This is a genomic window from Methylolobus aquaticus (genome assembly GCF_054172105.1).
This window is the reverse complement of the sequence record NZ_JBSYXP010000024.1, coordinates 1-55,821: the sequence shown is the minus strand read 5'-3', so window position 1 is coordinate 55,821 and position 55,821 is coordinate 1. Positions and strand designations below refer to the sequence as shown.

Annotated in this window: 59 protein-coding genes (1 of these 59 only partly in view); 30 read left to right on the top strand and 29 right to left on the bottom strand. The window is 63.1% G+C overall.

Features of this window, described 5'->3' with window-relative positions; genetic code table 11:
* From ACW73L_RS21120 to ACW73L_RS21110, 3 genes are all read right to left on the bottom strand, one after another.
* A protein-coding gene (locus ACW73L_RS21120) for a type I restriction-modification system subunit M (RefSeq protein WP_498924531.1) crosses the window boundary here: on the bottom strand, window positions 1-95 show its start. Its footprint begins 2,329 nt before the window's first position; 95 of the gene's 2,424 nt are visible here — the first part of the coding sequence; its start codon is at window positions 93-95; its stop codon lies beyond the left edge, outside the window.
* Window positions 96-219: 124 nt separating this feature from the next.
* Complete coding sequence (locus ACW73L_RS21115) at window positions 220-633, bottom strand: type II toxin-antitoxin system VapC family toxin (protein ID WP_498924530.1); 414 nt, start codon at window positions 631-633, stop codon at window positions 220-222.
* On the bottom strand, window positions 623-859 hold the full coding sequence (locus ACW73L_RS21110) for an AbrB/MazE/SpoVT family DNA-binding domain-containing protein (protein WP_498924529.1): 237 nt from the start codon (window positions 857-859) through the stop codon (window positions 623-625). Before ACW73L_RS21110 ends, ACW73L_RS21115 begins: the two co-directional genes overlap by 11 nt.
* Window positions 860-1,378: 519 nt before the next feature.
* On the opposite strand from ACW73L_RS21110, the gene nifE reads away from it, so the two are divergent.
* The 16 genes from nifE (at window position 1,379) to ACW73L_RS21030 (ending at window position 15,688) form a co-directional block, all read left to right on the top strand.
* Entirely contained in the window at window positions 1,379-3,067 is a 1,689-nt protein-coding gene (gene nifE / locus ACW73L_RS21105; RefSeq protein WP_498924528.1) for a nitrogenase iron-molybdenum cofactor biosynthesis protein NifE, read from the top strand.
* 10 nt (window positions 3,068-3,077) lie between these two features.
* The gene (gene nifN, locus ACW73L_RS21100) at window positions 3,078-4,451 is read left to right on the top strand and encodes a nitrogenase iron-molybdenum cofactor biosynthesis protein NifN (RefSeq protein ID WP_498924527.1); all 1,374 of its coding nucleotides are present in this window, start codon (window positions 3,078-3,080) and stop codon (window positions 4,449-4,451) included.
* Window positions 4,452-4,494: 43 nt separating this feature from the next.
* The gene (gene nifX, locus ACW73L_RS21095) at window positions 4,495-4,920 is read left to right on the top strand and encodes a nitrogen fixation protein NifX (protein ID WP_498924526.1); all 426 of its coding nucleotides are present in this window, start codon (window positions 4,495-4,497) and stop codon (window positions 4,918-4,920) included.
* On the top strand, window positions 4,913-5,392 hold the full coding sequence (locus ACW73L_RS21090; protein WP_139557899.1) for a NifX-associated nitrogen fixation protein: 480 nt from the start codon (window positions 4,913-4,915) through the stop codon (window positions 5,390-5,392). The genes nifX and ACW73L_RS21090 overlap by 8 nt, the downstream gene beginning before the upstream one ends.
* 176 nt (window positions 5,393-5,568) lie before the next feature.
* Window positions 5,569-5,754, top strand: a complete 186-nt coding sequence (locus ACW73L_RS21085; protein WP_129883091.1) for a CCE_0567 family metalloprotein — start codon at window positions 5,569-5,571, stop codon at window positions 5,752-5,754.
* Between the two features lie 12 nt (window positions 5,755-5,766).
* Entirely contained in the window at window positions 5,767-6,072 is a 306-nt protein-coding gene (gene fdxB, locus ACW73L_RS21080; RefSeq protein ID WP_129883092.1) for a ferredoxin III, nif-specific, read from the top strand.
* Between the two features lie 118 nt (window positions 6,073-6,190).
* Window positions 6,191-6,733, top strand: a complete 543-nt coding sequence (locus ACW73L_RS21075; RefSeq protein WP_498924525.1) for a nitrogen fixation protein NifQ — start codon at window positions 6,191-6,193, stop codon at window positions 6,731-6,733.
* Window positions 6,712-7,734 (top strand): CAF17-like 4Fe-4S cluster assembly/insertion protein YgfZ, encoded by a 1,023-nt coding sequence (gene ygfZ / locus ACW73L_RS21070; RefSeq protein WP_498924524.1) that lies wholly within the window; start codon window positions 6,712-6,714, stop codon window positions 7,732-7,734. The genes ACW73L_RS21075 and ygfZ overlap by 22 nt, the downstream gene beginning before the upstream one ends.
* Before the next feature lie 21 nt (window positions 7,735-7,755).
* A complete protein-coding gene (apaG, locus tag ACW73L_RS21065; RefSeq protein ID WP_498924523.1) occupies window positions 7,756-8,136 on the top strand; it encodes a Co2+/Mg2+ efflux facilitator ApaG/CorD in 381 nt (126 codons plus the stop codon).
* Window positions 8,136-9,257, top strand: coding sequence for an alanine dehydrogenase (gene ald / locus ACW73L_RS21060; RefSeq protein ID WP_498924522.1), 1,122 nt, complete (start codon window positions 8,136-8,138; stop codon window positions 9,255-9,257). The genes apaG and ald overlap by 1 nt, the downstream gene beginning before the upstream one ends.
* Window positions 9,258-9,299: 42 nt before the next feature.
* On the top strand, window positions 9,300-9,950 hold the full coding sequence (gene clpP / locus ACW73L_RS21055) for an ATP-dependent Clp endopeptidase proteolytic subunit ClpP (protein WP_129883096.1): 651 nt from the start codon (window positions 9,300-9,302) through the stop codon (window positions 9,948-9,950).
* A 54-nt stretch (window positions 9,951-10,004) separates the two neighbouring features.
* The gene (gene clpX / locus ACW73L_RS21050; RefSeq protein ID WP_498924521.1) at window positions 10,005-11,276 is read left to right on the top strand and encodes an ATP-dependent Clp protease ATP-binding subunit ClpX; all 1,272 of its coding nucleotides are present in this window, start codon (window positions 10,005-10,007) and stop codon (window positions 11,274-11,276) included.
* A gap of 136 nt (window positions 11,277-11,412) precedes the next feature.
* Window positions 11,413-11,949, top strand: a complete 537-nt coding sequence (locus ACW73L_RS21045) for a flavodoxin (RefSeq protein ID WP_129883098.1) — start codon at window positions 11,413-11,415, stop codon at window positions 11,947-11,949.
* 374 nt (window positions 11,950-12,323) lie between these two features.
* Window positions 12,324-13,907: a flavin monoamine oxidase family protein gene (locus ACW73L_RS21040; RefSeq protein WP_498924520.1), complete on the top strand. Its 1,584-nt coding sequence runs from the start codon at window positions 12,324-12,326 to the stop codon at window positions 13,905-13,907.
* 207 nt (window positions 13,908-14,114) lie between these two features.
* Entirely contained in the window at window positions 14,115-15,332 is a 1,218-nt protein-coding gene (locus tag ACW73L_RS21035) for an ATP-binding cassette domain-containing protein (protein ID WP_498924519.1), read from the top strand.
* A 44-nt stretch (window positions 15,333-15,376) separates the two neighbouring features.
* Entirely contained in the window at window positions 15,377-15,688 is a 312-nt protein-coding gene (locus ACW73L_RS21030) for a hypothetical protein (RefSeq protein ID WP_498924518.1), read from the top strand.
* 163 nt (window positions 15,689-15,851) lie between these two features.
* On the opposite strand, the gene ACW73L_RS21025 is transcribed toward ACW73L_RS21030, so the two are convergent.
* Window positions 15,852-17,114: a CapA family protein gene (locus ACW73L_RS21025; protein ID WP_498924517.1), complete on the bottom strand. Its 1,263-nt coding sequence runs from the start codon at window positions 17,112-17,114 to the stop codon at window positions 15,852-15,854.
* Window positions 17,115-17,390: 276 nt separating this feature from the next.
* On the opposite strand from ACW73L_RS21025, the gene ACW73L_RS21020 reads away from it, so the two are divergent.
* The 10 genes from ACW73L_RS21020 to ACW73L_RS20975 all read left to right on the top strand — a co-directional run bounded on the left by ACW73L_RS21020 (window position 17,391) and on the right by ACW73L_RS20975 (window position 28,380).
* The gene (locus ACW73L_RS21020; RefSeq protein ID WP_498924516.1) at window positions 17,391-18,131 is read left to right on the top strand and encodes a TerC family protein; all 741 of its coding nucleotides are present in this window, start codon (window positions 17,391-17,393) and stop codon (window positions 18,129-18,131) included.
* A 16-nt stretch (window positions 18,132-18,147) separates the two neighbouring features.
* Window positions 18,148-18,573: a universal stress protein gene (locus ACW73L_RS21015; protein WP_498924515.1), complete on the top strand. Its 426-nt coding sequence runs from the start codon at window positions 18,148-18,150 to the stop codon at window positions 18,571-18,573.
* 279 nt (window positions 18,574-18,852) lie between these two features.
* Window positions 18,853-20,925, top strand: a complete 2,073-nt coding sequence (locus ACW73L_RS21010; protein ID WP_498924514.1) for a PAS domain-containing sensor histidine kinase — start codon at window positions 18,853-18,855, stop codon at window positions 20,923-20,925.
* A gap of 7 nt (window positions 20,926-20,932) precedes the next feature.
* Entirely contained in the window at window positions 20,933-21,313 is a 381-nt protein-coding gene (locus ACW73L_RS21005; RefSeq protein ID WP_498924513.1) for a response regulator transcription factor, read from the top strand.
* Window positions 21,208-21,471, top strand: coding sequence for a sigma 54-interacting transcriptional regulator (locus tag ACW73L_RS21000; protein ID WP_498924512.1), 264 nt, complete (start codon window positions 21,208-21,210; stop codon window positions 21,469-21,471). The genes ACW73L_RS21005 and ACW73L_RS21000 overlap by 106 nt, the downstream gene beginning before the upstream one ends.
* Complete coding sequence (locus ACW73L_RS20995; RefSeq protein ID WP_498924511.1) at window positions 21,468-22,961, top strand: sensor histidine kinase; 1,494 nt, start codon at window positions 21,468-21,470, stop codon at window positions 22,959-22,961. The genes ACW73L_RS21000 and ACW73L_RS20995 overlap by 4 nt, the downstream gene beginning before the upstream one ends.
* A complete protein-coding gene (locus tag ACW73L_RS20990) occupies window positions 22,954-23,334 on the top strand; it encodes a response regulator transcription factor (protein ID WP_498924510.1) in 381 nt (126 codons plus the stop codon). Before ACW73L_RS20995 ends, ACW73L_RS20990 begins: the two co-directional genes overlap by 8 nt.
* Window positions 23,331-24,674 (top strand): sigma 54-interacting transcriptional regulator, encoded by a 1,344-nt coding sequence (locus ACW73L_RS20985; RefSeq protein ID WP_498924509.1) that lies wholly within the window; start codon window positions 23,331-23,333, stop codon window positions 24,672-24,674. Before ACW73L_RS20990 ends, ACW73L_RS20985 begins: the two co-directional genes overlap by 4 nt.
* 421 nt (window positions 24,675-25,095) lie before the next feature.
* Window positions 25,096-26,766, top strand: coding sequence for a choice-of-anchor tandem repeat GloVer-containing protein (locus ACW73L_RS20980; RefSeq protein WP_498924508.1), 1,671 nt, complete (start codon window positions 25,096-25,098; stop codon window positions 26,764-26,766).
* A gap of 609 nt (window positions 26,767-27,375) precedes the next feature.
* Complete coding sequence (locus ACW73L_RS20975; protein WP_498924507.1) at window positions 27,376-28,380, top strand: hypothetical protein; 1,005 nt, start codon at window positions 27,376-27,378, stop codon at window positions 28,378-28,380.
* Between the two features lie 253 nt (window positions 28,381-28,633).
* Here ACW73L_RS20975 and ACW73L_RS20970 read toward each other — a convergent pair whose 3' ends face one another.
* From ACW73L_RS20970 to cysE, 20 genes are all read right to left on the bottom strand, one after another.
* Window positions 28,634-28,948, bottom strand: a complete 315-nt coding sequence (locus tag ACW73L_RS20970) for a Rieske (2Fe-2S) protein (protein ID WP_498924506.1) — start codon at window positions 28,946-28,948, stop codon at window positions 28,634-28,636.
* Between the two features lie 61 nt (window positions 28,949-29,009).
* Window positions 29,010-30,548, bottom strand: a complete 1,539-nt coding sequence (locus ACW73L_RS20965; protein WP_498924505.1) for a protein adenylyltransferase SelO — start codon at window positions 30,546-30,548, stop codon at window positions 29,010-29,012.
* 7 nt (window positions 30,549-30,555) lie between these two features.
* Window positions 30,556-30,822, bottom strand: coding sequence for a BolA family protein (locus ACW73L_RS20960; RefSeq protein WP_139557917.1), 267 nt, complete (start codon window positions 30,820-30,822; stop codon window positions 30,556-30,558).
* A gap of 26 nt (window positions 30,823-30,848) precedes the next feature.
* Complete coding sequence (locus ACW73L_RS20955) at window positions 30,849-31,700, bottom strand: SIR2 family NAD-dependent protein deacylase (RefSeq protein ID WP_498924504.1); 852 nt, start codon at window positions 31,698-31,700, stop codon at window positions 30,849-30,851.
* Window positions 31,697-31,954, bottom strand: coding sequence for a hypothetical protein (locus tag ACW73L_RS20950; RefSeq protein ID WP_129883109.1), 258 nt, complete (start codon window positions 31,952-31,954; stop codon window positions 31,697-31,699). The genes ACW73L_RS20955 and ACW73L_RS20950 overlap by 4 nt, the downstream gene beginning before the upstream one ends.
* Before the next feature lie 17 nt (window positions 31,955-31,971).
* Entirely contained in the window at window positions 31,972-32,304 is a 333-nt protein-coding gene (locus tag ACW73L_RS20945) for a 2Fe-2S iron-sulfur cluster-binding protein (protein WP_129883110.1), read from the bottom strand.
* A 12-nt stretch (window positions 32,305-32,316) separates the two neighbouring features.
* Window positions 32,317-33,468, bottom strand: a complete 1,152-nt coding sequence (locus tag ACW73L_RS20940; protein ID WP_129883111.1) for a DegT/DnrJ/EryC1/StrS family aminotransferase — start codon at window positions 33,466-33,468, stop codon at window positions 32,317-32,319.
* A 9-nt stretch (window positions 33,469-33,477) separates the two neighbouring features.
* Window positions 33,478-33,741 (bottom strand): DUF6129 family protein, encoded by a 264-nt coding sequence (locus ACW73L_RS20935; protein ID WP_498924503.1) that lies wholly within the window; start codon window positions 33,739-33,741, stop codon window positions 33,478-33,480.
* A 2-nt stretch (window positions 33,742-33,743) separates the two neighbouring features.
* Complete coding sequence (gene nifT, locus ACW73L_RS20930) at window positions 33,744-33,953, bottom strand: putative nitrogen fixation protein NifT (protein ID WP_129883113.1); 210 nt, start codon at window positions 33,951-33,953, stop codon at window positions 33,744-33,746.
* A gap of 43 nt (window positions 33,954-33,996) precedes the next feature.
* Window positions 33,997-35,145, bottom strand: a complete 1,149-nt coding sequence (locus ACW73L_RS20925) for a cysteine desulfurase family protein (RefSeq protein ID WP_129883114.1) — start codon at window positions 35,143-35,145, stop codon at window positions 33,997-33,999.
* Window positions 35,142-35,501, bottom strand: a complete 360-nt coding sequence (locus ACW73L_RS20920) for a DUF3024 domain-containing protein (RefSeq protein ID WP_139557922.1) — start codon at window positions 35,499-35,501, stop codon at window positions 35,142-35,144. The genes ACW73L_RS20925 and ACW73L_RS20920 overlap by 4 nt, the downstream gene beginning before the upstream one ends.
* A gap of 91 nt (window positions 35,502-35,592) precedes the next feature.
* Entirely contained in the window at window positions 35,593-35,862 is a 270-nt protein-coding gene (locus ACW73L_RS20915) for a nitrogen fixation protein NifZ (RefSeq protein WP_139557923.1), read from the bottom strand.
* On the bottom strand, window positions 35,859-36,176 hold the full coding sequence (locus ACW73L_RS20910) for a nitrogen fixation protein NifZ (RefSeq protein WP_129883117.1): 318 nt from the start codon (window positions 36,174-36,176) through the stop codon (window positions 35,859-35,861). Before ACW73L_RS20910 ends, ACW73L_RS20915 begins: the two co-directional genes overlap by 4 nt.
* A gap of 10 nt (window positions 36,177-36,186) precedes the next feature.
* Window positions 36,187-36,984 (bottom strand): 4Fe4S-binding leucine-rich repeat protein, encoded by a 798-nt coding sequence (locus tag ACW73L_RS20905; protein WP_498924502.1) that lies wholly within the window; start codon window positions 36,982-36,984, stop codon window positions 36,187-36,189.
* A complete protein-coding gene (locus ACW73L_RS20900; RefSeq protein ID WP_498924501.1) occupies window positions 36,968-37,510 on the bottom strand; it encodes a hypothetical protein in 543 nt (180 codons plus the stop codon). Before ACW73L_RS20900 ends, ACW73L_RS20905 begins: the two co-directional genes overlap by 17 nt.
* 29 nt (window positions 37,511-37,539) lie before the next feature.
* Window positions 37,540-37,923, bottom strand: coding sequence for a HesB/IscA family protein (locus ACW73L_RS20895; RefSeq protein WP_498924500.1), 384 nt, complete (start codon window positions 37,921-37,923; stop codon window positions 37,540-37,542).
* A gap of 10 nt (window positions 37,924-37,933) precedes the next feature.
* Window positions 37,934-38,158 (bottom strand): 4Fe-4S binding protein, encoded by a 225-nt coding sequence (locus ACW73L_RS20890; RefSeq protein ID WP_129883121.1) that lies wholly within the window; start codon window positions 38,156-38,158, stop codon window positions 37,934-37,936.
* Between the two features lie 88 nt (window positions 38,159-38,246).
* A complete protein-coding gene (gene nifB, locus ACW73L_RS20885) occupies window positions 38,247-39,815 on the bottom strand; it encodes a nitrogenase cofactor biosynthesis protein NifB (protein ID WP_139557927.1) in 1,569 nt (522 codons plus the stop codon).
* A gap of 567 nt (window positions 39,816-40,382) precedes the next feature.
* Complete coding sequence (gene nifA / locus ACW73L_RS20880; protein ID WP_129883123.1) at window positions 40,383-42,011, bottom strand: nif-specific transcriptional activator NifA; 1,629 nt, start codon at window positions 42,009-42,011, stop codon at window positions 40,383-40,385.
* Between the two features lie 242 nt (window positions 42,012-42,253).
* Window positions 42,254-43,111 carry a serine O-acetyltransferase gene (gene cysE / locus ACW73L_RS20875; RefSeq protein WP_498924499.1) on the bottom strand — a complete coding sequence of 286 codons (858 nt, stop codon included), beginning with the start codon at window positions 43,109-43,111 and terminating at the stop codon, window positions 42,254-42,256.
* A 614-nt stretch (window positions 43,112-43,725) separates the two neighbouring features.
* Here cysE and ACW73L_RS20870 point away from each other — a divergent pair.
* The gene (locus ACW73L_RS20870) at window positions 43,726-45,075 is read left to right on the top strand and encodes a (Fe-S)-binding protein (RefSeq protein ID WP_498924498.1); all 1,350 of its coding nucleotides are present in this window, start codon (window positions 43,726-43,728) and stop codon (window positions 45,073-45,075) included.
* Window positions 45,076-45,198: 123 nt separating this feature from the next.
* Here ACW73L_RS20870 and ACW73L_RS20865 read toward each other — a convergent pair whose 3' ends face one another.
* Window positions 45,199-46,902 carry a calcium-binding protein gene (locus ACW73L_RS20865; protein ID WP_498924497.1) on the bottom strand — a complete coding sequence of 568 codons (1,704 nt, stop codon included), beginning with the start codon at window positions 46,900-46,902 and terminating at the stop codon, window positions 45,199-45,201.
* A 649-nt stretch (window positions 46,903-47,551) separates the two neighbouring features.
* Window positions 47,552-47,716: a hypothetical protein gene (locus tag ACW73L_RS20860; RefSeq protein WP_498924496.1), complete on the bottom strand. Its 165-nt coding sequence runs from the start codon at window positions 47,714-47,716 to the stop codon at window positions 47,552-47,554.
* 470 nt (window positions 47,717-48,186) lie between these two features.
* On the opposite strand from ACW73L_RS20860, the gene ACW73L_RS20855 reads away from it, so the two are divergent.
* The 3 genes from ACW73L_RS20855 to ACW73L_RS20845 all read left to right on the top strand — a co-directional run bounded on the left by ACW73L_RS20855 (window position 48,187) and on the right by ACW73L_RS20845 (window position 53,731).
* The gene (locus ACW73L_RS20855) at window positions 48,187-49,722 is read left to right on the top strand and encodes a D-arabinono-1,4-lactone oxidase (protein WP_498924495.1); all 1,536 of its coding nucleotides are present in this window, start codon (window positions 48,187-48,189) and stop codon (window positions 49,720-49,722) included.
* A 414-nt stretch (window positions 49,723-50,136) separates the two neighbouring features.
* Entirely contained in the window at window positions 50,137-51,912 is a 1,776-nt protein-coding gene (locus ACW73L_RS20850) for a PAS domain-containing sensor histidine kinase (RefSeq protein WP_498924494.1), read from the top strand.
* A 751-nt stretch (window positions 51,913-52,663) separates the two neighbouring features.
* Window positions 52,664-53,731 carry a linear amide C-N hydrolase gene (locus tag ACW73L_RS20845; RefSeq protein ID WP_498924493.1) on the top strand — a complete coding sequence of 356 codons (1,068 nt, stop codon included), beginning with the start codon at window positions 52,664-52,666 and terminating at the stop codon, window positions 53,729-53,731.
* Window positions 53,732-54,191: 460 nt separating this feature from the next.
* Here the strand turns inward: ACW73L_RS20845 and ACW73L_RS20840 are convergent, their stop codons facing one another.
* The 3 genes from ACW73L_RS20840 to ACW73L_RS20830 form a co-directional block, all read right to left on the bottom strand.
* Window positions 54,192-54,425, bottom strand: a complete 234-nt coding sequence (locus tag ACW73L_RS20840) for a hypothetical protein (RefSeq protein ID WP_498924492.1) — start codon at window positions 54,423-54,425, stop codon at window positions 54,192-54,194.
* Between the two features lie 209 nt (window positions 54,426-54,634).
* Window positions 54,635-54,802, bottom strand: a complete 168-nt coding sequence (locus ACW73L_RS20835) for a hypothetical protein (protein WP_498924491.1) — start codon at window positions 54,800-54,802, stop codon at window positions 54,635-54,637.
* A 153-nt stretch (window positions 54,803-54,955) separates the two neighbouring features.
* A complete protein-coding gene (locus ACW73L_RS20830; RefSeq protein WP_498924490.1) occupies window positions 54,956-55,654 on the bottom strand; it encodes a class I SAM-dependent methyltransferase in 699 nt (232 codons plus the stop codon).
* Between the last annotated feature and the right edge of the window lie 167 nt (window positions 55,655-55,821).

Genomic DNA, 55,821 nt, shown 5'->3' with positions numbered 1-55,821 from the left:
ACATAGTCCTTATACTGGCTGGCGTCCATGCCGCCGCGGAGTTCATCGCAGGATTTCCAAAGGGAGGAATACAGTTCGGATTTCTTCAGGGGCATGTCGCAGCGGGTTCCTTATGCTGTATTGCAGTGTGTTTGCATTGGTCGTGACTGTTGGCGTGAATGGGGCTCCGTTCCTGCCTATCCCAGAGACGGTTTTTCGAGCTTCAGGTACTGCACGAACTCAATCGGGTGCGATCAGCGACAGTCTTGGGAAGTAACGCGCGAAGCGGCCCTTGTCACGGGTCAGCAGGGGGATGCCCAGGACTACCGCATGGGCGCCTATGAAGAAATCCGGCAGCACGCCCTGCTTGGTGCCTTTCTGGCGGCGGTATTGCAGGAAGGCCTTGCCGGCCAGGAACAGGGCTTCTCTGGGGATCGCGTCGACGATCAATCCGGATTGCTCCAACATGGCTTCCAACTCTTCGATACGGCGGAATGCGACCGAAAGTTCGGCGTAAATGACCGGGTTCAGGAGAAGGGTGCCGTTCAACGCGGCGCGATCGAGTTGTGCTTGCGACCAGTCGGCCCAGATGGGGTCTTCTTCGATGACGTCAAGGATGACGTTGGTATCGACCAGAATCACTTCAGCCTTCACCCCGCGTCAGGGCCATGATCTCGTCGGTGCTCATCTTGACGGTGGCCACACCACGCAACGCTGCGAAGCGGCTTGGAGGCTGCTGGGTTTCTTCGGCCGGCGCAAGCAGCACTTGCCCCTCTTCGGTCACCTTGAAGACGACCGGGCTGCCGGCGCGCAAACCGAGCAGGTCGCGAATGCGCTTCGGAATGGTGACTTGTCCCTTTCGGGTCAGCAGGGTGCTCATGGTGTTCTCGCGAAAAGTAATACTTTACCGGCGGATGGTATTACTTTGCGATCGGGATTGACAGCATGTCGCGCTGAGGTTTGCTGGGCCGGGCTCGGGGCCATCGCCAGAGGGCCAAAGGGGCCTGCTGAAGCGCATCTTCGCGGTAGGGGTAACCGGAATACACCACCGCACCGGGCGTTTCGTGCGCACGATATCTGCTAGGCCCAGGAGCGGGACTGGGGCGGCGGGACCGTCTGCGGGAGGGACCCCGCAGCCGAGGCTACACGGAGTTATCTACGGCGTGTCTCGGCGCCCCAGCCCGCTCCGGCAGCCGGCGGATTCCGAACGAATACGCTGTGCTGATCCCTCTCGCGTCTTGCTTCGCCCCTTGTCCGCTTCCTGACATTCGCCCCGCCATTTGTTCATTACCTCACAGTTGGAATGGCTGTGGGAAGGGAAAACGCCCAATTAAAACAGCGATGAAGAAGAGTGGCACGAGCTCTGCTTGGAATGACGCAAGAGTTCCAGAGGTGCCGAATGAGCAGCTTATCGAGCAAGGTCCAGGAAGTTTTCAACGAGCCCGGTTGCGGCAAGAACCAGGGCAAGTCGGAAAAGGAGCGCAAGAAGGGCTGCACCAAACAGCTTCAGCCCGGCGGAGCGGCCGGGGGCTGTGCCTTCGACGGCGCCAAGATCGCCTTGCAGCCAGTGACCGACGTCGCGCATCTGGTGCACGGCCCCATCGCCTGCGAGGGCAACTCCTGGGACAACCGCGGCTCGAAGTCGTCCGGCTCCAATCTGTGGCGCACCAGCTTCACGACCGACATCAACGAAACCGATGTCGTGTTCGGCGGCGAGAAGCGCCTGTACAAGTCCGTCAAGGAGATCATCGACAAATACGACCCGCCAGCGGTCTTCGTCTACCAGACCTGCGTGCCGGCGATGATCGGCGACGACATCGAGGCGGTCTGCAAGGCGGCCAGCAAGAAGTTCGGCAAGCCGGTCATCCCGATCAATTCGCCCGGTTTCGTCGGCCCCAAGAATCTCGGCAACAAGCTGGCCGGCGAGGCCATCCTCGACCACGTCATCGGCACCGAGGAACCCGAGTACACGACGCCGTACGACATCAACATCATCGGCGAATACAACCTGTCCGGCGAACTGTGGCAGGTGAAGCCGCTGCTCGACGAACTCGGCATCCGCATCCTGTGCTGCATTTCGGGTGACGCGAAGTACCACGACCTGGCTTCGTCCCACCGCGCCAAGGCGGCGATGATGGTCTGTTCCAAGTCGATGATCAACATCGCCCGGAAGATGGAGGAGCGCTACGACATCCCGTTCTTCGAGGGTTCCTTCTACGGCATCGAGGATACCAGCGAAGCGCTGCGCGAAATCGCCCGGCTGCTGATCGAGCGCGGTGCTCCGGCCGAGTTGATGGATCGCACCGACGCCCTGATCGCCCGCGAGGAAGCGCGCGCCTGGGCCGGGATCGAGCATTACAAGCAACGGCTTGCCGGCAAGAAGGTGCTGCTGATCACCGGCGGCGTGAAATCCTGGTCCGTCGTGGCCGCGCTGCAGGAGGCCGGGCTCGAGGTCGTCGGCACCAGCGTCAAGAAATCGACCAAGGAAGACAAGGAGCGCATCAAGGAGATCATGGGCGAAGACGCGCACATGATCGACGACATGAGCCCGCGCGAAATGTACAAGCTGCTGAAGGACGCGAAGGCCGACATCATGCTGTCGGGTGGGCGCTCCCAGTTCATCGCGCTGAAGGCCAAGATGCCCTGGCTGGATATCAATCAGGAACGGCACCACGCCTATATGGGTTATGTCGGCATGGTGGCGCTGGTCAAGGAGATCGACAAGGCGCTCTCGAATCCGGTTTGGCAACAGGTGCGCCTGCGTGCGCCCTGGGAAGAGCAAACCTGGGAGGAGGTGGCCGACGCTGCCATCGCGGCTGAAGCGGCCGCGTTGGCGGCGGACCCGGCCCGGAAAGCCGAGAAGCGTCGGGCGACGACCGTCTGCCAATGTGCGGGTGTGGCACGCGGCACCATCGAGGATGCCATCGTGGCCGGGGCATTGACTACGGTCGAGGCCATTTCGGAGCAAACCCAGGCCGGCACCGGCTGCGGCAGTTGCATCGGCAAGCTCGACAAGATCCTGCAAACCCAGGACCACTGGAATCCCGAGGCCGTAGCCGCGGCGGCCCAGTCGCAACAGGCCGCCTGAGGCGACGCGCATGGCTACCGTCACCACTTCGAAGAAGTCCTGCACGGTCAACCCGTTGAAGATGAGCCAGCCGATCGGCAGCGCGCTCGCCTTCATGGGGGTCAAGAACTGCATGCCGCTGTTTCACGGCTCGCAGGGCTGCACCTCGTTCGGGCTGGTGCTGTTCGTGCGCCACTTCAAGGAGGCGATTCCGCTGCAGACGACGGCCATGAGCGAGGTCGCGACCGTGCTGGGCGGCTTCGAGAACGTCGAACAGGCCATCATCACGATCGCGAACCGGCAGAAGCCGTCCATCATCGGCATCTCGTCCACCGGCGTCACCGAGACCAAGGGCGACGACGTCGAAGGCTACCTCAAGCTGGTCCGTGACCGGCACCCGGAACTCGACCACATCGCGCTGGTGTATGTGTCCACGCCCGATTTCAAGGACGCGTTCCAGGACGGCTGGGCCAAGACGGTCACACGCATGGTCGAGCAGCTCGTCACCGAGACCCCGGCCGATGTACCGCGGGAGCGCGACCGGATCAATGTGCTGCCCGGCGCGCACCTGACGCCCGGCGACATCGACGAACTGCGCGACATTCTGGAGGGCTTCGGCCTGGAAGCGGTCGTGCTGCCCGATCTGTCCGGTTCGCTGGACGGGCACGTGCCCGACGATTTCACGCCGACGACACTGGGCGGCATTTCGCTGGACGAGATCGCCGCGATGGGGAGCGCCTGCCACACGCTCGCGATCGGCGAGCAGATGCGGCCGGCGGCCGAGGCAATGGAGCAGCGGACCGGCGTGCCGTTCACGCTGTTCGACCGACTTACGGGGCTCGAGGTCAACGACCGGCTGATCGCGCTGCTGGCCGAACTCAGCGGGCGGCAGGTGCCGAACAAGATCAAGCGCCAGCGCAGCCAGCTGGTCGACGCAATGCTCGACGGCCATTTCCATTTCGGCGGCAAGAAGATCGCGATCGGCGCCGAGCCGGATCTGCTGTGGACACTGAGCCAGTGGATTACCGAGATGGGTTCGGAAGTCGTGGGTGCGGTCACCACGACGGCCTCGCCGCTACTGGAGAAAGTCCCGGCAGCGGAAGTATTGATCGGCGATCTGGAGGATCTCGAAGCCCGCGCGCGCGGCTGCGATCTGCTGATGACCCATTCCCACGGGCGGCAGGCGGCGGAACGGCTGGCGATCCCGTTCTACCGCATCGGCATTCCGATGTTCGACCGGCTCGGCGCGGCGCACCAGACCATCGTCGGCTATCGGGGCACGCGCAACCTGATTTTCGAGATTGCGAACATGTTCATGGCCGATGGACATGAGCCGCAGCCCGACACGTGGGCCCTTCCGGAGAATACAGAGCATGTTGGCGAGACGGCGCTTGCGGCTGGTTAAGTCAAACGACCCGGTGATCGAAACAAAACCTTTCGGAGGCAGTATGAAAGTCGCCTTTGCCACGCAGGACCTGCAGCGAGTCGACGCCCACTTCGGCTGGGCCAAGAACATCGCAATTTATGAATTGTCGGCGGACGGCTACCAGTTCCTGGAAGCCGTCCAGTTCGAGGGCGACCTCCAGGAAGACGGGAACGAAGACAAGCTCGCGCCCAAGCTGGAAGCCGTCAAGGACTGCGCGATTCTCTACGTCGCCGCCATCGGCGGCTCCGGGGCGGCCCGTGTGGTGGCGCTCGGGATCCATCCGATGAAGGTGCCGCAACCCGAGCCGATCACCGATCTGCTGGAGAAATTGCAGCAGGTCCTGAAGGGTACGCCGCCCCCCTGGCTGCGCAAGGTCCTGGCCAAGGACTCGAAGGGCGAGGAACGAACATTCGATTTTGATGAGGAAGACGAGGTGGAACATGCCTGAAGCGGCTGCCCTACAAACCCCTGCGGAAACGTCGCCGATGGACTCCGTGTTCATCAAGGAACTGGTCAAGCAGTGGCGGGCCCAGGACACCCACGGCACCTGGGAGCGCAAGAGCGACGAGGACTTGCTCGAGCCCTACATTCTCGACAAGGAAAAGCGCAGGACCATCCCGATCATCGGCGACCCGGACCCCGAGACGCTGTGGCGGATGGAACTGTATTACAACGCGATCGGCCTGTGTATCGAACGCGCCAGCGGCGTCATGGTGTCGCCGATGATGAAGATGTCGCATGAAGGCTTCGGCCGACAGATCCTGCTCGCCGGTCGCCTGGTGGTGCTGAACAAGCAGCTGCGGGACGTGCACCGCTTCGGCTTCCCGACGATGGAGAAACTGGCCGAAGAAGGCGAAAAAGCCGTCGCGGCCGGCTTGACGATGATCGAAACCTACCCGGATGTAGCGAATTACGGCTGAAGGACGGGCCTTTAGTGGGTAATTGCAGATATGAAAGAACGAATAGTTGAAATCTTCGCCCCGCGGGCGATCGTGGCACTGATGATTTACGTGCTGCTCTGGTCAATCCTGGATTTCACTCAGGGCGGCCTGTAGTAGGCCCCTGGCGACAAGACAGTAGCGCAGCGAGGTTAGGTATGTCGGAAGTAGAGGACCTCAAGGTCAAACTGAAAAAGCTGAATGCCCAGGCGACGGCCCTCAAGATGGATCTGCACGATCTGGCCGAGGACTTGCCTACCGGGTGGGAAAAGATCCCGGAGCTGGCTCAGAAGACCTTCGAGGCGTACCGGTTATTGGATGAATTTCGCAAGGCCAACGCCTAGGAGCGAACGAAGATGAGCGAGTTCAGTGTAGTGCTGCCCGGCGGGAAAGTCTGGGTCCCGCAGTTCGTCGACGCCATCGACCAGGAGAAATGCATCGGCTGTGGACGCTGCTACAAGGTCTGCGGCCGCGAGGTGCTGGAACTGGTCGGCATCGACGAGGACGGTCAGGTCGTGCACCTCAGCGGAGACGATGACGACGATGACGAGTACGACAAGAAGGTGATGTCGATCGCTCACGTCGAGAACTGCGTCGGCTGCGAGGCCTGCTCGAAGATCTGTCCGAAGCAGTGCTACACGCACGGGGCCGCCGCCGCTTGAGCCGTCGGGGCCGGATCCGTCCATTCACGTTCGCAGGGGAGTCGCGCACTTGTTGGCAACGAACGAATATCTCACCTACGACCCGTTATTGAGGCATGCCCGGGACCCGGGAGATCCCATGACCCTCGCGTTCGCCTCGGCGATCGAGATGGCACGGAGTTCGTCCCGCCTGCCCGGCATGGATGGCTTCGGTTTGGATCTAGCGGAATTCGGTGCCCTGCTCGATGCGTATTTTCCCGGGGCGCGCAGTGCCTATCTGCCGTCTGCCGCGCGCGCTGCGCTGGTGGATGCGAAGGTCAGCCGCGGCTTCGACGAGTTCGAGGATCTGGCCGCGCTGCTGCTGAGCTACCGCCGCGACGACCGGCGCGAAAGCCGCTGGCTGGCTTATGCGGTCACGGCCTGCAGCATGGGCGAGGACCATCTTTGGCAGGACCTGGGCCTGCCCAGCCGGCAAGCCCTGTCCGATCTGCTGGCGACGCATTTCCCTGATTTGTACGCCCGCAATACCGGCGGCATGCGCTGGAAGAAGTTCTTCTACAAGCAGCTTTGCGAGCGGAACGGCGCCTTCGTCTGCCGCTCGCCGAGTTGCGCGGATTGTAGTGAATACGCGGTGTGTTTCGGGCCGGAGGAGGAGGGTGCATGGCAGCCGACACAGCGCTAGACATGTTGGCGTGCGAGGCCGCTTCAATGCCCGCGATTACTGCCGCGCTGGTCGACGACGTGCGCGCCGATCTATCCCACTTCGGCCTGATCGCGGTCGAAGGCCCCGAAGCCGGACAGTTCCTCGGCAGCCTGTTCACCGGCGATGTGCGACTGGTCTCGCCCACGCAGGGGCAGTTCACGAGCTGGTGCGACGGCAAAGGGCGCATGCTGGCGACCTTCTGGCTGTTCATGCGCGGCGACGGCTACTACCTGCTGCTGCCGATGGCCTTGCTGTCCACGACCGTGAGCCGCCTGAAGCAGTTTCTGCTGCGGACCAAGGCGACCATCAGCGATGCGAGCGATACGCTGGCGCGCGTCGGCCTGTCCGGTACGGGCGTGGCCGCCGCGTTGCATAGCGCCGGGATCGACACCACGGCCGCGCGAGGCAGCACTTTCGATCTGGATGGATGCACCGTCGTCGCGCTCGGTCCGGGCCCGCAGCCGCGCTGGCTGGCGATCGGTCCGGCGGGAGCGCTCGGCTCCCTGTGCTCCGGGCGTTTTCCGGGCGCTCCGCCGATCGACGATGCCGGCTGGTCGTTGCTCGACATTCTCGCCGGGATACCGCTGCTGCTGCCGGAAACCAGCGGCGAGTTCATCCCGCAAATGGTGGATCTCGAAGCGCTTGGCGGCTTGTCCTTCAAGAAGGGCTGTTACCCGGGCCAGGAGGTCGTCGCGCGCCTGCACTACCGCGGGCAGCTCAAACGCCGCATGGTCCTGGCCACGGTCGCCGCCGATCCGGCTCCGTCACCGGGCATGAAGCTCTATGGCCCGGGCACCTCGGAGAGTATCGGCATGGTGCTGGCCGCCGCCCCCGCCGGGTCTGAAAAGGCGGCCATGCTGGCCGTCGTCGTCATCGAACAGCTCGAGCAGGGCGATATACGTTTGCAGAGCGCGGAAGGGCCACGACTCACCGTCTCAACTGGCAGTGCGGAACCGGGTTGCCTGCCGATGGAGGGCTGACGCGTGTCCGGAAACCTGCCAATGAGGCGAAAGTCGCATGAATGGACGGTGGAAGTAGAAACGGTCTATCTGGGATCGGAATCGCAGCCGGAAGCGAACCGCTACACCTTCGCCTACACGGTGACCATGCAGAACACCGGCACCGTGCCCGCCAAGCTGCTGGGTCGGCGCTGGGTCATCACCGACGGCAACGGCAAGGCCGTCGAGGTCGTCGGCGAAGGGGTCGTCGGGGAGCATCCGCATCTGATGCCGGGCCAGGCCTTCAAGTACACCAGCGCCGCGACCATCGAGACACCGGTCGGCTGCATGCAGGGCAGCTATCAATTGATGGCCGACGACGGCATTCCGTTCGAAGCGCCGATCAGCGTCTTCAGTCTTGCGCCGCCGCGGGGACTCCACTAATGAGGATCGGCATACCGCAAGAAATCAAGGATCGCGAAGGGCGGGTTGCCTTGACGCCGGACGGGGCTCGCGCGCTCGTCGGGCGGGGGCACCAGGTGTTGGTGCAGCAGGGCGCCGGCCTGGGATCCGGCTTCGCGGACGACGAGTATCGTGCGGCCGGTGCATCGATCGGAACCGTGGATGAGGCCTGGGCCGCCGAGCTGGTCGTGAAGGTCAAGGAACCGATGGAGGCCGAATATGGCTATCTGCGCGACCAGTTGCTGTTCACCTACCTTCATCTGGCCGGCGTCACGCCGACCCTGACCGAGGCGTTGCTGGCGGCCGGTACCACCGGGATCGCCTACGAAACCTTGGAGGATGCTGCCGGGCGTCTGCCGCTGCTGGCGCCGATGAGCGCCGTGGCCGGCAACATGGCGGTCACGGTCGGAGCGCAATACCTGGCCCAGCACCATGGCGGACGGGGCGTCCAGTTGGGCGAAGTGCTGGGCGTCCGGCATGGCCAGGTGCTGATCGTCGGGGACGGCGTGGTCGGCATGCACGCCGCACGCACCGCCCGAGGCCTGGGTGCCCACGTCACGGTGGCAGGCCTGGATACCAAGAAGGGTCTGCAGATGCGTCGCGAGATCGCGGACGACATCCACTTCTTCATTTCGGATCCCGGCCGCATCGCGGCGCGCGTGGCCGATGCCGATCTGGTGATCGGCGCCGTGCTGACGAAGGGTGCCAAGGCCGACTCGGTGATCACCGAGGCCATGATCCGCTCGATGCTTCCCGGTGCGGTCGTGGTCGACGTCAGCATTGATCAGGGCGGTTGCATCGAGACGTCGCGGCCGACCTCCCATTCTGATCCGGTTTACGTCCGCCACGGCGTGATCCACTACTGCGTGACGAACATGCCCGGCGCCTATCCGCGCACCTCGACGATCGCACTGACCACGGCCACCTTGCCCTACGTCACGGCGCTCGCCGACAAGGGACTGGATTTCCTGGCGGACGATGCCCGGCTGGCGCGCGCGGTGAACACCTGGCAGGGGTCGCTGACCTGCCTGCCGGTGGCGAAAGCCCTGGGCCTGATGCACCGCTATCAGGAATTCGCGCCCCAGTTCGACACCGTCGCGTAGCCCGGCGACTGCCATACAGCACTGACCACCGCCCTTGAACCGATGAGCAGCTTGATCCAGCGTCCCGCTCCAGGCCGAAACGAGCCGGTCGCGAATGTCCTGGTGCCGGTCGTCGTCGAACAGACGCCGCGCGGCGAGCGCTCGTTCGACATTTATTCACGGCTGTTGAAGGAAAGGGTGATTTTTCTGGTCGGTCCGGTCGAGGACCACATGGCCAACCTGGTGATCGCGCAGTTGCTGTTTCTGGAGTCGGAAAATCCGGACAAGGACATTCATCTGTACATCAATTCCCCGGGCGGGCTCGTGACGGCTGGACTCGCGATTTACGACACCATGCAGTTCATCAAACCCGATGTCAGCACGCTCTGCATCGGGCAGGCGGCCAGCATGGGCGCCCTGCTGCTCGCGGGTGGCGCCGAGAACAAGCGCTACAGTCTGCCGCACTCCCGAATCATGATTCATCAGCCGCTGGGCGGGTTCCGGGGACAGGCCAGCGATATCGAGATCCACGCGCGCGAGATCCTCGATCTCCGCGAGCGCCTGAACACGATCCTGGCCCGGCACACGCGACAGCCCATCGACAAGGTCAGGGCGGACACGGATCGCGACAACTTCATGAGCGGCGCAGAGGCCGCGGCCTACGGTCTGATCGACAAGGTACTGATGAACCGGGAAGCGTTGTCGGCCGGATGAGCGCCATGCCGGCAGAACGACCTGTACTTAATGTGGCAGATGAGGGGCAACGCGATGGGTGATGAGAAAGCGGGGCAGGAACCGGGCGGAAAGTCGCTGTACTGCTCCTTTTGCGGAAAGAGCGAACATCAGGTCCATAAACTGATTGCCGGGCCCGCGGTGTTCGTCTGCGACGAATGCGTGGAACTGTGCAACGACATCATTCGCCAGGATTCGGAGCAGAAGGCTTCGGAAGCGATGCAGGAGTTGCCGAAGCCGGTCGAGATCAAGGAGGTACTGGACGAGTACGTCATTCGGCAGGACCGTGCGAAACGGATCCTGGCGGTTGCCGTGTACAACCACTACAAGCGGGTGCATCTGCAGGCCGACAGCGATGACGTGCAGCTGGCCAAGAGCAACATCCTGCTGATCGGCCCGACCGGCTCGGGCAAGACACTGCTGGCCGAAACCCTGGCGCGCGTGCTGGACGTGCCGTTCACGATTGCCGATGCCACGACGCTGACCGAAGCCGGTTACGTTGGCGACGACGTCGAAAGCATCATCCAGAAGATCCTGCTGAACTGCGATTACGATATCAAGAAGGCCGAGACGAGCATCGTCTACATCGACGAGATCGACAAGATCGCGCGCAAGTCGGACAGCCCTTCCATCACCCGCGACGTTTCCGGCGAGGGCGTGCAGCAGGCGCTGCTCAAGCTGATCGAAGGCACCGTCGCGTCGGTGCCGCCACAGGGCGGGCGCAAACATCCGCAGCAGGAACTCATCCAGGTCAATACGGCGAACATCCTGTTCATCTGCGGTGGCGCTTTCGCCGGTCTGGAGAAGACCATCCGCCAGCGTTCCGAGCGGGGCGGCATCGGCTTCTCGGCCGAAGTGAAAAGCCGCGATGACCGCCGCAACGTCGGAGAAATTCTGGCCGGGACCGAGGCGGAAGACCTCATTCGTTACGGCTTGATACCGGAATTCGTCGGGCGCCTGCCGGTCGTCGCAACGCTGGAGGAACTCGACCAGCCGGCGCTGGTGCGGATCCTGACCGAACCCAGGAACGCGCTGACCAAGCAGTACCGGAAGCTGTTCGAACTGGAGGGCTGCGATCTGGACTTTCTGCCGGGCGCGCTGCAGCGCATCGCTGAAAGGGCATTGGAACGCAAAACCGGGGCGCGAGGTCTGCGGACGATCATCGAGCAGGCCCTACTCGACACGATGTACGAGATTCCGTCGATGGAAGGTATCAGCAAGGTCGTCGTCGACCAGCGCGTCGTCGATGGCGAGGTGGCGCCCTATCTGATTTTCGAGGGTGACGAGCCGCAGTGCGCATCGGCATGAGCCGGCGCGGCTGCCGGGTTTCCCCCGGCCCGGCGCGAGTGCGCTGATCGTCCAACACCGGGGTTATGGCGTCGGAAGCGGTCAATGCGGCAACGTGATAGACAGTTTACGTAAGCTTTTTTGAGAGGAGATAGGTATGGGTAAGATAGGCATATTCTTCGGTTCGGATACCGGCAACACGCGCCGTGTCGCGAAATCCATCGCCAAGAAGCTCGGCGATGCGGCCGATGCGCCCGTGGATGTCAAGAAAGCCAGTGTCGATGACCTGCTCAAATACGATGCGCTGATCCTCGGCACGCCGACGCTCGGTGATGGCGAATTGCCGGGCTTGTCCGCCGGTGCCAGCGACGAAAGCTGGGAAGAATTCCTGCCGAAGCTGGCCGGACAGGACATGAGTGGCAAGGTCGTCGCGCTGTTCGGGCTCGGCGATCAGGAAGGTTATGGCCATGAGTTCGTCGACGCGATGATCTTCCTGTACGACACGGTCATCGACGCGGGCGCCAAGGTGGTCGGTTTCTGGCCGACCGACGGTTACACCTTCGAAAAGTCGAATTCCATCGTCGACGACCAGTTCGTCGGCCTGGTGATCGACCACGAAAATCAGAGCGACCAGACTGACGAGCGCCTCGACGCCTGGCTCGAGGAGATCACACCTGCGCTGACCGGCGCCTAGTCGCGACCGGTTTCCCGAAACGCGTCTTCTGCCGCTGACGCTCCCGCCTCCGATTCGGGGCGGGTTCGTCGAGGCCCGCGGTCCTCGCACCCCCAGTTGGCCCGTCGCGTCCTCGGGCCATTTCCTTTGGCCGAGCGCGAAAAACGCGGCACGTTACGAAGCCGACAATCCCTGGACTGCACCCCTTCGAAATGTCGTAAATGCGCCAAGAGTTCAGCGGCCGCAAACGACCCGCCTGCCGTTCGGCCTGAGATCGCAGGGTATTGAACCAAAAGCAGTTTCTCCCGAGAAAAAGCAAAGATGCCGGGTGCTATCCGGTAATGGCGCAAAGCTTGCTGCGTGTTCTGGGTAATCACTCCCGGGAGAACCCAGTCATGCTTGAAACGGCGATCGTAGGCGCGGGTCTGTGCGGATTGAAGCTGGCCCATCATTTGCGCGCCCAAGGAAGCACGTTCGCCGTTTTCGAGGCGCGCGGCCGGCTGGGCGGCCGCATACTTTCCGTGGATGGCGGCGTGGCCGGCATGGCACTCGACCTCGGGCCATCCTGGTTCTGGCCGGATACCCAGCCGCGTATCGCGCGCCTGGTCGAGGACCTCGGCTTGCAGAGCTTTCCGCAGCATGACACCGGCGAAGTCCTGAACCTCACCGATCATGACAAGCCGGCGGAGGCGCTCGCGAGGCCGGACCTGCATGGCGGCGCCCGGCGCATCGAGGGTGGCATGGGTGCGTTGGTGGCAGCCCTGAGCCGGGATCTCCCCGCGACCGCGTTGCATTTCGACCACGTCCTGACCGGTGTGGTCGACCGGGGTGATCACGTCGTGCTGAACTTCCGCTGCGGCAGCGAAGTCACCGAGATTCTCGCGCGGCGGGTGGTGCTGGCGATGCCGCCGCGCCTGGTCGAGGAGCGAGTACGCTTCGAGCCTCTTCTCGATGGCCAGCTGCGGGAAGCGATGCGCGAAACCTACACCTGGATGGCCGATCAGGCCAAGGCGGTGATCGGCTACGACCGCGCCTTCTGGCGCGCCGCCGGCCAGTCCGGCAACGCCTTCGTCCACCACGAGCATGTGGTCCTCGGCGAAATCTACGACGCCTGCGACGCGAGCGGCGACAAGGCCGCCCTCGGGGCCTTCTTCGCACTGTCCGCGGAGCAGCGGGCGGCCTTCCGCGGCGGCATGCCCATGCTGATCGCCAGCCAGCTGGTCCAGGTCTTCGGGCCCGACGCGGACTCGGGCGAGCAACACATCCAGGATTGGGCGGACGAACCCTATACCTGCAGCATGCGGGACCGGACTCCGCCCGACGACCATCCCGAATACGGACATCCCGCTTTGCGGCGGGCCCAGTGGGGTGGCAAGCTGCTGTTCGGCGGGTCGGAAACGGCCAGCTACGGCGGCGGTTACCTGGAAGGTGCACTGGAGGCGGCCGCGCGTATCCAGCGCACGCTGATCCAATCCATACCCGTCACCCGCGCCGACCTGATTCTTGGCGATGCGCCCAACGCGGCGAGCCTGTCGAGCTTCCGGACCTGGGTAAACACGCGGCGCAGCGACGCGTTCGAGCGGTATCGCCGTCACCTGAACCAGAAGCTGGCCAGTCAACTCAGGGAGCAGATCACCCAACGCGCCGTGCTGGGCACGATGGAGCAGATCTACAGCGAGGCCCTGGCGGTCATTGAGGATTTGCCCTTCGAGCCGGATCAGGAAGCCAACTCCGAACTGACGTACCAGCTGCTGTCGCCTTTCGTGGGCTTCAACAAGGCGCTGCTGGATCAGGTTCTGGCCTTCAACCGCACGTCCTGTGCGCTGTCCAACTTCCCTGATGAGCACGTCGTTTCCCCGGAATACCTCGAAACGATTGCGCGGGACTTGGCCGCGGCCTGGCGCGAGTTCGCCTTCGGCGTCGACGCGCAGATCGGCCGCCGGGCTCCTGCGGTCGATCACATCGCGACCGCGGCCTGATGGCGCGCTCCTTGGGATCGGCGTCCGACCTTCAGGGCTTGCCACGACGCCCTGGCGTTCCTTCCTTTGCGGGCGGCCGCGGCTCACCGAGGCTCGGCCTCGGCAGTTCGTCACGGATCGGGTCGGCGAACGCGCCCGGTGCGGTTCGGCCGACGCAATGGATCGGGGCGGGGCGGGTCACCGACGCCAAGGAACGGGGCAGGACTCATGCTTGAGCTGGACGTCAAACTGAGTCTGGACCGCTTCGATCTGGCGGCCGCGCTTGCCGTCGATAGCCCCGTCACGGCCTGTTTCGGTCCTCCGGGGTCGGGCAAGAGCACCCTGCTCGGCATGATCGCCGGCACCGTGAATCCGCAGCGCGGCTGGATCAAGCTCGAAGGGGAGACGCTGTTCGATAGCGGCCGGGGCATACGCGTCCCGCCCAGGCGGCGCCGGGTGGGCCTGGTCACGCCTGATCCGACCGTCTATCCCCGCTATCCGGTCAAGACACACCTGCAGGTGGCCTATGGCCAGGCACCGTTTCGGAGTGACGGCATCCGCTTGCGCGACGTCGTCGAACTGATGGAGCTGGACAAGGTGCTGGACTGCCACTCCCATCAGCTTTCGCCGGGCGAGAAGCAGCGTGTCGCACTGGCGCATGCGCTGATGAGTTCGCCCCGGCTGCTGTTGCTCGACGATCATTCGCAAGTACGGGACGGTATGGGCGTGTCGCGCATCCTGCCGTTCTTGAAACGGGTGCGGGACGATCTGGGCGTTGCGGTCATGTATGTCAGCCCCACGCTGGGAGGGGTGCTGCAGCTGACGGATCAGATGGTCCTGATGGCCAATGGACGTGTGCTCGGCGTCGGCGACGTGCACGAGATCATCGCCGACCGGATCCTGTTGGCGGGCTCGGCGCTGCAGGGGGTCGACAACGTCCTTCCAGTCACGATCCTCGGCCACGAGGCCGACACCGCTTGTACCACGGCCTATTACTATGGTGCCGAGTTGGTATTGCCGATCGCTCCGCACCTGCCGCTGAACGAGTCCGCGCTCGTCTCGGTCAGTTCGAGCGCCATCGCCCTCTCCAAGAATTATCTGGACGGCATCTCCATCCAGAACCAGATCAAGGGGCGCATCGGCGCGATCATCTGTGCGCCGGACCACGTCGTGGTGCAGATCGACTGCGGCACGACGCTGCTGGCCGGCGTGTCGCTGCGGGCGCTGAAGCAAATGGATCTCCGGGAGGGGGATAACGTCTACTGCCTGATCAAGGCACATGCGTTCGTCCATGTCGCCGAGAGCCCTTCACCGCCAGCCAGGCGGGCCGTCTCGCCGCCCGTAACGAGCGCCGGCACGGGGACTGTCGCCTCACCGGGTGGCGACGAACGGGAGCGGGCTGCCGTGCCGGCGCTCGAGAAGCCGTTTTCCCCGACCCGGCACTAGACCTCCCGGGCATGCCCGTTCTTTCAGCCACCACGAGAGCAGCCATGAGCACCTACATCAAGACGACCCAGGACGGCCGCAAGGTCGAAGTCATCGACCAGGCCATCTGTCTGGACGGAAAAACTGAAGCGGACCATCTGGTGCCGGTCGCGGAACATCCCAACCGGGCCAACATCCTGCAAGCGGCGCCGGACGCCACCCACATGGCCGGCCGCTTGGCACTGACGGCGGCGGAAGCGACGGCGGCGCTGGCGGCGCTGGAAGCCAACCGCCTGGCTTACGAGACGAGCCCGAAGGGCTTGGCGGAACGCATGCGCAAGGCGCAGAACACGGCGTTGGCGAACCGGGACGGGTAGCGACGCCGATGATGCGGTCGCACCGTCGCGTGTGCTGTGGATTCCCGCTTGCGCGGGAATGACCATTGGGCTTGCGTGAATTGCGTGCTGGCCGGCGGCGGGAGTGAGGAGTGGCCTTGCCGGAATGACGGGCGGGTCGGCCCGAGTCCGTCCTCGCAACCCGCTATTTCAAGCGGAGGCGGTGCTGAGGCCGGTGCAGCGGGTCGGGCGGCTCGTTGAGTCGCTCTTCCCAGGCGACGCGGGCCAGACGCAGAACCTCCTCCAGACAGTTGCGGTTTTCGGCCGTGAAATACAGGCGGCCCACCAGTTCCTCGACGATCAGATCGATGTCCGGAGTGATGTCGAGGCCGAGTCGGCGCGCGACGCGGCGTCCGAAAGACTGCCAGCGCGAGGGTTGCACGGGTTCGACGGCCAGCCGGAGATAGCTCTCGAAATGCCGTTTCGCGAAGTCCGACCACGTTCTCCGCAGAAAATCATCGTCCTGGAGGTAGCCGTCGAGCTCGGCGAATCGGCGGAGCATGCGGTCGCGAGCGGCTCCCTCGGCCGGATGCGGGCGTTCTTCCGGTGGAGGCATAATTTCGAAGGGAATGCGTTCGAAGGAACGCACGCCGTCCTTGGCGACCTCGGCGAGCAGCACGAAAGAATAGGCGGAATCAGCCCGGTGCCGCTTCATGTAAGGCAGGCTGTAGACGGGAAAGATAAAGTTCCCTAACGAGTAGGCCACCAGGCAGCCGTCCACGATTTCGCAACCCTGCGGCACATGCGGGTGGTGACCCAGGATGATGTTCGCTCCGCTGCGGGCGATGCGCCGAAACTGCTCGAGGCGCGGCACGCTGGGCGTCGGCATGAACTCAATGTCGGCGTGAACGGACACCACGACGATGTCAACCGAATCACGCAGCATGGCCACGTCCTCGAGCACGGCGTCCAGCGTGTAGTAGGCGTAGCACGGGCCGCGCGTTCCCAGCGAGTAGTTGGAATCCTCCCCGTAGCACAGGAAACCAAAGCGGATGCCGTCCACCTCGACCAGCGCGGGCCGTCGCGCTTCGCTCTGTGTCCGTCCGACACCCGCCGTGACCAGCCCCGCATCTTCCAGGGTTTGTCGCGTGTACTCCATCCCCACCACGCCCGCATCGAGCACGTGATTGGCAGCGAGATTCAGGAAATCGAAGCCTGCGTGCTTGAGGGCGCGGGCGCAGTCGGGCCCAGGGAAGCTTGCGATCAGCGCCTTGCGGTCTATTTCATTCTCCGGATAATCCGGCGGCGCGAGCACCGTTTCCATATTGCCGAAGAGCAGATCGGCGCGGGAGAGGATCGGCGCCATGCGCTCGAAGGGCCACTGTACGCCGCTGGTTGCGATTCCCTGGCTGACGCCCATGGCGAATGCAATGTCGCCGACGGCACCAAACGTGACGGTGTTGCCCATATCTGAGGATTCCCGGGGTCTGTGGGTTTAGTCGCGCATTTTACGCCTGCGGAAGATGCGCCACTATCGACGTGGAGGGAAGGTCATGCACGACTTTATACCGACCGTTTTGTATGTGGGCCATCCGAAATCGATCCGGGGGCCTAATCCTTCTGACTTTCCCACCCGGACCCGACATCCGGGCTAGAATGGCTCGCCCGACCGGCCCGAGGACAGATCTCGAGGCCGGCATAGAGAGATCCGCCCTCCTGAATTTCGCGATCGGAGAATAAGCAGATGCCCGACGTAGCCGCCGATCTGAATTTCTGGATCGGGCTCGGCCAGATCATCCTGGTCAATATCGTTCTGTCCGGCGATAACGCCGTGGTGATCGCCCTGGCCGCCCGATCCCTGCCGGACGCCCAGCGCAAGCTGGCCGTGATCTGGGGTTCGGGGGCCGCGGTAGTGATGCGCATCGTGCTGACCCTGGTCGCACTGGAATTGCTGCGTCAGCCCTATCTGAAGCTGATCGGTAGTGGCCTGCTGTTCTGGATCGCCCTGCAGCTGATGCTCCCCGCGGAGGATGGCACTAACGAAATCAGTCCTCGCGACCATTTGTTCGCCGCCATCCGGACGATCCTGCTGGCCGACCTGTTGATGAGCCTCGACAACGTGATCGCCGTCGCTGCGGCGGCCAAGGGCGATATGACCTTGCTGATCATCGGACTGGCCATCAGCATCCCGCTGGTGATCTTCGGCAGCACCCTGGTGTTGCGCTTGATGGACCGGGTCCCGATCGTGATCGAACTTGGCGCCGCGCTGCTCGGATTCGTTGCCGGTGAGATGCTGGTGACCGACCCGGCGCTCGAGCCCTGGTTCGAGGCGACGGAGGTCTTCTGGCTGGCCGACCTGATTCCGCTCGTCGCTGCCATCCTGGTCATCGTCGGCGGGCTGTGGCTGGCGGGGCGCAGGAAGAAGCTTCGGCCGCGCGAATTGGTCGATCTCGCCGAGGGCGAGCAATCCAGGACCGGCCGCTGAGCCGAAGGAGCAAGCCATGAAGAAAAAGATCCTGGTTCCGGTGGACGGCTCGGAACATGCGCTCCGCGCCATCGATGACCTGATCGGTGGAATGTCCGGGAGTCATGCTCCCGAACTCCATCTGCTGAACGTCCAGCACCCCCTGATCGGTGATGTGGGCCGGTTTCTCGATCATGAGCAGATCAGTGGCTATCATCGCGAAGCGGGGCTGAAAGCCCTGGCGGCAGCGCGCAAGAAGTTGGACGATGCCGGCATTCCCTACGCCGTTCACATCAGCGTGGGCGAGCCGACCGACATCATCGTTCAGTATGCGAAGGAAAAGGGTTGCGACGAGATCGTCATGGGCGCCCGCGGGCATGGCGTTATTGCAACGCTGTTGCTGGGTTCGGTGGCCCGAGCCGTTCGCGAACATGCCGGCATACCGGTGCGCGTGGTGGAGTGACCGGAATCGACGATATGGTCGACCCGGTGCGTACGTGGGAACGCAATGGTCGATCAGTGTCGGTTTATCCCTTAAGATGTTCAGCCTAAGCCTCAATGGTACTGAGTATGTCCTGATGCTCGGCGAATCCCTCCCACGAAGCCTGACGCGGACCAACCGAGGTCATCGAGCCATGTCGCAACTCGCTGTGCGACCTCAATGCCTGGCAGTGCTACTGCCGGCAGCCTTGGATCGGCTTAGCCCGTACTGACGCTCGCAAGGTTAAGGAGCGCCCTCGACATGGACGGTTCACGCGAACGCTCGCAAGCGCCCTCCAGCGTTTCCCAGTCGCTATTCGTTCTCGCTGGCGTGCTGTACCCGGATGGTACTTTGGCGACCGTCAATCGTGCGGCTTTTTCAGGTTTGCCCGTCGGGCGCGGCGCGGCAATCGGCAGGCCTTTGTGGTTGGGACCCTGGTGGCATAAGCAGCCGGCGGCGCAGCGCGAGGTACAGGACGCAGTGGCGCGCGCGGCCCGCGGCGAGCAGGTGCACCTGTTTACCGACACGCACGACGGTCAGCGCTCCCTGCGCGTCGATCTTGCGCTGAAACCGGTTCTGGGTGCCGTAGGCAAGGTCGCTTGGATTCTGATCGAGGCCACGGGCGACTACTCCGGTCCCACGGACCAGGGCGAACTGCAGCGGATCAACCGAGACCTGGAGCACCGGATTGCAGAACGCACCGAGCGCATGCGAATGATGATCGAGTCTTCCGCCGAAGCGGTGGTGACGATCGATCAGAGCGGCCTGATCCAAGAATGGAACCAAGCTGCCGAACACATGTTCGGCTGGGCGCACGCGGAGGTGATCGGACTCCGCTTATCCGATGTCATCATTCCGCACCGTTACCGCGAGGCCCATGAAGCTGGCATGCAGCGATTCCTTGCCACCGGAAAGGGCGATGTTCTCAACCGCACCATCGAGCTCTCGGCGCTGAATCGCTCAGGGGAAGAGTTCCCGGTTGAACTGTCCGTCTGGCCGGTGCCTTGGGGCGGAACCTACTTGTTCAGCGCCTTTCTCCGTGACATTACCGAGCGAAAACAGGTCGAGTGGGCGGCGGCCGCTCAGAAGGACCAGGCTGTTCGTTTCCGCACCACGCTCTATGATCTGGCGCGAATGGACAAGGCCGATTTCTCCGGCTCGCTGCGAACGATTCTTGAGGCCGCAGCCAATGCGCTCGGATTGGGACGACTCGTGTTCGGCCGCTTCGATCAGCAGGCGGGTGAGGTTGTCCTGCGGATTGGGATGATCTTTGACGCCGCCTCCCGCGATACGGTGCCGGAGTCGGCGCTGGGCACCTTCGGCATGAACAGTTTCCCCCAGTACTATGCGGGACTGATGTCCAACCGGCCAATCGTGGCCCATGACGCCTGGACGGACCCACACACGGTCGAATTTCGCCGGGATTATCTCGAGCCTCTTGGCATCACGTCGATGCTCGACGTGCCAGTTTGGCTGGACGGACGCGTCGTGGCCGTGGTCTGTCATGAACACATCGGTCCCGCCCGCCACTGGACCGCGGAGGAGGTTGACTTCGCGCTGTCGATCGGCAATCTGGTCGCACTGACGCTCGAGGCTGCGAGCCGTGCCCAGGCCGAGGCCGACGTGCGGCAGGCGCTAGCGCGCGAGCAGGAACTTAACGAGTTGAAATCACGTTTCGTCTCGATGACTTCACATGAGTTTCGGACGCCCCTGACGGCAATCCTGTCGTCGACCGAGATGCTCGAAACCTACGGCGAGCGGCTGGGTTCCGAAAAGACCGCAAAGCTTTATGACATGATCAAGACAGCCGTCTGCAACATGACCAGTTTGCTTGACGAAGTGCTGTTTATTGGGAAATCGGATACCGGACATCTGGAGTTCAACCCCACCGATACCGATGTCGATGCCTTCTGCGAGGAGTTGTTGCGGGAGATCCGTACCGGGGTCGGGCGAGCGCATCACGTCGTCTACATCGGTCCGGGCCGTCCGCTGCCTGCTCAGGTCGACGCCCGGTTGCTGCGACAGATCTTGACGAACCTGCTGAGCAACGGCATCAAGTTCTCCCCGGAGTGTTCCACCGTAACCCTTAGCTGCAATCGACAGCCAGACCGCCTGCATTTCGAAGTGACCGACCAGGGCCTGGGCATTCCGCCCGAAGACCAAGCCAAGCTTTTCTGCACGTTTCACCGCGCCAGCAACGTCAACAACATTCAGGGTACCGGCTTGGGGCTTGCCATCGTCCGTAAATGCGTGGACCTCCATGGCGGCGAAATCAGCTTCAGCAGCGAATTGGGTCGCGGGACCCGCTTTCAGGTCCTGATTCCGTCACAGTGAACGCCGCATGACGAACATCCTTGTGGTTGAGAACGACCCGGCTTTGCGACTGCTTATCAGCCAGTTGCTGGAGTTGGCGGGCTTCAACGTAGCCACGGCGGAGAATGGTCGGATTGCGCTTGAGGCGCTCGAAGTGCAAGCCACCGACCTTGTCGTCTGCGATCTGGTCATGCCTGAGATCAATGGCTGCCAGGTGCTGGAAGCATTGAAGGGGGACCGGCGCACGGCACACGTGCCGCTGGTCTTTTTGACCGCCAGCGCCGCCCCCAGCGAGCGTGAAAGATGCCTGGAACTGGGCGCCGCAGCGTTCATGACCAAACCCTTCCAACAGGCCGAACTCCTGGCTACGATTCGCGGCTTGCTCGCCGAAGCGGGCGCTCGGGAATGACACCGCGCCCTCTGATTCTTGCGATCAAGTGCGGCGCTGTGCCGGAAAACCTGCTCGTATCGGAGCCGTTCGGGCACATCAGTGGCGCTTTCACCGCACCGCGCGCGATTACGAGGGGTTGTTCGCCACAGCAATCGCGGCAGGGAGTTTCGCGATGAGATCGACGGCAAGCCAATGCCGCTGCGGGCAGCGCGTTGCGGGGATTGCAGGAATGGGTCGTGAGGCACAGAGAAGCGGTGAAAGCCGTGTCGGACGCCTATTGGGGATTTTGGATCTGTCGCCTTCACAACGGCTTCGTCCCATCGCGTTTCTGGCCATCCTGGGAACGCTGCTCATGCTGTCCGCGGCGGGGGTGGTGGCGGCCTTCGATCTGTGGTTGAAGGGCGCGGTACTGCCCGTCGACCTGCTGATCGGCGCGCTGACGGGACTTCTGATCGGTCCTCTGTTCGTCTATGTCCCGCTGCGTCTCGCCCGACGGAACGAACGCCTAAAGAATGAGCTCGATGCGCTGAATCAGCGGCTTAGTAGCGAGGCGAGGTCCCTGCGGGTCCTGTCGGCGGAACTGTCGCGGGCCAATCGGCAGCTCCAGTTTTCGCAGACCGTGGCCGGCATCAGTTATTACGAACTCGATCTCGACTCGGGCGTGTTCACCGGGTCACCGGAACTGCCGACCCTGCTCCCGTCGAGTCCGGTGGCTCGGCTGACTTTGCCCGGGGTGCTGAGCAGACTACATCCCGAGGACCGCGGACAGTTTTCGTCGCTCATCGAGCGTTGCCGCCGTGACCATGCATCGGGGCATCAGGATTTCCGAGTGCGCGGGCCGGACGGCATCGAGCACTGGCTGCACATCTATGGCGAGTTCGTGGCCGGGAACGATGATGCGCCCGGCAGCATGGTGGGTGTCATACAAGACATCACCGAACTTCGCCAGGCCTTGGCTCGCGAGCAGGAGCTAAACGAAATGAAATCGCGCTTCGTGGCGATGACGTCCCATGAGTTTCGCACGCCTATGACGGCAATACTCTCATCGACCGAGATGCTCGAAGCTTATGGCGAGCGGCTTGGGTCCGAGAAGACCGCGAAGCTCTACGGCATGATCAAGACCGCGGTCGCCAACATGACCAGCTTGCTGGAAGAGGTGTTGTTCATCGGCAAGGCCGACACGGGGCACCTCGCATTCAAGCCGTCGGCCATGGTGATCGACGGCTTTTGCGAGGGTTTGCTGCACGAGATCCGCACCGGGATCGGCATCAACCACCGCATCGCGTACTCGCCGCTTGGCGATACCCGTACCGATTGCGTAGACCCGCAGTTGCTGCGTCAGATCCTGACGAATCTCGTCAGCAATGCGATCAAGTTTTCCCCCAGGGATTCACAGGTGACGCTTACCGCCGAGCGTGACGGGAATCATCTGGTGTTCGAGGTGACTGACCAGGGCCTCGGCATTCCGCCTGAAGATCAGCGCGACCTTTTCAGCACGTTTCACCGTGCCCGCAACGTCAACAACATCCAGGGGACCGGGCTAGGACTTGCCATCGTCCGTCAATGCGTCGAACTGCACGGAGGAGATATCAGTTTTCAGAGTGAACTGGGCCGGGGGTCGGTCTTCCGAGTCCGGATCTCGATTGAAGGAGAATCGGGTGAATAACGTACTCATCATTGAGAACGACCCGGCCTTGCGGGTATTGATCAGTCAGTTACTGGAACTGGAGGGCTATGACGTATCGGTCGCGGAAAACGGACGGCTGGCGCTCGCAGAGCTTGGTGTGCGTATCCCCGATCTCGTGCTGTGCGACTTGCTAATGCCCGAGATGAACGGTTGCGAGGTCCTGAAAGTATTGAAGCAGAATCCCCTGACGGCGGGGGTGCCGCTCGTCTTTTTGACCGCCAGCGCGGTGCCGAGCGATCGCGAGCGCTGCCTGGAACTCGGCGCCGCGGCATTCATGACGAAGCCGTTTCACCAAACCGAACTGTTGGCAACAATTCGCGCGTTGCTCCCCGAGGTGGGAGTGCCCGCATGAAGGCACGGCCGCTGATCCTCGCCGTCGACGATGACCCGGCGCTGCTGCAGTTGCTGTCGATGCGACTGGACATTGAGGGCTTCAACGTCATAGAGGCCGCCAGTGGCGAGGAGGCCCTAGCGAAGTTGGCAACCTGCCAGCCGCATCTGGTCATCACCGACATGCAGATGGGCGGCATGGATGGGGTGGCGCTATTCGAATCGGTTCAGCGCAGCCATCCGACGCTGCCGGTCATCATCCTAACGGCGCATGGTTCGGTGTCCCACGCGGTCGAAGCCTTGCGGCGAGGGGTCTTCGGCTATCTGACCAAGCCATTCGAAGCCGCGAATCTGCTGGCGGAAATCACACGGGCGCTGGGACAAGGCGGTGGAGCGGCGCCGGCCTTCGATTGGTCGAGCGCGATCATCACACGCAATGCCGCGATGGAGGCAGTGCTCGCCGAGGCGCGCATGGTGGCAGCGCAGGATGCCAGCGTGCTGATCAATGGCCCCTCGGGTAGCGGCAAGGAACTCTTGGCTCAGGCGATTCACCACGCCAGCCCGCGTTCGTCGCAGCCGTTCGTCGCGATCAATTGCGGCGCGATCCCGGAAAACCTGCTCGAATCGGAGTTGTTCGGTCACGTCAAGGGCGCTTTCACCGGGGCTGCGCGCGATCACAAGGGCTTGTTCGCTGCCGCCAACGGCGGCACGCTCTTCCTCGACGAGATCGGCGACATGCCCGCGGCGCTGCAGGTCAAGCTGCTGCGCGTCCTGCAGGAACGGGCGGTGCGTCCCGTCGGCGCGCTGCAGGCGATGCCCATCGACGTCCGTGTCGTCTCCGCCACGCACCGCGATCTGGAGCAGGAAATCGCCGCGGGACGGTTCCGGCAGGATCTCTACTACCGCCTAAACGTCGTCAATCTCGCCTTGCCGCCGCTGAGCGAGCGGGTTGACGACATTCCGCTGTTGATCCGGCATTTCACCAACCGACTGGCCGGGAAGTATGGGAAGAGGGTAAACGGTTACGCACCGGATGCGATGGAATTGCTGCTCGGCTGTCCCTGGCCCGGCAACGTGCGTCAACTGCTCAATGTCATCGAGAAGGTCGTGGCACTTGCGAGCAGCGAGATCGTTCCGGCTGCCCTGGTACAAAGAGCACTGCAAGGCCACGCCTCCGCGATCAGTTCCCTCGAAGAGGCACGGAAGACTTTCGAACGCGACTATCTGATTCGGTTACTGAAAGTCACCCGCGGCAATGTCACCCATGCCGCCCGACTCGCCAAGCGCAACCGCAGCGATTTCTACACCTTGCTGCGTCGCCACGAACTCGAACCCGGCGATTTCAAGGAAAGCGGCGACTAGCCGCACCGCTCCGCTTCGATCGAGCTTGCCGGCATCGATTCCTCTTCAGGGATGCCGCGGCCCTGGGCCTCTCGATCCCGTTTCCGGTGTGACCGCCATGGCCCGCGTGCCATGACCGCTTTCCCTCTCTCATCCTCGCCCGGAGGTAGAGACGCACCGTTGTCGCTGCGCGACTCCTTCACGTTGAACGCGGACTCCTGCGTGTGTGAACTATTCACGGTTTCCGGTGTTGGTGTTAGCGAACACCTGTGTTTCTCTTTCTATTCAGTCGTTTATCTCTTTATTCCTGCGGGAGGTGTTCGTTCGGACCAACACCTCCGTCCGCTCGGAACTCGAGGTGCGCGGCATCAGGTTACTGAGTTAAAAAACATTTTTTCTCTTGGCATGGTTTCTCAGATGTATTTGGCAACCGGGACGCGCAGTGCGTTCCGCGAACGACAACCACCTGTATAAGAAACCTGGAGGAGCCACAGTGATGAACTTAAAAGCCTGCCCCGCGAACGCGCGTAATACAATCCGGCGGAACCTCGGACTCGGCCTGCTGGCCGCCTGCGCACTCTCCTGGAGCGCCGCCGGCGGGGCTGCCGTGTACACCGAACTGCGCCAGCTGACCACCGCGGAGGGTAAGGGCCACTCCTGGGACGGTCTCGTCCAAGGGCGAGATGGCCGGCTTTATGGAACGCGTAGAGAAGGCGGCGCCGGCAACGCGGGAACCGCCTTCCGGATCTCCACGGGTGGGGCGTTCACGAAACTCCATGACTTCAATGGCGCGGTCGAAGGACGGTATTCCCAGGGCCTGACTCTGGGGCGGGACGGCAATTTCTACGGCGCCGCCGGCAGTGGCGGTCCCGCGGACCGGGGTACGGTATACAGGATGACACCAAATGGCAGCGTAACCGTACTGCATGCGTTTGGCGCGACTGGCCCACAATCTCCCTTCGGGCCTCCGGTCCAGGGACGGGATGGCGCCCTTTACGGCGTCGCCATGATCAACTGGAGTCCTGCAGGCAATGAAGGGGTGGTCTACCGTGTCACGACGAGCGGTGTCTTTTCCGTCATCGCGACGATTGGTCTCGGCGGACCGAGCTCACCCTTGCTGATTGGCAAGGATGGCAACTTCTATGGTTCCACCCTCGGCGTGGACATCTCGGGAGGCGTGATCTCACGCCTGTTCAGGTTGACACCCGGCGGCACCCTGACCTGGTTCGGGGCGGCCCCAGCTTGGCAATTTTTCAGGGGGATGATGCAGGCCGGGGACGGCAACTTCTATGCGCTGGTTCACACCTACGACGGAGAGAGCAGGTCTCTAGCGCGCATCACGCCGACCGGTAGCGTGAACGTCGCCGATTTACCGCTTGGTGTCTCCCGTTGTGACTCCACGCCGATCCCAGCAACCGACGGCCAAATCTATGTGGGATGTGGCAACGATATTGTTGTGTTTTCCGACGGCGATGTTTCTGGCAATTCCGTCCATTACTTCCCGGCTGAGGTGGGAGGTTGGTATGGCGCGGGAACTCTGGTACAGCATACGAACGGCATGCTCTACGGCACGACGTTCGGCGGCGGGAACAACAACGCGGGCGTGATTTACAGTCTGAGTATCGGCGCCACCCCGTTCGTCAAAGCGATCCCGAACGCGGCGCCGGTAGGTAGTTCGATCGGTCTGCTTGGCAACTTCACAAACGCCACAGCAGTCAAGTTCAACGGTGTGTCAGCGAATTTTAGCGGCCTCAGCAATACCTATCGCACGGCTTCGGTCCCCGCGGGACCGGCGACCGGCATCATTACCGTCGAAAACTTGCTGTACCCCTTTGTCAGCAATTTGGCGAGCGACCGGCCTTTCCAGGTGCTGCCCCGAATCACGTCGCGGACGCCCGCCAGCGGCCCGGTAGGGAGTTCGGTCGTCATCAGGGGGTCAGGCTTCAGTCAGACCACTTCGGTGCTGTTCGCCGGCAATAAGCCATCCAGGTTCGTCGTGAACAGCGATAGTCAGATTACGGCGCCTGTTCCCGCCGGCGCCGTCTCGGGGGGAATCCGGATCACCACTCAGGGCGGTACCGCCACTACGGCGAGCTTCACCGTCAGCCCCTAGCGACTGGGGCGGATCGACCCAAACATTGGGCCGTATCCCACGCTCGCGGCCTGCGCTTTCGCCGCCAGCCCGGCGACCATAATGGTCGCCGGGCGGGTTGCCGATACCGACAGCCATGTGCTACCGCCATCCTTGAAGACCCGATTGGGTTAGGCTGTCATGCCCCCCGTTCCCGACGCGCCACGCTGACGAGTGCCGTGTCTGCTGAGCGACACCCATTCCATCGTTCTGTTGTGTTCGTCCGAACGACTCGCAGACATTCCTAAGCGATCAGTCCCGCCGAGTTCAGCGTCACGGCCCGCCCGATCCCGTTTCGTGCCGCAGTGCGGTCTCGCTCGTCTGTGAACTATTCACGGTCTCCGGTGTTGGTCCGAGCGAACATCTATGTTTCTAATTATATTCAGTCAGTTAGGTCTATTGGACTACGGAAGCTGTTCGTTCAGACCAACACCTCGGTCCCCTTGGTATTCGCGACGCGCGGCATCAGGTTACTGACTTACAATGAAATTTCGCTCTTGGCATGATTTCTCCCACGAATTTGGCAGCAGGGACGCAAGGCGTTCCGCGGACGACACCCACCCGAATACGGAATCTGAAGGAGCCACAGCGATGAATTCGAATACCTGCCACCTGAACCCGCGCACGACGATCCGCCTCGCCGTGCTGGCCGCACTCGGGCTGTTCGGCAGCCACGCAGCCTATGCCTTGACCGCCGACGACGTGGTATGCACGGGTTGCGTAAATCGGGCCGATCTCGCGAACAATGTGGTCGACTCGGCCAAGATCGCCAACGGCGCGGTCACCGAGGCCAAGCTGGCAGCGGACGTCATGGCCACGATCAACGCGCTGTCGGCCAAGGTTGCCTCGCTGGAAACAACCACCTTAAGGTTGCGGCGGCAGGTGGCAGTGCTCCGGACAGCCAACACCGCGCTGCAAACGAAGGTCACGGCGCAGCAGAATCTGCTGGCCTATTTCAACCTGACGGAAACGGCCGATCCGAGCACGGGCGATGCGTATCCAACGGTGCAGATCAGCGGCGCGAACCTGCAGATCGTCAATGGTCTGGGTTCTACCGGCACCAAAAATGGCACCGGGAATCTGATCGTGGGCTACAACAGCCAAGGCGTGGGCCCCTTGCGCTGCTCCGACGGCGAATATTTGGATGAACCAACCTGCACTGCGAACGGGGGTAGCTGGTCCAGTCAACATCGCAGCGGTTCGCATAACATCGTGGCAGGAGACAGGAGCAGTTATTCGGCATCAGGGGGCCTGGTGGCTGGCTTCGGAAATACCATCAACCGAAACTATGCGAGTGTCTCGGGCGGAACCTTCAACAACGCCAGTGGCAGCTACAGCAGCGTCTCGGGCGGGCATCAGAACACCGCTAGCGGAGATCGGAGCAGCGTCTCGGGTGGGTGGGGCAACGGCGCCAGCGGTCAATTAAGCAGCGTCTCGGGTGGCGCGACCAACACAGCTACCGGAAGCTATAGCAGCATCTCAGGCGGCTATATCAACAATGCTAGTGGCGATCGAAGCAGCGTTTCGGGTGGTGCCAACCGCAGCGCTCCCGGTAACTTGAACTGGAGCGCGGGCGGGCTGTTCCAGATGCAATAGCCCGCGCGCTGCGGCAGTTCGGGCGGTTCTCGTCCGGACCGCGCCGGCCAGCCATCGAGTTTTCGTCTCGCGGCCCTTCATCCCTCGCCGGTCACGGCGGGTGCGGAGAAGGGCTGCGGTCCGTTCGGAGCAGTGGACGGCAGCACCGGGTTCGGGAAGGTGGCACTCGCTGCCGGGATTGCCGCGTGTGACTTGGACGCCGCGCTGAGTGGGTGACCAATGCCGAATGCGGCCGTGGCGTTGGCACGCCAGGTCAGTCCTCCCCCAGATCAACCTGCAGCATGCCGCCTTCGAAACGCATCGGGTATTCGGTCATCTGCCAGCCCTCGGGCTGCAGGCAGCGGCCGTTGCGGCCATCGAACACCCAGCCGTGGGCGATGCAGTACAGGATGCGGCCGTTGAAATCGCCGCGGCCCAACGAAACCCCTTCGTGCGGACAGCGGGCGTCGTAAGCCTTGGGCTCACCGCCATCGGGCCACATGATGACGATTTCCTTGTCGCCGAGCTTTAAAGGCACCAGTTCGCCTTCCCCCAGCAAGCTTTGCTTGCAGACATTCTCGTAAGCCATCGCGTTCGCTCCAGGGCAGCCGAAAAATCAGGTTCGCATCGAACTCAGCCGCGTTGCTGCGTCATGACGAGCAACTGACCTCGATATCGCGCCGGTCGACCGGCGGTTCAGCCGCGTAGGCCTCCATTCCGGCCTGATCGGCGTAGGGCCGGCGCAGCAACTCGAACAGGACTGCGATTTCCGAATAGTCGCCGGCCTCGGCTTTCTCGATCGCCGCCTGGGCCAGGTGGTTGCGCAGCACGTACTTTGGATTGACGCGATTCATGGCCTCGGCGCGGCGCGCATCATCGGTGTTCTGCTCGGCGCGCAGGCGCCGGCGATAGTCGACGATCCAGGCGTCGAAGGACTCGATGTCGGTCATGTGTTCGCGCACGCCGTGGGCGGGCCCATCGGTATCCGTGCGGATGTCAGCGAGATGGCGGAACGTGCGCGTGAAATCGTTGCGACCGCTCTGCATCACCGCGAGCAAATCGTTGACCAGTCCCGTGTCGCCCTCACGCACTTCCCGCAATCCGAGCTTGTCGGCCCAACGGCGGCGCATGGCTTGGTGGTAGGCGGGGGCGTAGCCTTCAAGGATGCCGTTGGCCGTCTCTCGCGCGGCTTCCGGCTGTGCGGATAGCAGCGGGAGGCAGGCGCGCAGCAGGTGCGAGCAGTTCCATTGACCGACTTCCGGCTGGGCGCCATAGGCATAGCGGCCGTCGAAGTCCGAGTGGTTGCAGACGTGATATTGGCGGAACCGGTCCATGAAGCCGAAGGGTCCGTAGTCCAGTGTCAGACCGAGGACCGAGAAATTGTCGGTATTCATGACGCCATGGCAAAAGCCCAGCGCCTGCCATTGCGCAATCAACTCGGCGGTTCGTTCGACCACGGCGGTGAGCCACAGGGCGTGGCGATCGGCGCGTCCCTGAAGGTGCGGGTAGTGCTCCTCGATGACGTGATCGGCCAGCCGGGACAACGGCTCGGACTGCGCGAGGTAGGAGAAATATTCGAACTGTCCGAAACGGACGAAACTGGGCGCAACGCGGCAGACCACGGCGGCAGTTTCCGATGTTTCACGTTGCACCGGTTCGGCTGAAGCGATAAGGCTCAGGCAGCGGGTCGTGGGCACGCCGAGCGCGTGCATGGCCTCGGAGCACAGGTACTCGCGGATCGACGAGCGCAGAGCGGCACGGCCATCGAGACCGCGGGAATAGGGCGTGACGCCGGAACCCTTCAGCTGGAGTTCCCGGCGTTCTCCACCGGGGGTATGCAACTCGGCGATCAGCAGCGCGCGGCCGTCGCCGAGTTGCGGGACCCAGTGACCGAACTGGTGGCCGGCATACACCGATGCCGACGCGGAATAGCCCGGCCAGGGACGGTCGCCTGCCAGCACCGCAGTCAGTTCGGGACCGGCCTTGACCGGCAGTCCCAGCTCGTCGGCCAGTCGGGAATTGAAGTGGGCCAGATGCGGTTCGCGCAGCGGCGTAGCCGCAACCGGCACGTGGAACGGGTCGCCGAGTCTTGCGTAGCGCGGGATCAGTGGTACCGCACCCAGTGCACGCTCGGGCTCCGTCAGCTGCCCCGGTCGCGCGGCGCCGGCGAGATCGGGAGCGGTTGCCACGCCGGTTTCAGACCTGCTCCTCGGAGGGCGCGATGGCCTTGATGCTGAGCGCATGGATTTCAGCGGGCATCATGTCGGCCACTGCGCCGTAAACCATCCGGTGTCGCTCGACCAGGCTTTTACCCTCGAAGCGGGCGGAAGCGATCGCCACGGTGAAATGGCCGCCGCCCGCGTGACGGTGTCCGGCGTGGGCGTGGCTGTCGTCGTCGATGGACAGCCGCGTCGGTTCAAAGGCCTGTTTCAAAGCGGTTGCGAGACGTTCGGTACGGTCCATGGCTTATCTCACCGGCCTTGTGTGCGTCATGCGACGGCCGCAACCGGCATCGACGCGGTATTGGTCACGAGCAGCGTGCTGAACTCGGGGAGCGGCAGGGTAATCCGCTCGATGCCCTGTTCCTCCAGAAAGCGCGCCTCGTTCCGGGTCAACTCGTCCGGCAGCACGGCCCAATGATGTTCCGACGACCGCTTCATGATCTGGCGTGCGTAGGTGCGCTCCAGCTGGGTGCGGAAGCGGCAACCGAGGAACAGGAAGCTGCGGCCGACGCGCAGTTCCTGCACGCGCTCGGGGATCGGGGTCTGGATGTCGATTTCCGTCAGCACTTCCACGTAATCCGAATCCGACAGGATGAAATTGCTGGCCGGCGCGATCGAACCCAAAGGCTTGTACAGCACCGTGGCCCAGCGGCTGGCTTCGGTTGGCTCCACGCGCGATCCGTCCGCGGCGAAGTAGTGCACCCAGTCCTGGAAATGCTCGGAGCGGCTGACGCCCTGGATCTGTCCGAAATCGGCGCGCCCGGCCAGCGCGTCCGCCATGCCGCGGTCGTACCACGCATCGACGATCAACGGCAGCGGCAGTCCTGCGAGAAAGCGGTGCAGCGAGGTCGGTTCCGCTGTCGCGGCAAACGCATCGTTCAGCAGGCTGACGAGCGTTTTGCGATGCTTGAAGTTCTCGATGTACTGGCCGGCCGCCGTCAGGTTCTTGCGGATCTTGTGCGGGACGGTGACCTTGGCCGTCAGCAGTTCGACCAGCGTTTCGGGCGCATCGGGCACGCTCGAACTGCCGTCCAGCGTCAGCACGCCGGGCCCGAGGTACGGAATGATGCGTCCGGCCGCGAGCCCTTCGCGAATGGCGGGCGGTAACGGGGTGCTCATGACGCTTGCTCCGCAATCGCCGCCGCTTTCAGCGTATCCACCTCGGTGCGGGGCAGCCGGAAGAGGCCGCGGCCGCCGGCCAGTGCCTGATAGCAGTTCAGCGTCTTGCGGCTCAAGAGCTTGAACCAGGCGTTGGGGGTGAGCGCCTCGGGGCACTCGCCAATTTCCATCACTGTGCCGTCGTTGTTGAAACGGACGTGCACGACGCATTCAACGGTGGTGGTCTCCTTCGAGACCGTTTCAGTGGCTGTCATGGTAACTCCCAACAAATTCAGTGATTGACCCATTCGATCGTGACCCGGTGGTGGCCCAGCAAGGCCTGGCACGACAACCGGGAGCGCAAGGTATTTCCGCCGATCAGGGCGAGCCGATCGCTCTCGCCCTTGCGGACCTTCGACAAGCCGCGTCCTCCCTGCAGCACCGTGACGTGGCAGACCCCGCAACGCGCCCGTCCGCCGCAATGCCGGGTGACGATGTCCCCGGCGAGCTTGACCGCGTCCAGCAACCGTGAGCCGCTGGCCAACTCGAAGGTCTTCCCCAGCGGCAGCACGGTCACGCTGACCTTCCCGTTGCGCCTGGTGCTGCTACGCAGGAACCCCGACATGCCCGGTTCTCGTCAGTAGATCGCCGCGCCGGCCCCCACATTGACCGAGGCATCTTTCGCGGTCTTCACGATGAAGCCGATCTGGTCTTCGGTCAGATGGCCATGGAACGGCAGCGCAATCGCACGGTCGGCCAGCTTCTCGGTGACGAAGAAATCGCCCTTGCGGTAGCCCAGCGTGCCGTAGTGGCTCTGGGTGTGGAGCGGGTAGCAGAACGCCGCCGCTTCGATCCGCTCGGTGGACAGGTCCTGCACGATGGCGTCGCGGCTGGACTTCGAGAAACGGGTTCCCAGGTGGATCAGGTAGACGGTCCAATGGATTTCGTCGACTTCAGGGGCCATGTAGGCCGGCTTGATGCCTTCGAACGACAGCATGTGCCGGTCGTAGTAGTCGGCGACGCCCTGGCGGCGATCGAGGATGTCATCCAGCCGCTGCAGTTGCGTCAGACCCAGCGCGGCGTTCATTTCCCCCATTTCGGCTCGATAGGGCGGGAAACCGCCGGCGATGATGGAATGCCGCTCGTCGCTGCGCCGCCCGCGGCAGGACCGCAGCTTGGACGCCAGCGCCGAGTCGTCCGTGACGACCATGCCGCCTTCGCCGGCCGTCAGCGGTCCGGGCTGGCTCAAGTCGAAGATCGCGCAATCGCCGAAGGAGCCCACCAGCCGACCCTGATAACGTGAGCCGATGGCCTCGCTGGAATCCTCCAGCAGCAGCAGGCCGTGTCGGTCGGCCAGTTCGCGCAGCGGCGCCCACATCGCGGGGTGGCCGTTGACGTTGCAGGCCACGATCGCCCGCGTCTTGTCCGTGATCGCGGCCGCCGCCTTTTCGGGGGCGAGGGTGCACGACCAATAATCGATGTCGGCAAAGACCGGTTTGGCACCCGCCAGCGTGATGGCGTGCACCGTCTCGCGAAAGCCGAACGGTGGGGCGATGACTTCGTCGCCGGGGCCGATGCCATAGGCCCGCAAGGTTGCCAACAACCCCAGCGTGGCGCTGCCGACGGCGACGGCGTGCCGCCGACCGAGGTATTCGGCAAAGGCCGCTTCGAAGGCCTCGACCGTCGGCCCTGCGGACAGACGGGGCGACTTCAGGACATTCTCGACCGCTTCGAGCTCGGCCAGGCTGATGTCCGGGTCGGAAAGCAGAATACTCGGTTGATCGCTCATGTCGGGTTCCTAGCGCTTTTCGGCCACGATCAGGCCGCTGGCGGTTGCGGGATCCGCTGTGATCCGGGGGCAGTGCTCCGAGGTGTCGATGAAGAACACATCGAACCCGGCCGTTTGCAGCGCGGGCGTTTCGGTGTCCACGTCGCTGGCATCGCAGCGCGTCAGCGACACGCCCGGCAAGGCCTGCCGCAGGTTCGCGAGCCGTTCCGCCGTGGTGCCTTCGGCCTCCAGGACGGACCGGATCCGTTCGAGTGCATCCGCGGGCAGCGCCACGTCTAGTCGCTCACCTTGCGGGCCTCGACGGTGATCGGCAGGGTCGTGCCTTCCGCCATTTCGGGTAGCGCGAGTTGCCAACCGTTGGCCAGGGTCACCATGCCGCCCCACAGGTCCGGTTTCTCCTGCGACACGATGGGTTCCTCGAGATCCTTCTTCGGGACGTAGGCTGAAAGGACGCCGGCGTTGTCTCTGCGGATCATGACCTTCATACGGGTTCCTGGCTGATTGAAAAGAGGCGGTTGCGGATCGGGCTCAGGCGGCAGCGGCGGGTTGAGCCGGCGTCAGCGCCGGTAGGATCCGGATGACGTGATCGATTTCCCGGGGCGTGGTGAACCGGCTGAGCGAAAAGCGGATCGTCGACAGCGCGTCCTGCGGTTTCAGTCCCATGGCCAACAGGACATGGGACGGCTCGGTGCCGGTCGCGCTGCAGGCGGCCCCCGCCGAGGCGTGGATTCCGGCGCGGTCGAGCTTGTCGAGCACGAATTCGGCTTCCGGGCCGCCCAGATTCAGGCTGGTCGTGCCGGCCAGACGAGTGGCCCCGGCGCCGTTGATGGAGGCGCCCGGCAACTGGGCCAGAAGCCCGCTCTCCAGACGTTCGCGCAGTGCGGCGACCTGCGCCGCGTAGCCGTCCAGACCGGTGGCTGCCAATTCGGCCGCGGTGCCCAGGGCCGCGATCGCGGGCACGTTCTCGGTGCTGCCGCGCCGGCCGCGCTCCTGATGTCCGAATAGCAGCGGCGGAATCTTGTGGCCTTTTCGCACGAACAGCGCACCGATGCCCTTGGGGGCGTGCAGCTTGTGGCCCGACAGCGACAGGAAGTCGACGGGCAAGGCGCGCAGGTCGATCGGCGTCTTGCCGACGGCCTGTACCGCGTCGGTGTGGAACAGCACGCCTTTCGCGGCCGCCAGTGCCGCGGTTTCCGCGATCGGGAACACCACGCCGGTTTCGTTGTTGGCCCACATCAGCGTGACGAGGGCGGTGTCGGCCGTCATCGCCTGATCGACCGCGTCGAGGTCCAGTCGGCCTTCTCCGTCGACCGGCAGGTAAACGACTTCGACGCCTTCCTGTTCCAGATGCTTGAGCAGCAGCAGCGTGCTCGGATGCTCGACCTGGCTGGTGACGATGCGCCGTTTGTCGGGGCGTAGCGCCAGCGCACCAAGGATCGCCTGGTGCGTGGCTTCCGTGCCGCTGCCGGTGAACACGATCTCGGGCGGCGAGGCACCCAGCAGCGCCGCCAGTTGACCGCGCGCGCGGATGGTTTCGACCTTGGCCGTTTCACCCGACCCGTGCTTGCTGGACGGGTTGCCGTAGCAATCCCGGAGGCAGCGCAGCATAGTCTCGATGCATTCCGGGGCGACCGCGGTGGTCGCGTTGTTGTCGAGATAAATCAGCGGGTCGTTCATTGCCAGAAGCGCCGGTTCGGATCTTGGTTCAGCAGTTCGATGACCTGGGGCAGCGTTGCGTATTCCCCGTGCATGATCCAGTGATCGATCTGGTGGTCCTTGTGGTACAGCCACCAGCAGCCGCGCTCCGCGCGGTATTCGATCCGGGCGATGTCGATCACGCCGCCATCGGGGTCGACATTCCTGGAGCAGCACGAACTCTGGATCAGATAGCCATTGACGTCCGGCTGCACTTCCGGCGTCACGTAGCGATAGCGCTTGCGGCTTTCGAGCGCGCGTTCGATGCGCCGGCGATCCACCTCGTTCGGGTGCCGTTGCAGGCTGGTCACGTTCGCCTTCGCCACGTTGGCATTCATACGCTCGATGTTCTCCGTCAGGGCCTTGGATTACCGGAGTCCCTGCGCTGCGCTCTTCGGAGTGGCCATTGCCGCGCCGCGGAACCTGGGTTCAAAGGATCCCGGCAATCGTCCCCGCCTGCTGTTCGGCGTGGATTTCCTCCTCGAAGCAGCCGATCACATAGCCGCCGGGGAATTCCACCAGGTAGATGGGCAGGTTGGCTTCCTCGTGATGCCCGACCTGCACGATCTCGCCCTCGGTGCCGGCTGCCACCAGCAGCGCATCCGGCGGGTGGTCCGGATAGCTGCCGTCGTTGAACAGATCGGCCTCGGCATAGACCTTCTGTCCCCATTGGTAAATCGCGGTGCGTGGTTCGATCATGCGTGCTGCTCCGTTCCGGCCACGGCTTTGGGCGGCGGCGGGTTGTCGAGCGACTCGATCTCGCGGCCCTTCATGCCGACGGCGTAGCCGTGGTCCGGGAAGTCCACGGCGTAGATGTAAAACTGCTGCAGAAAGGTGTTGATGCTCTTGATGTAGCCGACATCCCCTTTCTTGACGAGCACCTCGCCGATTTCCGCGCCGGTGAACGTGCCATCGTTGCGGATCACCTTTTTCGATTTCACCTTCTCGCCGAAGTTGAAGCGCGGTGGATCGTTCAACTCGTTGCTATCGCTGTCGCGACTGATATCACCCATCGTTACATCCTCACCCTTGTTGGCAGGCCTTCGGTAATTCGGTTCGGTGCCAGTAATCGGCCAGACGCTGCTCCACCAGTTCCCGCACCTCGCGGTCCGGGTCGGCGCGCAGTGGTTCGAGTTCGGTCGGATCGAGCCGACTGGCGACCTCGTAGCGCACCCGCCAGTCCGGATCCCGGATCATCAGTTTCAGTTGACCGGGGCTCATGCGGGAGACAGCGGCCAGACGGACCGCGAGGTCGGCGTCGCCCGCCATGGTCGGCAGCCATTCTGTGGCCACGCGCTCGGCCACGACCTTCCGCACCTGGGGATCCCGGTCACGGACCATGCGGACCAGCAGCGCAGAGGGCAGGCGCCGGGCCACGATCTGGCGCACGAAATAATCGGGATCGTCCATCAGCGTGACGAGGTCTTTGGGTTCCGCGCGTTCGGCAACCCGGACCCTGACCTCGCGGTGCGGGTCGCCGAGCAGACCCCGGAAGTGCCGGGAGTGCAGCGGCAGCCGCTGGGCGACGCTTTGCCGGACGGTCTCGTCCGGGTCGTCGATCAACCGCGGGAGATAGAACAATTCGGCGTGCTTGGCCGCGACGGCGCGCGTCTCGAAATACGGATGCTCGAAGTAGTCCTTTGCCAGATACGGGTTCCAGCGAAAGAACCGGTCGATCCGGCGCGCATAACGGTCATGTACGCAGGCATGGCCGAGCTGGCAGCGCGCATTGGACTTGCCGGAACCGTGCTCACAGGCGGCACAGTCCAGCAGTTCGCCTTGCCAGTCGCGGGCTTCTTCGATTTCAGTCGTCGTCGCCATCGATTTGCCTCTGCAATACCGTCAGCAGCACCTTGGCTCCCACCTTGTCGGTGGGGTCGAGCTCCAGCAGTTTTTCCGCCGCGACGCGTCCTTCCTCCAGCGCGCCGAGGCGCATCTGCAGGTAGGCATAACCCTTGAGCGTGAACAGAAAGAAGCGGGGCAGCAGGGCGCCGAAGCTGCTGAAATCGGCGTCCGTCGGTTTTGCCTCCCGCCAGTCCGGCGCCATCCCGTTGTCGACCGCCGCCTTGGCGAGGCATTCCGTGCAGACCGCCAGCGCCTCCGGCAACCGGTTCTTGTAGAAGAAGTACCGGTAGCGACCGATGTAGACGGCCGCATGCCCCGGGGCAAGGTCCCAGGCGGCTTGCAGATGCGCCTGGGCCGCCTCGTCGCAGTGATAGTTCTGCCCCGCCAGCCGCAGATGCGCCTCGGCTTCCGGCGGCAAGCCGGCGCCAAGGCATTCCGCGACACGCTCGTCTTCGGTCAGCTCATGGTCCGCCGTCCACCGGGCCGGGCCCGGTTCCGTCATGCGGTTGCCACTCGCGACCATGGCCGAGCCTAGGCGCTCTTGACCGGAATGGCGCTGAGTGCGACCGAGACCTCACCCGGGGGGGTGGCCGGCGCGCTGGTGCTGCAGGTGCCGCAGCCCGTCGACTTGGGATCTGTGAACACCAGTCCGCTCTGCAGCGGCGTGTCCTTGAAATCCATGATCACACCCTGCAGGAGCAAGCGGCTTTCTGCCGGCAGGAATAGCTTGACGCCCTGGATTACGACCACGGCGTCGCCGGCCAGGGGCGCGGGCTCGACGCTGAACTCGGACGCCAGCCCGGAGCAGCCGCCGGGGCTCACCGAGAGCCGAAAGCCGGCCTCGGGCCCGGCTCCGCCGAAGCGCACCATGCGCTGAATGAATTTCTCTGCACTGGGTGTAATCGTTAGATCCATGATGTTTTACCTATGCCGCTTCGTAACGCGGGTAGTCGTCGTCGATGATGCAGGTGAGATCGATCGGGCACACGGCGACGCATTGCGGCTCGTCGTAGTGGCCGAGGCACTCGGTACATTTCGCGGGTTCGATGATGAAGAGCCCGTTCTTGGTTTCCGAGATGGCTTGATTGGGGCATTCCGGCTCGCATGCGCAGCAGCCGGTACAGTTTTCCTCAACGATCTTGTAAGCCATGGTCAGCTCCTCAACGCGGTGGATCAGTCCCGGGCCGTCGTGGCCGGCCCGGGACGGGCGGGTACCAGATCAGCGGAAGCCGCTGCACCTAGGCGGCGATCAGCGCCCCCTGGCGGATTTGCGCATCCCCGCGCTCCACGTGTTCGATCTCGCCAGCCGTCACCTTGTCCAGGTAGTCCTTGAAGTAGGCGATGGCCGATTGCTCGATGAATTCGTTGGCGTACTGGTCGACCGGGTCGATGCCAGCGGCCTTCAGATCGCCCTTCGGACAGCCGCCGATCTTCGCGACGAACACCGCATGGCAGTCATTGATGGCCCGGATCACGGTCTGCAGCGCGTCCTCCTCACCGTAGCCGCCCTGACAGTACAGGTCCACGCGGCGGTGTCCGACGAACTTCGCGCCGGTCGTGCTGAGCTCGTAGATCTGGAACTCGGTTGCATGACCGAAGTGTTCGTTGACCTTGCCGCCACCCTTGGTCGCGACCGCGATCAGCATCTTGATGTCGGATTGCGCGCCGGCGAGGCTCTGCATTTCCTCTTTCTTGGCCGCGACGACCGCCTGCCGTTCCTGTTCCACCGCGGCCTGATAGGCCTTGCGGGTTTCGAGGTCGTAGGTGACTTCCATCGCCTCGATTTTCTCGGTCGTGAACTCGGCGCTGCGATCTTCGCCCAGCAGACCGACCGCGTCGGCCCGGCACTGGCGGCAGTGCCGCATCATGTTCATCTGGCCTTCTTCGCACTGATCCTGCAGTGCCTTCAGCTCCTGGGCCGTCGGGCCGCGCTGGCCGGTCAGGCCGAATACCGTGCCGTGCTCGGGCGCCGAGATCAGCGGCATGATGTTGTGCAGGAAGGCGCCGCGGGATTTGACCGCCCTGTTCACCTCGACCAGATGCTGGTCGTTGATGCCCGGAATCATCACGGAGTTGATCTTCGACAGGATACCGCGCGCGGTCAGCATCTCCAGCCCCTGCAGCTGTCGGTCGGTCAGGATCTTCGCGGCCTCGACGCCCGTGTAGCGCTTCTTGTTGTAGTAGATCCACGGATAGATCTTGGCGCCGATCTCGGGATCGATCATGTTGATCGTGATCGTCACATGGTCGATGTTGTACTGCGACAGACGATCGACGTGATCGGGCAGCGACAGGCCGTTGGTGGACACGCAAAGCTTGATGTCGGGCGCGGTCTTCGCGATCAGTTCGAAGGTCTTGAAGGTCTTTTCCGGGTTCGCCAGCGGATCGCCGGGGCCGGCGATGCCCAGCACCGTCATCTGCGGGATCGTCGAGGCGACCGCCAGCACTTTCTTGGCCGCCTGTTCCGGGGTCAGCTTTTCGCTGACCACGCCTGGCCGGCTCTCGTTGGCGCAGTCGTATTTGCGATTGCAGTAGTTGCACTGGATATTGCAGGCCGGCGCGACGGCAACGTGCATCCGCGCATAATGGTGATGCGCTTCTTCGCTGTAGCAGGGGTGGTTCTTGACCTTGTCCCAGATTTCCGCCGGCAGGTCGTTTTCGCCCGCGCTGGACCCGCAACTCGCCTTGCCCGAACCGCCTGAGGTTCCGCAGCCCTTGTGCTCCGCAACCTTCTGCATGATCTCGTCCGGTACGACCGTGCCGACGCCGCCGGCGGCCGCTGCGGCTTCGTTGTGAACTGCTTGCATCGTTTACTCCCAGGTTCGTTGGTTCGGCATGGGCCTGCGCGCTGCCGTTTATCGGTCTCGCTGGCCGCCGTTCAGACGGGCGGTCTGCAGCCGATGGGCGTAGCACTTGTGTCAGGCTGATCAAAGCAAACGGCGTACCATGGGAAAGTAGCCAAGCAAAACAGTCTGATAAGCTCGATCTAGGCGGATTGGGCGCTGTTCGGAGGGGAACAAAACCTTTGCGCTTTGTCGGACTTTGTCGGAAAGACGACAGGGGCGGGAGGCGTGTCGCTCTCCGGGTCTCGATGCGCGGTACTGGCGGAAAGATCGGCGCAGGTGTCGAACGAACCGGAGCCTCGCCGGCCGTCGTATCTCAGGGAAAGGTGGCGGGAAGGGGCCGTGTCCCGACCGCATGCGACGGATGGGTTGTTCGCAGCGGCAGGGCGTGCCCAGAAAGCCGGGGAGCGCAGCTCGCCCTGGTGCCGTGCGGCAATGCATGTCGGGCAGGCACTGCCGCGCCGCGGTCATGACGAGAGGGACTGAATGACGGCAGCGCTCTTTAGCTGGCGCTGTAAGGTCGGACCGGCGTTAAAGCCGCTTGATCTCAATATTATATTTCTGTAGCGCGTAATTCATCTGCCGGGTCGTCATGCCGAGGAAGCGGGCCGCCTTGGCCTGCACCCAGCCGCATTCCTCCATGGCCCAGATCAGCTTCTCGCGGGTCGAGGCGAACTGCGGCGCCTCTTCGCCATGCCGATGCGAGATCGCATCGCGCGCCGGCAGCGGCGCGCTGGCGGACTCCGGCAGTTTCGGGGTCGGACTGACCATCTGAGTGACCGGCCGCAAGGCCATCGACAGACACATGTTGCGTTGGCAGGGCAGGTTGATGTCCTGAATCGTTTTGCCTTTGGTCATGGCCGCCGTCCGCTCGACGCAGTTCTCCAGCTCGCGCACGTTGCCCGGCCAGTAGCAGTCGGTCATGATCTGCATCGCTTCGGGCGACAGGCTGACCTGACGGCCATTGGTGCGATTGAAGCGCTCCAGAAAGTGCTCGACCAGCGGCGCGATATCGTCGCGTCGCTCGCGGAGCGGCGGCAGGATGATCGAGATGACATTGATGCGGAAATAGAGATCGGCACGAAAGTCGCCTTCCGTCACGGCCGCTTCGAGGTTCCGGTTCGTGGCCGCAATCAGACGCACATCGACCCGGATCGGCGTGTTGCCGCCTACCCGTTCGAATTCGCGCTCCTGCAGTACGCGCAACAGCTTCACTTGAAAGGCCGGCGAGATCTCGCCGATCTCGTCGAGAAACAACGTTCCGCCGTGGGCCAACTCGAAGCGGCCCTTGCGTTCGGTGGTCGCACCGGTGAAGGCGCCCTTCTCATGCCCGAACAATTCCGACTCGAGCAGCGTCTCGGACAGGGCACCGCAGTTGACTCGGACGAACGGGCCGTTGCGTCGCGGGCTCAGTTGGTGGATGGCGTTGGCGATGATTTCCTTGCCGGTGCCGCTTTCGCCGCGCAGCAGTACGGTCGAGTGCACGGACGCGGCCCGCTCCACGTCGCCGAACACGTCCTGCATCGGGCGACTGTTGCCGATGACGTTCACCAGCCCCTGTACGGGGCGAACTTCCTTTTGCAGGCGATGCTGCTCGTGCATCAACTGCTCACGCTCTGTCGCGACATGCCGGTGCAGCCGCAGCGTGTGACTGATCAGGTTCGCGACCATCTTCAGCAGCCGGACATCGTCCTGCAGCGAGCCGCGATAGGCGCTCATGTCGCGATCTACGCTGACCACACCGATGGTTTCGTCAGCGATCTTGATGGGGATGCCGACGTAGGCGATTACATCGCCGTTAGCCAGTTCGCGCGAGCCGGTGCGATTCAGGAATTGGGGCTCGTCGGCAACGTTCGGAATGACGATGGGCAGGCCGGTCTTGATGATCTGGCCGATGATGCCCTCGCCTTTGCGGAACCGGCCGCGATCGATCTGGTCCTGGCTCAGTCCGCTTGCCCCAATGATATGCACGTCGCCGCTGTCCTGCACCAAGGCGATCATGCAGCGGCACATGTGCATGTGCGACGACAGCAGGTTCAGGACATCCCGCATACCCTTGCACAGATCCAGGGACGAGCCCAGGATCTTGCTGATCTCGTAGATCGTGATGAGCTGTAAAGTATCAGCAGTTTCAGCTGCTTGCGATTCGCTTTTGGCCAACACAGGTAACTCCGCAAAGTGGGTGGCAGCAGGGGCACGAGTGGGTGCCGATCCGGGAGCAGCCGTTCCCTCTTGGTGCTGTTGACGTTCGTCTGTAGAAGATATCAAGCAACTCGGGTGCCAGGATTTGGCGCTCCGCTGCGGTGCGATGGGGATGTGAGGCGTGGCGGTCTGTGATACCCGGCCGGCGCGATGCCGGCCTGGGACCCCGCGGGATGCCCCGGATGTAGTGTCCGGTGAGCCTATTGGAATCCGGGTTTGGATTGCCTGTGCGGGGTGGCGCAGGCGCAGGTCTCGACGGCTTCCAGTTTCGGGATCGGGGCCCCGGCATCCCGGATGTCGGCGGGCTGGGCCGCTTCCAGACGGCCCTCGAGCACCGCGATCCGGTCCAGTAGTTCTGCCAGCGTCTGGTTGATCACATCGGGGATCCGGTCGTGGTCCAGATGGACCCCGCTCGGGTTCATCGCGACGCCTTCCCGGGATTGCACCACGCGCCCCGGAATGCCAACGACGGTCTTGTTGGCCGGCACGCTTTTGACGACCACCGAGTTGGCGCCGACACGGACATTGTCCCCGAGCGCAATCGGGCCCAGGATTTTCGCGCCGGCGCCGACCAGCACACCATTGCCGAGCCGGGGGTGGCGCCGGCCCTTGCTCCAGCTGGTGCCGCCCAGCGTCACGCCATGGTAGAGCGTCACGTCGTCGCCGATGACCGCCGTTTCCCCAATCACCACGCCCGCACCATGATCGATGAAGAAGCGGCGCCCGATCCGCGCACCCGGATGGATGTCGACATTGGTGCAGCAGCGTGAAAAAAAGGCCAGCCAGCGCGCGGCATAGCGGAAGCCGCGACGCCAAAGCCGATGATTCAGACGGTGCAGCAGGATGGCATGGACCCCGGGATAGGTCGTCACGACTTCGAAGCGGTTCCGCGCGGCCGGATCGCGCTCGAAGACGCAGGTGACGTCTTCTGCCCACTGTGCGAAAAGCTTTAGCGGTGGCGCCAGCGGCGTTGCCGCAGCGGTCCACCGGGGCGCTGTGATGCCGGGTTGGGTCGGAGTCTTGCGTTGCATGGTCTGCGGTGGCATCCGGTTGGTCATGGTTCGGTGTCTCCGACGGGTTGCTCGCTGCATTCGTCCGGTTCGGCGCAGGGTCGTGCCGGAATGCCGATTCGCTGCATTTCACCGAAACGGTGCGAGGGCCCAATCGTCTCGCCGAAAATGACCGATGGCGCTTGTGCCACCAGTCCGCTCGTGCTCGCCGTCGATCGGGCAACGGGTGTTACCTGTCGGAGCAAGCAAGATGTCCGCCATCCCCGTTGTGTGTTACAGGTGTCTGATTATCATGATGTTGTACCGGCCGTGCGATCGTTTCGTCCCTGTCGCAAAGCTGACAAAGCGGGCCTTGCCACACCGACGAAAGTCCGGGACTTGGAGCTTTTTGTCAGGGTTGCGACAGGGCGGAGGCTTTCCGTTGCTCGGCTCGTGCGACGAGTTGGCGGCAAATTCAGTGGCTTAGGAATGACCACTTCCTGGCACCCGATTTGCTGCACCAAGAATCGGATCTGCGCTGCAGCCACGCTGACCCGATCCCGGCTCGTCGCGGCGGGAGGTGTTGTCGGGATACCGGCGCATCGGTTGCGGCAGCGATCGCGTCACCAAGCCGCGCGACGGGCCCCAGTCGCCTCCCGATCCAGACCGCGGACGCAGGAATGATGGATACCCAACTCGACTGGTCGCCCTACGACAGCTATGGACTGGGCGACGCCTTTGCCGCCACGCCGTCGGCTGGCGGTGCGTTCGGCAAGGCGGCCGCCGTCTGTATCGGTAACCGGCAGTGCCAGCGCACCGGCAATGGGGTCATGTGCCCGAGTTTCCGGGTGACGGACGATCCGGCGCATTCGACCCAGCATCGCGCGGCGACGCTGAAGGCGGCGCTAAACGGGGAATACGGGCCGAAGCCGTTCATCGGCCCCGAGTTGGCAGCGGCGATGGACCTGTGCGTAGGCTGCAAGGGCTGCAAGCGTGAATGTCCGAACGGCGTGGACATGGCCCTGCTGCGCGTCGAGTCGCTTGCCCAGCGCTGGGGTCAACTGGTCGGGCCGCCGCTGCGTGAGCGCTTGCTGGCCAGTCTGCCGCGCCTGGCGCCGTGGTTGGGGCGGTTCAACTGGCTCATCCGGTTGCGCAACCGTCTGCCGATACTGGCCCGCCTGGGTGAGCGCTGGCTCGGGATTGCGACGCAGCGTTCGCTGCCGGAGGGCCGCTCGAGCAGCTTCCTCGACGGACAGTCACGCGAACCGCTAGGGATGCCGCAGGGGCGCGAAGTGGTGCTGCTCGTCGACACGTTTTCGAACCATTTCGAGCCGGACAACGCGCAGGCGGCCGTGGACGTGTTGCTAGCCGCGGGGTACCGGATCCATATGGCTCGTTCGACGGAGGGGCAGGGCCCGTTATGTTGTGGTCGCACCTATCTGTCGAACGGGCTGGTGGCGCAGGCGCGCGCCGAGGCGGAGCGAATGATCGCTGCGCTCGTTGATTACGCCGAGCGTGGACTCCCAATCATCGGCTTGGAACCCTCCTGCCTGTTGATGTTGCGCGACGAGTATTTCGCGCTTGGGCTCGGACCGGCGGCTGCCAAGGTCGCGAAGTCCGCGGTGCTGCTGGAGGAGTTCCTGGCCAAGGAGCACGACGCCAAGCGGCTCGAACTGTCGCTGCGGCCCTTGCCGGCCCGGCGCGCACTGGTTCACGGCCACTGCCACCAGAAAGCCTTCGGGGCGATGAAATCGATGCGCAAGGTACTGGGCCTGATCCCCGGCCTGGAATTCGAATTGATCGAGTCGAGTTGTTGTGGGATGGCCGGCGCGTTCGGCCTGGAAGCGGAGCACTACGCCGTCTCGATGCGTATGGGCGAGCTGTCGCTACTGCCGGCGGTGCGGCAGGCGGAATACGATGCGCTGGTGGTGGCCAACGGCACCAGTTGCCGCCATCAGATTCACGATGGTGCGGGCCGGGAGAGTGTGCATCTGGCGCGGGTGCTGCAGGCGGCGCTGGACCGCCCGGGCTGAGCGCAGGGCTGGCGTGTTGGTGGCCAGGGATCGCGAACGGAACCGGCGAGCGAGACGATGTCGCTGCGCGTCACGGAAGGCGAGCCGCCGCGGCTGACGGCTCGCTGCCGAGCAGGGATTGAACTAGGGCGTGACCTCGCAACTGGTGTTCGTGTCGCCCGCCGCGCAGGTATCCTGGCCGGGGCCGCCGTTCACCGTGTCACTGCCTGCGCCGCCACAGATGACATCGTTGCCGCCCAAGCCGAAAATCGTGTCATTGCCGTTAAGGCCGGCGATGACATCCCGACCGGGCGTGCCGTATATCGTGTCGTCTCCGGACGTGCCCAGGATCGTCGCGCGCTGGCCGTTGCACATGACCGGACTTGCCGGCACGCCCTCGCTTCCCAGAATGTACACCGCGTTGAACGGCGTGCTGCCGGCGCCACCGTTCTTCACGGTCAGCTTGACCGCGACCGCGTCGCTCTCCGCGCTATCGATCTGTAACGACAAGTGGTCGCTCAGACTGCCATTGGGACCTGCGACGATGCGTCCATCTGGTAGGGTGTCGCCATTCGCGACGATTTTTTTGATCGCGCCGCCCCGGGACGAAACGTGGTACAGGCCTTGTTTGCCGGCCTCGTCCTTCCCCAGGAAGAAGACACTGGTGCCGGAAAAGCTGAAGCCGCCGCCCGCCAGGGTGCCCTGTAGGGGGTCGTCGCGCGTGAATTTGCCCGTGCCGCCGGGAACTGCCATGTTCGAGTCGACCAAACGGATGACTCGTCCCGGCGCGTAGGGGGGCAGGGTGTCCGGTGTGCCGGGCGCGCGGGGCAAGCCGGCGTTGTAGATGAAGCTGTAGATTCCAGCCAGATCCCGCGTTCCCCCGACAGAGATCGGCGTTGCAGCACCCATGAACACGACGCTCCGGTTCTCGATCTGCGGTGCCTGGAGTCGAAAGTTGTCAAAGACCCGTTGCGCGGGATCGCTCGGCACCTTGTCGCCGCGTTCGGCCGATACGATCACCTCCAGTTCCGCGCCGGTATCCCGTATGGAAACAATAGGTCCGGTGCCGAAGCCGTTGCTCGTGTCCGAGACCATTCTGCGATTGTTGTAGTCCGACAGCTGACAGCATTCCGGGTTAAAGAGTGTGCTAGTCCCGCCGAGTAGCCGGTCGTCCGCAATCTCGAACACGGTGCCACCCGTGTTGCGAACGCGATAACTTCCGCCATCGCCGATAGCCGTGTCCTGATTGAATATCAGCAGACCATTGTCCTGGGCGATGACGACCGCGGCGCCAAAGGTGAAACGGTGAAAGTTGCCGGTGTAGCCCTGAGCATCCGGAACGGCGGTGTTCGTGTCGACCAGGATCGTCGGCGCCGCCGGATCGTGAGCGGCTTTGCCGAGAAAGCCGTAGAGTTCGCCCAACGGCGTGATCGTCCTGCCGCTGAAGGCGACGCGTCCCGCATCGACATTGAACGGCGCGAAACCATAGCCGGTCGCGTACCCTATCAAGGCGCTGCCGGTCCCGGGATAGGGAACGGTGTCATCGACCAATCGCGCCAGGGTTCCGGTCTGCGTGTCGTATGACCATAAGTGGCTCGAGAGGGGCGCCGCACCCGCCACCGTCAGCGGGAAGACAACATAACGACCGTCAAATGCCGGGGCGTTCTCTACACCTCCGGGCATCGCCATCAATTGACTGGGCCCCAGCGTGATTCCGGGCGGGGTTTGTCTGACGTCGTACACCTTTCGGAAGGTGACGTTGCCCGCCTGCGCGGCCATGGTAACCGCCAGCAGAGGTGTGCCAACGAGGGCAAGGGAAACTCGACGAAGCATGAAGGGTTGACGCATACCCGTTCCTCCAGGAACTGATGACGAGTCGGCTGGGGACATGACGGCGAGAGGCATCCCGGCCAGACTCCAGTGAAGTGAGACCAGTGTCCTTGGCTCTCCCGTCCGAGCCGCCATGGTGGTTCTCGGAGCCCCCGTGCGTCGGGAAATCAGGACGGCGAATAGGCTTAAGCCTATTGCAACCGCATGGTGCGTCGGGGTTTTCCTGGTGTCAAGGCGTAAGGCTGCGTTTGCCTGGGACCAGGATTTTCAGGCGGGGGGTGCGACTGCGTCGGCGGTTCTTCGGAAGGCCCGGGCCGCAGGGCGGGGTAAGCCCAGGCTGACATGCCCGTCCGTGGGTTTACGCGATAGGTAGGCGGTCACCGGCGCAAACGCCACGAATACGGGATTCGGTTGGCACGTTACCTTGGCCGCATCGCCGTCCTTCAGTTACGAAGCGAAGGCCATGGGCGATATATGGTGGTCGGGCTGAGGCCCGACTCGACCGCCTCCGAAGCCACGGAAACCCATCCCTTTCAATGCGGAGCAGGCTGCCGTTTGCGGTTCTGTCGCTCCTGAGCGGCCGTGCGGGTTCGAGGGCGGGCGGAGCCTCTACCCAACGCCCGTCGAGGCCGGCCTTTCTACCGGTCGTCTTGAAGGGGTAATGCCCTTACAGTGGCGCGATGCTCCAGCTCATCTTGCCGGGCCTCGGTGGTGCGGTGACGACGAGGACGGTTCGCTCGGCGCGGTCGGTACGTTCCCCCTTCGTTGGCGGCGACGAATGATCGAGTGTCGCGACATCGGCCGGTTTCACGTCAGTCGTTTGTTGTGGCATGGCATTACCTCGTCAATATCGGCTATGTGCTGGATGGCGACGGGACCCCAACTCGCGGGCGCGGCCCCTCGTTGCGAGGACAACCGCTTGCGCCTCGGCCGCGCATGTCCCGCTCAATCGCTCTCTCCCTCAAATTCAGGAAATAACCGTGCCATCAACGTAAGTGATTGTCTCAAAGTTGGAAATGTTTTTGCGGCAGGCCTGCGTCCCATGCTGACTTTGTCGTTTTTTCGACAGATGGCAGTGCTTTTGTCATCTTTGTGACAATGGCGCGGAGCCGGTCGCATGCCGACATTCAGGGAGCGCACAGAACTCGGTCGGCGACACGATCACTCCGGCTCGATGCGATACGGATATGCACCGGGATTGCTCCGCCTCAAGAACAATCCGGTTGAGCCGGCGGTTAGGGTCGCATACAGTGACTGTCGCAATTTTGCGGCCCTGCAGCTTGATTGAGGTCCAATCCGGTCATGACTTCCCTGTCCAGCATCGAAGCACTTCCAGTCAACGGCGTCTTGTACTACCTGCCCAAGACGACTGACGATCTGTCGACCTTGATCGAGAGCGCGCGTTCGACGGGCAGGCCCATCAGCCTGCGGGGTTCGGGGCATTCATTCCCGCTGATCCCGGACAGTGAGGCGACGGACGCCTGTCTTTACGTGCTGATGTCGTATTTCGATTCGGTCTCGTTCGACGACGCCAAGCAGCAGGTCACCGTGGGTGGCGGCTGCCACCTGGGGCTGGATCCCTACGACCCGACCGGACGGTCGACGCTCGAAAACAGCCTCTTCTACCAACTGTTCCAGCACGGTTGGGCGATTCCCGAGATGGGCGGGATCACGCACCAGACGGTGGGTGGCTTCCTGTCGACGGGGTCCTCCGGCGGTTCCCTGATCTATTCCTTCGACGACATGCTGGTCAGCCTCTCGATCCTGACGGCCGAGAACCCGCCGCAGCTCCGGACCTTCTCGGTGGATGACGCGGATCCCGACGGTTTCCATGCCGCCGGAATCGCACTCGGGCTGTTTGGCTTCATCGTGTCGGCCACCTTTCGGTGCGTCGACACCTTCAACATCGAGGGTACCGAAACGATCTCGACCGTGGACAACTGCGCGATCGACCTGTTCGGTTCCGGGCCCAACGATCTCAAGTCGTGGATGCAGAAGACCGAGTATACCCGCCTGATCTGGTGGCCCCAGGAGTCCGTGCAGAAGATGGTGGTCTGGCAGGCGAAACAGATTCCGCCGGTCAGCGGTTTCCAGCCCAAGCCGTACCAGGAGGTGCCGGCGATCTTCGGTTCCAATATCCCGGCTTCGGTAGCGGCGGACATGATCTACAGCGCAATCGGCAACTGGCCGGACTGGTTCACCGATACGTTCAACAACTCGCCGGAGTCGCGGTTGTTCGCCGATCTGATCTCTTCGCAGTTCTATCCGATGATCCTGCCGGCGCTGCTATCGATATTCGTGCCGGTCGACGATCCCGCGACCGGGCCGCAGCAGTTCCGTGACTACTGGTGGAGCGGGCTCTGCATGGACAACCAGATGAATGACAAACTGATGCCGGTCAAGTTTACGGAACTGTGGATCCCGATCGACAAGGCGCCGGAAGTCATGAACGAACTCCTCGACTTCTATGGCCAGTCCGGACAGAACACCGACAACACCGGGTCATTCTGCGTCGAACTGTACGGCGCCAAGGCTGGCAAATTCTGGCTCGGACCTTCTTACGGCAGCGACGTCATCCGCATTGATGTGTTCTGGTTCGCCAATACGCCGAAGGATCCCGTTGCGACGCTTTTTCAACGTTACTGGGATCGCTTTGCGAAGTACGATTTTCGCTGTCATTGGGGCAAGTACCTGCCGACGACCATCGCCGGGCAATCGGGAGCGGCGTATCTGCAGAATCAGTACCCGCACTGGGCAGCCTGGGCCCAGCTGCGGCAGCGGCTCGATCCCGACAACGTATTCCTGACGCCTTACTGGAAGGCGCACCTCGCCCTGTAATCCCACTGGCGGAGGCAGGGCCGGGGGCAACAGCCGATGAGACGGTTGGGAATGTTCCGGCCCCTGCAGAAAGGGCGGCGCATTGGGGTGAGATATTCTCGCTCCCGGGCGCTGCGGGAACACACTGCGGACGTCGAGACGTTCCAAGCCGTTTGCGGTTCCGCTGGCCGGCAGATGATGACATGCGAAGGACACGACAAGGTCCGAGTCGTGCGTCAGGATCATTACGGATTCCCCAGAAATCCGCTGCGTTGCAAAATTCGGGTGAAAGGAGTATTTCCCCACGCAAGTTTCAAGGCCAGACCGAGCGTGACCTGAAGACGGAACGCCCCCTGATGACCCAGGTCCGCCGAACTGTCACCAGCCAGAGATAGACTTCCCAACTGGAAAAAGGGAATTCCGGATAGTCACGGGGTGATCGGGCATCCCGTGGTGAATAAGCCAAAAGCGACGTCGATGATGACAGAAGGATTCAATAAGGAGGGCATAGACTATCGCGCAATCGTCGATGGTTTGCCGGGCCTCTTTTTGATACTCGACGACCAGCTGAATATCGTAGCAGTCAGCGATGCCTATGCCCGGGCCACCATGACCCGGCGCGAAGAGATACTCGGAAAGAGTATGTTCGAGGTATTCCCGGACAACCCGGAGGATCCGCATGCCGATGGCGTGCGCAACCTCCACGCCTCGCTTCAACGAGTGCTGATATCGGCCTTGCCTGACACAATGGCGGTTCAGAAATATGATGTACGGAGGCCCGAACAGGAAGGCGGAGGCTTTGAGGAGCGGTATTGGACGCCGATCAATTCACCCGTACTGGGTCAAGACGGACGTGTTCGCTACATTATCCACAGGGCTGAGGATGTCACCGAATTCATCCACCTCAAAAAGAAGGGGCTCGAACAAGATCGTTGTAACGAGGACCTGAGCGGTCAGGCGGCGCGAATGGAGGCGGAGATTTTTGAGCGAACTCGCGAAGTCGCTGCCGCGAGTGCCTCGCTCAAGACAGCCAATCAGGCGCTTGCAGAGGCAAAAATCAGAGCTGAAGCCGCCAATATCGCCAAGAGTGCGTTCCTGGCCACGATGAGCCACGAAATCCGCACCCCGATGAACGGTGTGTTGGGTATGGCCAGCTTGCTGCGGCGAACTCAACTGGACGAGAGACAGCAGGAATACCTCGAAAAAATCCAGATCTCCGGTCAACACCTGCTGGCCATCATCAACGATATCCTCGAGTTTTCAAAGATCGAGGCCGGCAAGATCGAGCTGGCTAGCGAGGACTTTCTTCTCGCCGATCTTGTCCGCGACACCTGGATACTCATCGGCGAGCGCGTCAAGGCCAAGGGATTGGAACAGAAGACCATCTGTGACCATCCCGGCCTCATCCTGCGCGGCGATAAGACCCGACTTGCACAGGCTCTCGTCAATTTCCTCAGCAACGCCATCAAATTCACCGACGCAGGCAGTGTCACGCTGAGTTGCCGGGTAGAAGAGGAAAAAGCGACAGGCTATCTGATGCACTTCGAGGTGACGGATACCGGCATCGGGATGACGGATGAACAGCAGCAACGGATCTTCGATGCCTTTGAACAGGCGGATAGCAGTACCAGTCGTAAATACCAGGGCACCGGCTTGGGGCTGGCCATTACACAACGTCTGGCGCAGCTGATGGGCGGTGGAACGGGAGTCATGAGTACACCCGGCCGGGGCAGTACCTTCTGGTTCACCTGCCGGCTTGGCAAGGGGCAGGAAGCCCGGCCAGCCCTTGCTCCGGTCGCCGAAGCAGCCGAGATGATTCTGACCCGGGACTACCAGGGACGAAAGATCCTGGTCGTGGACGACGAACCGATCAACCGGGAAGTTGTTGGTTACATGCTGGAGGATGTCGGGCTTGCCGTCGAGATGGCTGAAGATGGCACGGAAGCGTTGTCGAGAGTCCGGCAGGCGGACTACGACATCGTGCTGATGGACATGCAGATGCCGGAGTTGGACGGACTCGGTGCGACACGGGAACTGCGTGCCATGCCGGGCCGGGAGCGTCTCGTCATCATCGCCATGACAGCGAATGCGTTCGACGATGATCGCATAAGGTGCCTGGCGGCCGGGATGAACGACTTCATCGCCAAGCCTTTCAAGCCCGAGATTGTCTTCGAGAAGGTGTTGCATTGGCTCGGGAGTGTGACGCACTGAAACGCTTGGACCGTGATCCGTTCGGCAACAATGTCGATGCAGTTGCCGAGGTTGCCAACGATGCTTCGAGACCAGCGTCGTGCTTGCGGGTAACGCATCGTGGGGTCCGTCGCCCGGTGAATTGCCGCTGAAATGATTGGCCTATTGCCGGCCGATCTGCGTCGTCAGTGCTCGGATGCGATCAGCTGTGGGCCGCGAAGGGCTGGACCCGCCCGGTGATCGAGGTTGCCTTCTGGATCGGTCGGAAACGTGCCGGTTTCCCGCCGCTCAGGCGGAAATGGCCCTGCACGGCCCTGCAGCATCGGGCAGACGGTTATTCCAGACTCACCGCTACGGGTTGAGATGCCAGACGGGCGGATGGCAGAGGTCAACACATGCCGGTGACGAGATCCCTTCGACGACCGTGAAGGGTGGCTGACAAGCGCGTATTCCCGGCGCTTCGGCGATGGCAGGCGCTAAGGATCCTGATTGGGGCTTTTTTCCAGGGGGGATGGATTCTGCGCGAAGGTCAGAGTCATGAGTCACTCGCCTAGAAGGGTCGCTGCCGAATCAGAACGGTACGGAACAGCAGGTCCACCGGGATGGCTGTCAGCAGCAACGTCAGCGGTACTTGTTCGTCAGCTGACACCATGTTAGAAGCGGTGCGGGGGGATCCACCGAGGCCCTGCGACTGCGAGTCGGTCGGGAGGCATGGGATCCGTTTTCTGTTTCTTGCATACGAATCCCTTTTCCACTCCTCAGGAGTCGCCTGATGAAGGTTCACAAGAGTACCAGCGGCCGCAGCGTCGTCGGTGCACTGGCTGCCGTCACCGCTGCCCTCGTGGCGTGGCAACCGGAAGTCGATGCATGTTCCCGCATTCTATGGAACGACAACAAGGTCGCGGTCGTCGTCGCGCGGACCATGGATTGGCCCGAATCCACCGAGCCCGTGCTGACCGTGCTGCCGCGCGGCATGAAACGCGACGGCGGTCGCGCGGGGTCCGAGGTGGTCGTCAGGGAGAACCCCGCGCGCTGGACGTCCAAGTATGGCAGTCTCGTCACGACCATTTACGGGATCGGCACCGCCGACGGGCTCAATGAGCGCGGACTGGCCGCCCACATGCTCTATCTCAACGCGGCCGACTTCGGCCCGCGCGATCCGAGCAAGCCCGCGCTGAATGCCGCGTTATGGGCGCAGTTCCTGCTCGACAATGCCGCCACCGTCACGGAAGCGCTGGCACTCCTCGACACCGTTCAAGTCGTCCCCGTGGAGGCGCGTGGCCACAAGGCCAATGTTCACCTCGCGATCGAGGATGCCAGCGGCGATTCGGCGATCATCGAGTTCGTCAACGGCAAGCGGGTCGTGCACCATGGCCGAGAGTATCGGATCATGACGAACGACCCGACTTATGACGAACAGCTCGCGCTCCTAGGAAAGCTCGACTTCTCCAAACCGAGCAGCGATTTGCCCTTGCCCGGCAACGTCAAGCCAACTGACCGTTTCCAGCGCGCAGCGTACTACGCGGCCATGCTGCCGGAACCAAAGAACGATCGTGAAGCCGTGGCCTCTGTACTGGCGATCGCCCGCAACGTATCGGTTCCGTTCGGCGCACCCTACAAGGGTTTCGGAATCTACAACACCGAATACCGCACCGTGGCTGATCTAACGGACAAGCGCTACTTCTTCGAATTGACGACCAGCCCGAACGTGCTCTGGGCCAACCTCGGGAAGTTCCAGCTGAAGCCCGGCTCGCCGGTCATGATCCTTCAACCCGACAACATCGCGTTGTCGGGGGACGTCTCGGCACGGTTTCACAAGGTTTCGAAAGCGCCCTTCTGAACGATGGAGAAAAGTATCGGCTGGTAATGCTGCGGCAAGCGTGCCTGGAACGATGACGCCGGGCGTCGAGGTTCCATCCAGACCACTGCAACGGCACCTCAACCACCCGTGAGCTGATGCGACCCATCTCGCAGCCCAGGGTCGGGTGCGAGCCGTGGCCAGATGCGAAAGCTGCCGTTCCCGTTCCGGCGCCCGTACGACAGCAATCCGTCGACGCGTTGCCCCACAGGATATGCCAGCAGAACGTCGACAACAGCCGACATCCCTGGCGTCCCTTCTGCAAGGGTCGGCCATCTGGGTGCAGGAGACACTACCTGGACGCACTCATGGACCAGGGAGCGTTACCCGTTGATGATGCGGTCACGATGGGGGAGTGCGTCGCGCAACTGGCCAGCCCGCCGGATTACGGCAGAGCGGCAGTGAACCCAACGCAACCGGCCAGCCGGCCCCGACGTCGGGCTTAGCTCAATGTATCCGGCAGTATCACGGGTACCCGGCGCTGAACACAGAAGGTTTGCCACGCCTCGTTGAGTTTGCGCCGGGTTTCCATGTGGGCGTTTCTGCCCGCTTCCCAACCGGCCAGCCAGATCGGGTGTTCGACGCCGGCCGGGGGGATGTTGGCCCAGCCGGCCGCAGCCGAGTTAAAACCCAACTGCCAAGTATCGCTGCGCTGATCAATGCGGTTCTTCGACAAGGGGGAGTCTCCTTACGATCAAATCCCAAGCAGCCCTGCGCATGGCCGATACCCATGCGCTGAGAGTGGGAAAGCGTGACAGGCTTGCCCCATATAGTCCATAGGCGATACTACCTAAGGCGCGGCGAAGGCAAGGATTCCGGCGCTGCCATTGCGGCATGGCGGTGACACGGTCAACGCCTGGAACTCTAGCCGCTTAACGTGTCAGGCTAGCGACAGATGTGCAGCAGCCGGCCCGCGAGCAGCCGTCGCTCCTCATCGTTCAGATTCCAGAGGAGTGCATCGCGGCTGTCCTCCTCGACCTGACAGGGGCGTTCGAGGCCTTCGGCACCGGCCCTTCGAGCTTGATCAAGCGACGGAATACGGAACACATGCATGGCTCACCATCGCGACTGACGTCGCGAATACCGGGAGCCTCCGAGCGGAGCTAACACGCCCGGTGCGTGAACCACCGGGGCGCCTGACGGTCATGCCACTCGGTTGAATGTGAGCGTGCGGTCGCTCTGGCGCGCGGCAAAACTCACCGCAGTTCACCCGTGGTCGTGCGGACGTTGCGCCGACAGGTAGAAGAACCTTGCGCGCTGTTCGGGTCGACGACTGCTGGCCTCGACACGTTCGTTGATCGCGATCTCTGCGTACCCGGCGCCCTGCAGCAGGGCCTGTAACTCTTCGCGGTTGAAATGATGCGTGCGGTAGAGCACCTGACCCGCGGCATCCCGCGACAGATAGGTAAAGGGTTCGCCGGTCACCGCAGCGTCGTTGGCATAGAGGTGCGCGTAATCGGGATTGATGTCGTCGGAGGTACCCGACGCGGACAGGTAGAGCGATCCCCCTGGCTTGAGGACGGCATAGGCATTGCGAAGCAATTGGTGTCGATCGGCGGCATCTCCGATGACCGAGACTACCAATTGAACGACCACGCCATCGTAGGCGGCGTCCGGAGGTTGCAATCCATTGGCGGCCGCTATGTCCGCGACGGCGAACGAGACCCCAGGCAGGGTGGTTTGGGCCTGGGCTATCGCGGCTGGATTGATATCGAGACCGGTCACCGCATGGCCGCGGTCGGCAAGCCAGGCACTCACCTGGCCGGTGCCACACCCGAGATCCAGGAGGCGGCTCGGGACGGGTAGGGTCTCCAGCCACGCTTCAAGCTGAGTGAGATCATGCTTCGTGGGGATCGCCCGCGGTGCGTAGGCTTGCCAATCGGAACGGCTTTGGGAATCGGTCATCGGTGTCGACGGCTTGGCGTTGCGGAGACTGTCACGCAGTGGATGACAACCATTCCAGGGAGTCAAGCACCGAGCCTTCCATCTTCCGGCGTGTCGAATCCGCCCTATCCTTGAGTTACCGCCGGAAATCAATCTCGCTCGGCGGAATCACTTCAGAACGCGAGTCA

Bases quoted from the DNA above. Each gene is read 5' to 3' on its own strand.
- ACW73L_RS21110 (WP_498924529.1), bottom strand. From the start codon at position 859: ATGAGCACCCTGCTGACCCGAAAGGGACAAGTCACCATTCCGAAGCGC.
- nifE (WP_498924528.1), top strand. From the start codon at position 1,379: ATGAGCAGCTTATCGAGCAAGGTCCAGGAAGTTTTCAACGAGCCCGGT.
- nifN (WP_498924527.1), top strand. From the start codon at position 3,078: ATGGCTACCGTCACCACTTCGAAGAAGTCCTGCACGGTCAACCCGTTG.
- nifX (WP_498924526.1), top strand. From the start codon at position 4,495: ATGAAAGTCGCCTTTGCCACGCAGGACCTGCAGCGAGTCGACGCCCAC.
- ACW73L_RS21090 (WP_139557899.1), top strand. From the start codon at position 4,913: ATGCCTGAAGCGGCTGCCCTACAAACCCCTGCGGAAACGTCGCCGATG.
- ACW73L_RS21085 (WP_129883091.1), top strand. From the start codon at position 5,569: ATGTCGGAAGTAGAGGACCTCAAGGTCAAACTGAAAAAGCTGAATGCC.
- fdxB (WP_129883092.1), top strand. From the start codon at position 5,767: ATGAGCGAGTTCAGTGTAGTGCTGCCCGGCGGGAAAGTCTGGGTCCCG.
- ACW73L_RS21075 (WP_498924525.1), top strand. From the start codon at position 6,191: ATGACCCTCGCGTTCGCCTCGGCGATCGAGATGGCACGGAGTTCGTCC.
- ygfZ (WP_498924524.1), top strand. From the start codon at position 6,712: ATGGCAGCCGACACAGCGCTAGACATGTTGGCGTGCGAGGCCGCTTCA.
- apaG (WP_498924523.1), top strand. From the start codon at position 7,756: ATGAGGCGAAAGTCGCATGAATGGACGGTGGAAGTAGAAACGGTCTAT.
- ald (WP_498924522.1), top strand. From the start codon at position 8,136: ATGAGGATCGGCATACCGCAAGAAATCAAGGATCGCGAAGGGCGGGTT.
- clpP (WP_129883096.1), top strand. From the start codon at position 9,300: ATGAGCAGCTTGATCCAGCGTCCCGCTCCAGGCCGAAACGAGCCGGTC.
- clpX (WP_498924521.1), top strand. From the start codon at position 10,005: ATGGGTGATGAGAAAGCGGGGCAGGAACCGGGCGGAAAGTCGCTGTAC.
- ACW73L_RS21045 (WP_129883098.1), top strand. From the start codon at position 11,413: ATGGGTAAGATAGGCATATTCTTCGGTTCGGATACCGGCAACACGCGC.
- ACW73L_RS21040 (WP_498924520.1), top strand. From the start codon at position 12,324: ATGCTTGAAACGGCGATCGTAGGCGCGGGTCTGTGCGGATTGAAGCTG.
- ACW73L_RS21035 (WP_498924519.1), top strand. From the start codon at position 14,115: ATGCTTGAGCTGGACGTCAAACTGAGTCTGGACCGCTTCGATCTGGCG.
- ACW73L_RS21030 (WP_498924518.1), top strand. From the start codon at position 15,377: ATGAGCACCTACATCAAGACGACCCAGGACGGCCGCAAGGTCGAAGTC.
- ACW73L_RS21025 (WP_498924517.1), bottom strand. From the start codon at position 17,114: ATGGGCAACACCGTCACGTTTGGTGCCGTCGGCGACATTGCATTCGCC.
- ACW73L_RS21020 (WP_498924516.1), top strand. From the start codon at position 17,391: ATGCCCGACGTAGCCGCCGATCTGAATTTCTGGATCGGGCTCGGCCAG.
- ACW73L_RS21015 (WP_498924515.1), top strand. From the start codon at position 18,148: ATGAAGAAAAAGATCCTGGTTCCGGTGGACGGCTCGGAACATGCGCTC.
- ACW73L_RS21010 (WP_498924514.1), top strand. From the start codon at position 18,853: ATGGACGGTTCACGCGAACGCTCGCAAGCGCCCTCCAGCGTTTCCCAG.
- ACW73L_RS21005 (WP_498924513.1), top strand. From the start codon at position 20,933: ATGACGAACATCCTTGTGGTTGAGAACGACCCGGCTTTGCGACTGCTT.
- ACW73L_RS21000 (WP_498924512.1), top strand. From the start codon at position 21,208: ATGCCTGGAACTGGGCGCCGCAGCGTTCATGACCAAACCCTTCCAACA.
- ACW73L_RS20995 (WP_498924511.1), top strand. From the start codon at position 21,468: ATGAGATCGACGGCAAGCCAATGCCGCTGCGGGCAGCGCGTTGCGGGG.
- ACW73L_RS20985 (WP_498924509.1), top strand. From the start codon at position 23,331: ATGAAGGCACGGCCGCTGATCCTCGCCGTCGACGATGACCCGGCGCTG.
- ACW73L_RS20975 (WP_498924507.1), top strand. From the start codon at position 27,376: ATGAATTCGAATACCTGCCACCTGAACCCGCGCACGACGATCCGCCTC.
- ACW73L_RS20970 (WP_498924506.1), bottom strand. From the start codon at position 28,948: ATGGCTTACGAGAATGTCTGCAAGCAAAGCTTGCTGGGGGAAGGCGAA.
- ACW73L_RS20960 (WP_139557917.1), bottom strand. From the start codon at position 30,822: ATGGACCGTACCGAACGTCTCGCAACCGCTTTGAAACAGGCCTTTGAA.
- ACW73L_RS20955 (WP_498924504.1), bottom strand. From the start codon at position 31,700: ATGAGCACCCCGTTACCGCCCGCCATTCGCGAAGGGCTCGCGGCCGGA.
- ACW73L_RS20950 (WP_129883109.1), bottom strand. From the start codon at position 31,954: ATGACAGCCACTGAAACGGTCTCGAAGGAGACCACCACCGTTGAATGC.
- ACW73L_RS20945 (WP_129883110.1), bottom strand. From the start codon at position 32,304: ATGTCGGGGTTCCTGCGTAGCAGCACCAGGCGCAACGGGAAGGTCAGC.
- ACW73L_RS20940 (WP_129883111.1), bottom strand. From the start codon at position 33,468: ATGAGCGATCAACCGAGTATTCTGCTTTCCGACCCGGACATCAGCCTG.
- nifT (WP_129883113.1), bottom strand. From the start codon at position 33,953: ATGAAGGTCATGATCCGCAGAGACAACGCCGGCGTCCTTTCAGCCTAC.
- ACW73L_RS20925 (WP_129883114.1), bottom strand. From the start codon at position 35,145: ATGAACGACCCGCTGATTTATCTCGACAACAACGCGACCACCGCGGTC.
- ACW73L_RS20920 (WP_139557922.1), bottom strand. From the start codon at position 35,501: ATGAATGCCAACGTGGCGAAGGCGAACGTGACCAGCCTGCAACGGCAC.
- ACW73L_RS20915 (WP_139557923.1), bottom strand. From the start codon at position 35,862: ATGATCGAACCACGCACCGCGATTTACCAATGGGGACAGAAGGTCTAT.
- ACW73L_RS20910 (WP_129883117.1), bottom strand. From the start codon at position 36,176: ATGGGTGATATCAGTCGCGACAGCGATAGCAACGAGTTGAACGATCCA.
- ACW73L_RS20905 (WP_498924502.1), bottom strand. From the start codon at position 36,984: ATGGCGACGACGACTGAAATCGAAGAAGCCCGCGACTGGCAAGGCGAA.
- ACW73L_RS20900 (WP_498924501.1), bottom strand. From the start codon at position 37,510: ATGACGGAACCGGGCCCGGCCCGGTGGACGGCGGACCATGAGCTGACC.
- ACW73L_RS20895 (WP_498924500.1), bottom strand. From the start codon at position 37,923: ATGGATCTAACGATTACACCCAGTGCAGAGAAATTCATTCAGCGCATG.
- ACW73L_RS20890 (WP_129883121.1), bottom strand. From the start codon at position 38,158: ATGGCTTACAAGATCGTTGAGGAAAACTGTACCGGCTGCTGCGCATGC.
- nifB (WP_139557927.1), bottom strand. From the start codon at position 39,815: ATGCAAGCAGTTCACAACGAAGCCGCAGCGGCCGCCGGCGGCGTCGGC.
- cysE (WP_498924499.1), bottom strand. From the start codon at position 43,111: ATGACCAACCGGATGCCACCGCAGACCATGCAACGCAAGACTCCGACC.
- ACW73L_RS20870 (WP_498924498.1), top strand. From the start codon at position 43,726: ATGGATACCCAACTCGACTGGTCGCCCTACGACAGCTATGGACTGGGC.
- ACW73L_RS20865 (WP_498924497.1), bottom strand. From the start codon at position 46,902: ATGCGTCAACCCTTCATGCTTCGTCGAGTTTCCCTTGCCCTCGTTGGC.
- ACW73L_RS20860 (WP_498924496.1), bottom strand. From the start codon at position 47,716: ATGCCACAACAAACGACTGACGTGAAACCGGCCGATGTCGCGACACTC.
- ACW73L_RS20855 (WP_498924495.1), top strand. From the start codon at position 48,187: ATGACTTCCCTGTCCAGCATCGAAGCACTTCCAGTCAACGGCGTCTTG.
- ACW73L_RS20845 (WP_498924493.1), top strand. From the start codon at position 52,664: ATGAAGGTTCACAAGAGTACCAGCGGCCGCAGCGTCGTCGGTGCACTG.
- ACW73L_RS20835 (WP_498924491.1), bottom strand. From the start codon at position 54,802: ATGCATGTGTTCCGTATTCCGTCGCTTGATCAAGCTCGAAGGGCCGGT.
- ACW73L_RS20830 (WP_498924490.1), bottom strand. From the start codon at position 55,654: ATGACCGATTCCCAAAGCCGTTCCGATTGGCAAGCCTACGCACCGCGG.